Annotated in this window: 46 protein-coding genes, 3 pseudogenes and 1 riboswitch (2 of these 50 cut by a window edge); of the genes and pseudogenes, 24 read left to right on the forward strand and 25 right to left on the reverse strand. The window is 69.4% G+C overall.

Annotation, left to right across the window (positions count from 1 at the left end):
• From B1L07_13425 to B1L07_13470, 10 genes and pseudogenes are all read right to left on the reverse strand, one after another.
• Positions 1–831, reverse strand: partial view of a cellulose synthase regulator BcsB gene (locus tag B1L07_13425; protein ID AUZ55917.1) — the beginning only. It extends 1485 nt beyond the left edge of the window; only the first 831 of its 2316 coding nucleotides appear in the window; it begins with the start codon at positions 829–831; its stop codon lies beyond the left edge, outside the window.
• Entirely contained in the window at positions 828–2978 is a 2151-nt protein-coding gene (locus tag B1L07_13430) for a UDP-forming cellulose synthase catalytic subunit (protein AUZ55918.1), read from the reverse strand. The genes B1L07_13425 and B1L07_13430 overlap by 4 nt, the downstream gene beginning before the upstream one ends.
• A gap of 88 nt (positions 2979–3066) precedes the next feature.
• Entirely contained in the window at positions 3067–3375 is a 309-nt protein-coding gene (locus B1L07_13435; GenBank protein ID AUZ55919.1) for a hypothetical protein, read from the reverse strand.
• Positions 3376–3397: 22 nt separating this feature from the next.
• Positions 3398–3853, reverse strand: coding sequence for a cellulose synthase (locus B1L07_13440; GenBank protein AUZ55920.1), 456 nt, complete (start codon positions 3851–3853; stop codon positions 3398–3400).
• Positions 3854–4125: 272 nt separating this feature from the next.
• Positions 4126–4961, reverse strand: a pseudogene (locus B1L07_13445) (glycosyl transferase).
• Positions 4958–5827 carry a glycosyltransferase gene (locus tag B1L07_13450; GenBank protein AUZ55921.1) on the reverse strand — a complete coding sequence of 290 codons (870 nt, stop codon included), beginning with the start codon at positions 5825–5827 and terminating at the stop codon, positions 4958–4960. The pseudogene B1L07_13445 and the gene B1L07_13450 overlap by 4 nt, the downstream one beginning before the upstream one ends.
• A gap of 260 nt (positions 5828–6087) precedes the next feature.
• Positions 6088–10052 (reverse strand): annotated as a pseudogene (locus B1L07_13455) (phosphoribosylformylglycinamidine synthase).
• A gap of 105 nt (positions 10053–10157) precedes the next feature.
• Positions 10158–10661 (reverse strand): hypothetical protein, encoded by a 504-nt coding sequence (locus B1L07_13460; GenBank protein AUZ55922.1) that lies wholly within the window; start codon positions 10659–10661, stop codon positions 10158–10160.
• Between the two features lie 23 nt (positions 10662–10684).
• Positions 10685–11464 carry a disulfide bond formation protein DsbC gene (locus tag B1L07_13465; GenBank protein AUZ55923.1) on the reverse strand — a complete coding sequence of 260 codons (780 nt, stop codon included), beginning with the start codon at positions 11462–11464 and terminating at the stop codon, positions 10685–10687.
• A 483-nt stretch (positions 11465–11947) separates the two neighbouring features.
• Complete coding sequence (locus B1L07_13470) at positions 11948–12952, reverse strand: site-specific tyrosine recombinase XerD (GenBank protein ID AUZ55924.1); 1005 nt, start codon at positions 12950–12952, stop codon at positions 11948–11950.
• 71 nt (positions 12953–13023) lie between these two features.
• Between B1L07_13470 and B1L07_13475 the strand changes: the two genes are divergently transcribed.
• A complete protein-coding gene (locus B1L07_13475) occupies positions 13024–13491 on the forward strand; it encodes a hypothetical protein (protein ID AUZ56608.1) in 468 nt (155 codons plus the stop codon).
• A gap of 788 nt (positions 13492–14279) precedes the next feature.
• Here the strand turns inward: B1L07_13475 and B1L07_13480 are convergent.
• Together B1L07_13480 and B1L07_13485 are read right to left on the reverse strand one after the other, a co-directional pair.
• A complete protein-coding gene (locus B1L07_13480) occupies positions 14280–15386 on the reverse strand; it encodes an LPS export ABC transporter permease LptG (GenBank protein ID AUZ55925.1) in 1107 nt (368 codons plus the stop codon).
• Positions 15383–16465: an LPS export ABC transporter permease LptF gene (locus tag B1L07_13485; GenBank protein ID AUZ55926.1), complete on the reverse strand. Its 1083-nt coding sequence runs from the start codon at positions 16463–16465 to the stop codon at positions 15383–15385. Before B1L07_13485 ends, B1L07_13480 begins: the two co-directional genes overlap by 4 nt.
• Positions 16466–16570: 105 nt before the next feature.
• On the opposite strand from B1L07_13485, the gene B1L07_13490 reads away from it, so the two are divergent.
• The 5 genes from B1L07_13490 to B1L07_13510 all read left to right on the forward strand — a co-directional run bounded on the left by B1L07_13490 (position 16571) and on the right by B1L07_13510 (position 22548).
• Positions 16571–18043, forward strand: a complete 1473-nt coding sequence (locus B1L07_13490; protein AUZ55927.1) for a leucyl aminopeptidase — start codon at positions 16571–16573, stop codon at positions 18041–18043.
• Positions 18044–18141: 98 nt separating this feature from the next.
• Positions 18142–18567: a DNA polymerase III subunit chi gene (locus B1L07_13495; protein ID AUZ55928.1), complete on the forward strand. Its 426-nt coding sequence runs from the start codon at positions 18142–18144 to the stop codon at positions 18565–18567.
• Between the two features lie 9 nt (positions 18568–18576).
• A complete protein-coding gene (locus B1L07_13500) occupies positions 18577–18777 on the forward strand; it encodes a proteolipid membrane potential modulator (protein ID AUZ55929.1) in 201 nt (66 codons plus the stop codon).
• A gap of 32 nt (positions 18778–18809) precedes the next feature.
• Entirely contained in the window at positions 18810–21635 is a 2826-nt protein-coding gene (locus B1L07_13505; protein AUZ55930.1) for a valine--tRNA ligase, read from the forward strand.
• Positions 21636–21723: 88 nt separating this feature from the next.
• A complete protein-coding gene (locus B1L07_13510) occupies positions 21724–22548 on the forward strand; it encodes an EamA family transporter (protein AUZ55931.1) in 825 nt (274 codons plus the stop codon).
• Positions 22549–22557: 9 nt separating this feature from the next.
• On the opposite strand, the gene B1L07_13515 is transcribed toward B1L07_13510, so the two are convergent.
• Genes B1L07_13515 through B1L07_13525 form a run of 3 tightly spaced genes read right to left on the reverse strand, consistent with a single transcriptional unit; the run spans position 22558 to position 24286 of the window.
• The gene (locus B1L07_13515; protein AUZ55932.1) at positions 22558–23055 is read right to left on the reverse strand and encodes a ribosomal-protein-alanine N-acetyltransferase; all 498 of its coding nucleotides are present in this window, start codon (positions 23053–23055) and stop codon (positions 22558–22560) included.
• The gene (locus B1L07_13520; GenBank protein ID AUZ55933.1) at positions 23052–23510 is read right to left on the reverse strand and encodes a hypothetical protein; all 459 of its coding nucleotides are present in this window, start codon (positions 23508–23510) and stop codon (positions 23052–23054) included. Before B1L07_13520 ends, B1L07_13515 begins: the two co-directional genes overlap by 4 nt.
• Positions 23507–24286 carry a CDP-diacylglycerol--serine O-phosphatidyltransferase gene (locus tag B1L07_13525; protein ID AUZ55934.1) on the reverse strand — a complete coding sequence of 260 codons (780 nt, stop codon included), beginning with the start codon at positions 24284–24286 and terminating at the stop codon, positions 23507–23509. Before B1L07_13525 ends, B1L07_13520 begins: the two co-directional genes overlap by 4 nt.
• An 80-nt stretch (positions 24287–24366) precedes the next feature.
• Here B1L07_13525 and B1L07_13530 point away from each other — a divergent pair, with 80 nt between their 5' ends.
• The 3 genes from B1L07_13530 to B1L07_13540 all read left to right on the forward strand — a co-directional run bounded on the left by B1L07_13530 (position 24367) and on the right by B1L07_13540 (position 27111).
• The gene (locus B1L07_13530; protein ID AUZ55935.1) at positions 24367–24750 is read left to right on the forward strand and encodes a DUF4124 domain-containing protein; all 384 of its coding nucleotides are present in this window, start codon (positions 24367–24369) and stop codon (positions 24748–24750) included.
• Positions 24751–24822: 72 nt separating this feature from the next.
• The gene (locus B1L07_13535) at positions 24823–26517 is read left to right on the forward strand and encodes a proline--tRNA ligase (GenBank protein ID AUZ55936.1); all 1695 of its coding nucleotides are present in this window, start codon (positions 24823–24825) and stop codon (positions 26515–26517) included.
• Positions 26518–26739: 222 nt separating this feature from the next.
• Positions 26740–27111, forward strand: a complete 372-nt coding sequence (locus B1L07_13540; protein ID AUZ55937.1) for a DNA-binding protein — start codon at positions 26740–26742, stop codon at positions 27109–27111.
• Between the two features lie 180 nt (positions 27112–27291).
• Here B1L07_13540 and B1L07_13545 read toward each other — a convergent pair whose 3' ends face one another.
• Positions 27292–28560 (reverse strand): hypothetical protein, encoded by a 1269-nt coding sequence (locus B1L07_13545; GenBank protein AUZ56609.1) that lies wholly within the window; start codon positions 28558–28560, stop codon positions 27292–27294.
• 90 nt (positions 28561–28650) lie between these two features.
• Here B1L07_13545 and B1L07_13550 point away from each other — a divergent pair, with 90 nt between their 5' ends.
• The 4 genes and pseudogenes from B1L07_13550 (at position 28651) to B1L07_13565 (ending at position 32277) form a co-directional block, all read left to right on the forward strand.
• Positions 28651–29763 (forward strand): ABC transporter permease, encoded by a 1113-nt coding sequence (locus B1L07_13550; protein AUZ55938.1) that lies wholly within the window; start codon positions 28651–28653, stop codon positions 29761–29763.
• Between the two features lie 12 nt (positions 29764–29775).
• Positions 29776–30596 (forward strand): annotated as a pseudogene (locus B1L07_13555) (ABC transporter ATP-binding protein).
• A 116-nt stretch (positions 30597–30712) separates the two neighbouring features.
• Positions 30713–31639, forward strand: coding sequence for an ABC transporter substrate-binding protein (locus B1L07_13560; protein AUZ55939.1), 927 nt, complete (start codon positions 30713–30715; stop codon positions 31637–31639).
• Entirely contained in the window at positions 31636–32277 is a 642-nt protein-coding gene (locus B1L07_13565; GenBank protein AUZ55940.1) for an ABC transporter, read from the forward strand. The genes B1L07_13560 and B1L07_13565 overlap by 4 nt, the downstream gene beginning before the upstream one ends.
• A 652-nt stretch (positions 32278–32929) precedes the next feature.
• Here the strand turns inward: B1L07_13565 and B1L07_13570 are convergent.
• From B1L07_13570 to B1L07_13580, 3 genes are all read right to left on the reverse strand, one after another.
• The gene (locus B1L07_13570) at positions 32930–33250 is read right to left on the reverse strand and encodes a hypothetical protein (protein ID AUZ56610.1); all 321 of its coding nucleotides are present in this window, start codon (positions 33248–33250) and stop codon (positions 32930–32932) included.
• An 89-nt stretch (positions 33251–33339) separates the two neighbouring features.
• On the reverse strand, positions 33340–34086 hold the full coding sequence (locus B1L07_13575; protein ID AUZ55941.1) for a type I methionyl aminopeptidase: 747 nt from the start codon (positions 34084–34086) through the stop codon (positions 33340–33342).
• Between the two features lie 67 nt (positions 34087–34153).
• Positions 34154–34648 (reverse strand): hypothetical protein, encoded by a 495-nt coding sequence (locus B1L07_13580; GenBank protein AUZ55942.1) that lies wholly within the window; start codon positions 34646–34648, stop codon positions 34154–34156.
• Between the two features lie 68 nt (positions 34649–34716).
• On the opposite strand from B1L07_13580, the gene B1L07_13585 reads away from it, so the two are divergent.
• A complete protein-coding gene (locus B1L07_13585; protein AUZ55943.1) occupies positions 34717–35148 on the forward strand; it encodes a MerR family transcriptional regulator in 432 nt (143 codons plus the stop codon).
• Positions 35149–35566: 418 nt separating this feature from the next.
• Here the strand turns inward: B1L07_13585 and B1L07_13590 are convergent, their stop codons facing one another.
• The 3 genes from B1L07_13590 to B1L07_13600 all read right to left on the reverse strand — a co-directional run bounded on the left by B1L07_13590 (position 35567) and on the right by B1L07_13600 (position 38742).
• The gene (locus tag B1L07_13590; GenBank protein AUZ55944.1) at positions 35567–36739 is read right to left on the reverse strand and encodes a serine hydrolase; all 1173 of its coding nucleotides are present in this window, start codon (positions 36737–36739) and stop codon (positions 35567–35569) included.
• A gap of 123 nt (positions 36740–36862) precedes the next feature.
• A complete protein-coding gene (locus B1L07_13595) occupies positions 36863–37360 on the reverse strand; it encodes a hypothetical protein (GenBank protein ID AUZ55945.1) in 498 nt (165 codons plus the stop codon).
• A gap of 290 nt (positions 37361–37650) precedes the next feature.
• Positions 37651–38742: a cytoplasmic protein gene (locus B1L07_13600; protein ID AUZ55946.1), complete on the reverse strand. Its 1092-nt coding sequence runs from the start codon at positions 38740–38742 to the stop codon at positions 37651–37653.
• 148 nt (positions 38743–38890) lie between these two features.
• Here B1L07_13600 and B1L07_13605 point away from each other — a divergent pair, with 148 nt between their 5' ends.
• From B1L07_13605 to B1L07_13615, 3 genes are all read left to right on the forward strand, one after another.
• The gene (locus B1L07_13605) at positions 38891–39526 is read left to right on the forward strand and encodes a transcriptional regulator (GenBank protein AUZ55947.1); all 636 of its coding nucleotides are present in this window, start codon (positions 38891–38893) and stop codon (positions 39524–39526) included.
• A gap of 443 nt (positions 39527–39969) precedes the next feature.
• Positions 39970–40635 (forward strand): hypothetical protein, encoded by a 666-nt coding sequence (locus tag B1L07_13610; protein AUZ55948.1) that lies wholly within the window; start codon positions 39970–39972, stop codon positions 40633–40635.
• Positions 40635–42362 (forward strand): asparagine synthase, encoded by a 1728-nt coding sequence (locus B1L07_13615; GenBank protein AUZ55949.1) that lies wholly within the window; start codon positions 40635–40637, stop codon positions 42360–42362. The genes B1L07_13610 and B1L07_13615 overlap by 1 nt, the downstream gene beginning before the upstream one ends.
• Here B1L07_13615 and B1L07_13620 read toward each other — a convergent pair.
• Positions 42359–44503, reverse strand: a complete 2145-nt coding sequence (locus B1L07_13620) for a dipeptidyl aminopeptidase (protein ID AUZ55950.1) — start codon at positions 44501–44503, stop codon at positions 42359–42361. The two genes, B1L07_13615 and B1L07_13620, sit on opposite strands and share 4 nt — an antisense overlap.
• Before the next feature lie 44 nt (positions 44504–44547).
• Positions 44548–46980 carry a TonB-dependent receptor gene (locus B1L07_13625; GenBank protein AUZ55951.1) on the reverse strand — a complete coding sequence of 811 codons (2433 nt, stop codon included), beginning with the start codon at positions 46978–46980 and terminating at the stop codon, positions 44548–44550.
• Positions 46981–47334: 354 nt separating this feature from the next.
• On the opposite strand from B1L07_13625, the gene B1L07_13630 reads away from it, so the two are divergent.
• The 6 genes from B1L07_13630 to B1L07_13655 all read left to right on the forward strand — a co-directional run bounded on the left by B1L07_13630 (position 47335) and on the right by B1L07_13655 (position 55187).
• Positions 47335–47631 (forward strand): transcriptional regulator, encoded by a 297-nt coding sequence (locus tag B1L07_13630; protein AUZ55952.1) that lies wholly within the window; start codon positions 47335–47337, stop codon positions 47629–47631.
• A gap of 177 nt (positions 47632–47808) precedes the next feature.
• Complete coding sequence (locus tag B1L07_13635) at positions 47809–48933, forward strand: aminoglycoside phosphotransferase (GenBank protein ID AUZ55953.1); 1125 nt, start codon at positions 47809–47811, stop codon at positions 48931–48933.
• Positions 48934–49809: 876 nt separating this feature from the next.
• Positions 49810–50073, forward strand: coding sequence for a hypothetical protein (locus tag B1L07_13640; GenBank protein ID AUZ55954.1), 264 nt, complete (start codon positions 49810–49812; stop codon positions 50071–50073).
• A 938-nt stretch (positions 50074–51011) separates the two neighbouring features.
• Positions 51012–51953 carry a 5'-nucleotidase gene (locus tag B1L07_13645; GenBank protein AUZ55955.1) on the forward strand — a complete coding sequence of 314 codons (942 nt, stop codon included), beginning with the start codon at positions 51012–51014 and terminating at the stop codon, positions 51951–51953.
• A gap of 309 nt (positions 51954–52262) precedes the next feature.
• Positions 52263–52359, forward strand: a riboswitch (TPP riboswitch).
• A gap of 69 nt (positions 52360–52428) precedes the next feature.
• A complete protein-coding gene (locus B1L07_13650) occupies positions 52429–54597 on the forward strand; it encodes a TonB-dependent siderophore receptor (GenBank protein ID AUZ55956.1) in 2169 nt (722 codons plus the stop codon).
• Between the two features lie 8 nt (positions 54598–54605).
• Complete coding sequence (locus B1L07_13655; GenBank protein AUZ56611.1) at positions 54606–55187, forward strand: aminotransferase; 582 nt, start codon at positions 54606–54608, stop codon at positions 55185–55187.
• Positions 55188–55303: 116 nt separating this feature from the next.
• Here the strand turns inward: B1L07_13655 and B1L07_13660 are convergent, their stop codons facing one another.
• Positions 55304–56470 (reverse strand): GGDEF domain-containing protein, encoded by a 1167-nt coding sequence (locus tag B1L07_13660; GenBank protein ID AUZ55957.1) that lies wholly within the window; start codon positions 56468–56470, stop codon positions 55304–55306.
• A gap of 670 nt (positions 56471–57140) precedes the next feature.
• Here B1L07_13660 and B1L07_13665 point away from each other — a divergent pair.
• Positions 57141–57671, forward strand: partial view of a hypothetical protein gene (locus B1L07_13665; GenBank protein ID AUZ55958.1) — the 5' end (the start) only. It continues 864 nt past the right edge of the window; 531 of the gene's 1395 nt are visible here — the first part of the coding sequence; it begins with the start codon at positions 57141–57143; its stop codon lies off the right edge, out of view.

Consider the following 57671-nt stretch of genomic DNA (forward strand, 5'->3'; position numbering starts at 1 on the left):
CGGCAGGTTGCGCGGCGTCGCCACGACCACCGCATTGCCGCGCGCCGGCAGCACCCCGGTGGACACCGGGAACAGCGCGCCGCGGTAGCCGGCCAGCGCCCCGAACCACGACGACACGATGCCGGCGGCCTGCAGCTGGCCGTTGCCCGGCTGCCCGGCGAACACGAACGGCAGCTCCAGCCGGCGGGTGTCGCGCGCATCGAAGAACGGCACCGGCAGCAGCGCCAGGTCGTTGCTCAACGGCAGCGGCAGCCAGCCCAGTTCCAGGTAGCTGGCGCTGTCGATGTTGGCCCACAGGCTGCTGTGGTCCGGATCCTCGCACTCGCGCGTGTAGTGGCCGATCAGCTGCAGGTTGATGCGGTTGTAGCCGGTCACCAGGCGCGGATCGATGGCGACGTCGCGCTCGACCGGGCGCCCGGCCTCCTCGGCCGACACCGGCAGCGTCGCCACGGTGACGTCGTTGACGGTGACGCGCAGGTGCGACAGGTCCGGCAGCAGCGCCGGCGAATAGGTGTATTTCAGGCGCAGCGCGGCGTGGTCGACGACCTGGTCGGCGCGGATCGAGAACGGGATGCCGGCCGTGCCCTGCACGCCACGCAGCGTCACTTCATAGTCCAGCCCCAGCTGCTTGAGCGTGGCGCGGCTGCGCTGCAGCGGCAGCGCGCCCGGCACGGGCGCGGCGGCGATCTCCGGCTGCAGGCCCGGCGGCGAGGGCGCGGCGGCGGGAGTCTGCGCATGGGTGGCGCCGGCCAGCAGGGCCAGGGTGAAGGCCAGCCAGGCGCCGCGCGTACGCGCGTGGGAGGTCGGCGGAATGTGCAGGCAGTGCTTCATGCGGTTTCTCCGGGGGCGGGCCGGGCAGCGTCGTCGTGCCGCCCCCTCGTGATGACGAATCGGCCCAGGCGATGGAAGCCGCGCAGGCTGGCGCGGAGCACGTCGGACAGCGAGCGCAGGAAGGTGTCGCGCTCGTGCCGGCCCCACAGCGAGACCCAGATGTCGGCGCGGGCGAAGGTGGAAGCGACCAGCCAGCGTTCCTGCTCGATGCTCAGCGCGCCGAACTGCAGGCTCAGCCCCTGCGCGTCGCGGTCGTGGCGTACCAGGGCCGGCAGGCGCTGGCTGCGCTGGCGGTGGCGCAGTTCGATCTCCACCGGCGTATCGGGCTGCACCGGCTGCGGCTCGTCCAGGCGGATGGCCATGCCGCCGGTGGAGAAATCGACCGTGCTGCAGGCCAGCGCGCGTCCGTCGGGCAGGTGCAGCAGCGCCTTCATTTCCAGCGGCACGCGGTGTGCGCGGCGGATCTGGCGCTGCTCGCTGCAGGTGGCGATGACCGCGCCGAGCATGACCATGTTGTAGAAGGTCCAGCCCAGGTTGAGCCAGATGGTGTTGACCTCGCCGCTGCTGTCGGCCATCACCAGGCGGACGATGCCAGCGACCACCCCGGCCAGGTTGAGCAGCAGCAGGAGCAGGTACGGGCGGGCGATCTGCGCGTCGAAATAGCTGGCGTGGACCAGGCCGCCCTTGGCGGTGACGTTGAACTTGCCCAGCCGTGGGTTGATCACCGCCATCAGCGTCGGCCGCAGGATGTACCAGGCCAGCGCGGTCTCGTAGACCTCGTTCCACAGCAGGTGGCGGTGCCCGCCCTGGATGCGCAGGTTGGTCAGGCTGGCCTGCGCCAGGTGCGGCAGCGCATAGGCGAAGATCATCAGCGCCGAGGCATGGATCACGTGCGCGCCGAAGAACAGGAACGCCAGCGGCGCGGTCAGGAAGATGATGCGCGGCAGCCCGTAGAAGAAGTGCAGCATCGCGTTGGTGTAGCAGATGCGCTGCACCAGGCTCAGGCCGCGGCCGAGCATCGGGTTGTCGACGCGGAAGATCTGCGCCATGCCGCGCGCCCAGCGGGTGCGCTGGCCGACGTGCGCCGACAGGCTCTCGGTCGCCAGTCCGGCAGCCTGCGGCACCGGGATGTAGGCGCTGCGGTAGCCGGCGCGGTGCAGGCGGATGGCGGTATGCGCGTCCTCGGTCACCGTCTCCACCGCCACCCCGCCCACCTCTTCCAGCGGCGCGCGCCGGATCACCGCGCACGAGCCGCAGAAGAAGGTCGCGTTCCAGGCGTCGTTGCCGTCCTGCAGCAGGCCGTAGAACAGCTCGCCCTCGTTGGGCACCTTGCCGAAGGTGCCCAGGTTGCGCTCGAACGGGTCGGCGGAGAAGAAGTAGTGCGGCGTCTGCACCACCGCCAGCCGCGCGTCGTGCAGGAACCAGCCCATCGACATCTGCAGGAACGAGCGCGTCGGCACGTGGTCGCAGTCGAAGATGGCGACGTACTCGCCGTCGGACTTCTTCAAGGCCGCGTTGATGTTGCCGGCCTTGGCGTGGTTGTTGTTGGTGCGGGTGACGTAGTTCACCCCCACCTCTTCGCAGAACGCGCGGAATTCCTCGCGGCGGCCGTCGTCGAGCAGGTGGATCTTCAACTTGCCGGCCGGCCAGTCCATCACCGTCGCCGCCAGCACGGTGGTGCGCACCACCGACAGCGGTTCGTTGTAGGTGGGAATGAACACATCCACCGTCGGCCACAGCGACTGGTCCCCGGGCAGCGGCAGCGAACGCCGGTGCAGCGGCCAGGCCACCTGGAAGTAGCCCAGCACCAGCACCACGAACGCGTAGACCTCGGCCATCACCAGGCCGAAGCCCAGGGTCAGGTCGACCACGCTGCCCATGCCCATGGTCTCGGTCAGCCGCCACCACATGTAGCGGCTGGACATGACCAGCGACAGCCCCATCAGCAGCAGCGGCACGGTGCGGTTGCGGGCGCGCCGCAGGCACAGGCCGATGCCGAACACCGCCAGCGAGAACAGCAGCTGCTGGGTCACGTCCAGCGGCACGGTGACGACGAAGGCGATGAGCAGCACGCCCACCAGCACCAGCGCGGCCAAGCCAAGGCGAGCCAGGGCCTGCGAGCCCTCGGGCCTGATTGAAAGTCTCATTGATTTCCCCTGTGTGCCGCCCCTGCGGGCGGCCTTGCCGGTCGGAGCGCCTGTCACGGCGGTCCTGCGTGGCGTCGGTGCCCCACTCCTATTGCCCGCGCAAGCGGACCAGGGGGCTGTCGTCCGGAATCGTCCCGCCGGCGTCGGCCAGCCTGCGGAACAACTGCGACAGTGGCGTGTCCGCCGGCGTGGCGGGCGGCTCGGCCGCAGGCGCGGGTTGCGCGCCGGCCACGGTTTCCATGGCCGCCGGCGCAGCCGGCCGCGTCGTCGCGGCGGGCAGCGCGGCCTCGGGGAATTGCCGGTACTCCGGCCGTCCCTTGCCGTCACCCAGCTTCATGAACAGGCCCGCCACGTCGTCATCGCACGGCGGCGGCGCCGCCGGTTGCCTGCTGCTCATGCCAAACGCATCCCATGCATCGTCAAAACACCCGCCCTACGCCAAAGATCGAAACGTCGCGGTTGCCGGTGGCCAGGTGGCGCACGTCGAGAACCGCCAGCATGCCGGCGCCACGCAGCCAGTGCCGGTAGGCGCCTTCCAGGAAGCCGTGGTGCCAGCGGCCACCCCCCAGCGCCGCCGCCAGCGGCGAGGCCGCATGCACGATGCGCAGCTGGTCGGGGCGCTCCTCGAACGCCGCCCACCCCCATTCGCAGTCCGCCCACACCGCGTTGACCGCGGCCTGCAGGGCCTCGACCGTCGCCACCGGTGGCAGCGCATGGGCGTCGGCAAAGCGCTGCCCGATACGCGCCATCAGCCGCGCCGATTCCTCCTCCGGCAGCGCCTGGTCGAATTCGGCGGCCATCGCCCGCAGGAAGCCCCGCCATTGCCGGGCACAGGCACGTTCGCGATACCCATCGAGCAACTCCGTCGGGTTCACCCGGCCATTCCCCTGCGCATCCGCACCGCACCTACGCACCGCATCCCGCCTCCTGCGCCATCGGACATCACCCAATATTGTGAATTAGATCACAATTCAAGCCAACACCCAGCAAACTTCCGCCGCCGCGGTCATACCGCCGCACCGGTTGCACTGCCGGGGATGCGCACAGCAAAGCACACGACCGTAAGAGAACCACGCCGGAATGACGGCGGCTTTGCAGGCGGCACGGGACAACAGGGGGAATGCCGGGCGCTGGCGCCGGCGGGCCGTCAGCGGCGCAGCAGCAGCCGCGGCACCTGCGCGGCCGCATGCGCCCAGATCGCGCACCACACCGCGGCGCGCACCGCCAGGCCGCGGCGCGGCGCCTCGAACTTGCGGAAATAGCGCCACAGCCCGCGGTGCTTGTGCCACTCGACGAAGAACGGCCGCGCGCGGCTGGAGACGCCGCGCACGTGCAGCACCGCCAGTTCGTTGGCGATGGCCACCGTCGCACCGGCCTGGCGCGCGCGCCGGCACAGGTCCAGGTCTTCGGCATGCAGCCGGTAGCCGGCGTCCCAGCCGCCGATGCGCTCGAACAGCGCGCGCGGCATCAACAGCAGCGCGCCGGACAGCGCCGGCACCACCTGCAGCGGTTGCGCCGGGTCGGCGGCCAGCGCCAGCCGCGCGCCGGCCGCGGGTTGCGCAGCATCGCGGCGAAGTCGGGATCGCGGCGCCGCACCGCCGCGTCCGCACGGCCCTGCTCGTCCACCTGTTCCACCCCGAGCAGGCAGTCGCCCAGCGGCAGGCCCAGCGCGTGCAGCCGCGCCAGCGTGTCGGCCTCGACCATCAGGTCGGGATTGACGAACGCCAGCCACGGCGCGTCGCTGTCGCGCGCGCCCTGGTTGCAGGCGGTGGCGAAGCCGGGGTTGTCGGGGTTGGCGATGAAGCGCACGCGCGGATCGGCCAGCGCATGCCGCTGGACGATGCCGAGCGAACCGTCCTCCGAGGCGTTGTCCACCACCCGGATCTGCGCCACGCCATGCGCGGCGCGCAGCCGCGCCAGGCATTCGTCCAGCGTCGCCGCGCTCTGGTAACTGACGACCACCACCGCGATCGCTGCGCTCACGACGCCGCCTCCGATCCAGGGCCGTCGCCGTCACCGTCGCCGAACAGGTCCGGCTGCCGCGCCGGGAGCGCCGCCAGCTCGCACAACTGCAGCAGGTGCTGGCGATGGCCATGCAGCGGATCGTCCATCAGGAAGCCGGCCAGGCGCGCGGTCCAGGCCGGCCAGCGGTTGCCCAGCACTTCCATGTCGCCGTCGGCGGGGCGGCCCTCGTCGTGGCGGCCGACGAAGGCGTTGTCGCACAGCACGTTGCGCCAGCCCAGCCCGCTCATGCGCAGGCTCAGGTCCACCAGCGCCGCGTACCAGGAGGCGCAGCTCTGCGTGTCCAGGCCACCGGCGCGGCGCCGCGCGCTGCCGCGTATGAGCACCGCATGGGTGACCGCCGAGGGCAGTTCCGGGTGCAGCAGCGGCATCGACGCGCAGGCGCGCGCCAGCCGCGCCGGATCGGCCGGCAGCGCATTGCGTTCGCCGGCGCGCGGCCAGGCCACGGTCTCGCCGGCATTGCTCCAGGGCGTGGCGGTGGCGATGGAGGCATCGCGCGCCAGGCAGTCGGACAGCTGCTGCAGCCAGCCCGGCAGCGGCACGGCGTCGGGCGCCAGCACCGCCACGTCGGCATCGCCGCAGGCCTGCAGCATCTGTTCCAGGTGCGCCGATTCACCGATCGAACGCGGGCGCCGGGTGTACTCCGCCTGCAACCGGGTACGCGCCAGCCACGGTTCGATCACCGCCTGCACCCGCGGCCCCCCCTGCGCGTCGTCGGCCAACCAGACCGGGGTACCGGCCGGTGTCGCCGCTTCCAGCGCCGCCAGGCAGGCGTCGAGCGCCACGTCGTCCACGCCCACCGGCAACAGGATCACCGGCAAGGGCACACGGCGTCCCCGGTGCGGCGTGGCGTGGATGGTGCGGTAGTGGTCACGACCGGCGGTCCCCTGAGGCTGACGCCGCGAACTCTAGCAGTCGCCCGTGGCGACGCGTACCCGCTGCCCGTACGCCGTGGCGCGGCAGCGCGGCGCGCATCCGCCGTGCCGGGCACGACAGCGGCGCCGGGCCCGATCCGCGGCCGCAGGCGTGCCGGCGCGGCGTCGCCGCGGGCCCGTGTCGCCACGGACCCGGCGATGGCGTGGCGCGCTCAGCCGCACCACACCCGCGCGTTGCGGAACATGCGCAGCCACGGCGCGTCCTCGCCCCAGCCCTTCGGCGCCCAGCTCAGGTTGACCGTGCGCGGGGTGCGTTCCGGGTGCGGCATCAGGATGGTGACGCGGCCGTCGCGGGTGGTCAGGCCGGTAATGCCATCGGGCGAACCGTTCGGGTTCAGCGGGTACTGTTCGGTCGCGCGGCCGTCGCCATCGACGTAGCGCAGCGCCACGTCCACCGCGGCCTGGTCCACCGCGCTGTCGAACGCGGCGCGGCCCTCGCCATGCGCCACCGCCACCGGCAGCCGCGAACCGGCCATGCCGCGCAGCAGGATCGACGGCGATTCCACCACCTCCAGCAGCGCGGTGCGGGCCTCGAACTGCTCGCTGCGGTTGCGCAGGAAGGTCGGCCAGTGCTCCGCGCCGGGGATGATGGCCTTGAGCTGGCTGATCATCTGGCAGCCGTTGCACACGCCCAGGGCGAAGGTGTCCGGGCGTGCGAAGAACGCGGCAAAGGCTTCGCGCAGCGCCGGGCGTTCCAGGATCGAGGTGGCCCAGCCGCGGCCCGCGCCCAGCACGTCGCCGTAGCTGAAGCCGCCGCAGGCGGCCAGGCCGCGGAAGTCCGCCAGCCGCACGCGGCCTTCGATCAGGTCGCTCATGTGCACGTCGAACGCGTCGAAGCCGGCGCGCTCGAAGATATTGGCCATTTCGATCTGGCCGTTGACGCCCTGCTCGCGCAGGATCGCCACCTTCGGCCGCGTCCCGGTGGCAACGAACGGCGCGGCGACGTCCTCGGCCGGGTCGAACGCCAGCTTCGGCTTCAGCCCGGGGCGTTGAAGCTGCGCGCGACCGCGCGCTCCTGGTCGGCCGCCTCGGGGTTGTCGCGCAGCTTCTGCATGGCGTGGGTCACCGACCACCAGGCGTCGAACAGTTCCTCCCAGCGCCATTCGGCCAGGCTCTGCCCGCCGAGCTGCACGCGCACCACCGGCGCGGTGGTCGGGCGCGCGATGCGCTGCGCGCACTCGGTCAGGGCATGCCGTTCGACCAGGTCGGCGAACGCGGCGCGGTCTTCCCGGGCGATCTGCACCACCGCGCCGAGCTCCTCGTTGAACAGGCTGCGGAACGGGTCATCGCCCCAGGCATCGAGCACGATGTCCAGGCCCAGCCGCGAGGCGAACGACATCTCGCACAGTGCGGCGAAGGCGCCGCCATCGCTGCGGTCATGGTAGGCCAGCAGCAGCCCGGCTTCACGTGCATCGCGGATCAGTTCGAAGAAGCCGCGCAGGCGCTGCGGGTCGTCCAGGTCCGGCACTTCACCGGCGAACGCCGGCAGGGCGCTGTGGTCGGCCTGGGTCTGCGCCAGGATCGAGCCGCCCAGGCGCTGCTTGCCCGCGCCCAGCCCGATCAGCCACAGCTCGCTTTCGCCCTCGCGCTCGAGCAGCGGGGTCAGCTGCTGGCGCGCGTCGACCACCGGCGCGAACGCCGAGATCACCAGCGACACCGGCGACACCGACTTCTCGGTGCGGCCATCGGCCTGCCACTGCGCCTGCATCGACAGCGAGTCCTTGCCCACCGGGATGCTGATGTCCAGCTGCGGGCACAGTTCCATGCCCACCGCGCGGACCGCGTCGTACAGCAGCGCGTCCTCGCCGTCGTGGCCGCAGGCGGCCATCCAGTTGGCCGACAGCTTGACCGTGTCCAGCGAGGTCAGCGGCGCGGCGCACAGGTTGGTGATCGCCTCGCCCACCGCCATGCGCGCCGACGCGGCGGCGTTGAGCAGCGCCAGCGGGGTGCGCTCGCCCACCGCCATCGCCTCGCCGGCGTAGGTGTCGAACCCGGCCAGGGTGATGGCGACATCGGCCATCGGCAGCTGCCACGGGCCGATCATCTGCTCGCGCGCGGTCAGGCCGCCGACGCTGCGGTCGCCGATGGTGACCAGGAAGTTCTTGGCCGCCACGGTCGGGTGCGACAGCACCCGCAGGCCGGCGTCGTGCAGGTCGATGCCGGCGGTCTTCAGCTGCGGCCAGCGCGGCGCGGGCGGGTGCGCGGTGTCGCGGTGCATCTTCGGCGCCTTGCCGAACAGCACGTCCATCGGCAGGTCGATCGGGTGAGGAGCCGCTTGCGCGGCACTGCCGCGCGGCTCGTCCGAACGCCCGGCGCGCTGCGCCGGGCCGGGGCTATCCGTCGCGGCAGCGCTGCCATAGACACTTTCAACCGTTGCGCCATACCCCACCACCAGCCGCTCCTCGGCGGTGGCCACGCCGACCGCGGCGAACGGGCAGCGCTCGCGCGCGCAGATCGCGGCGAACTCGGCCAGGCGGTCGGCCGGGATGCCCAGCACGTAGCGCTCCTGCGACTCGTTGCACCACAGTTCCAGCGGCGACAGCGAGGGATCGTCGGTCGGCACCTTGCCCAGGTCGATCACGCCGCCGACCCCGGAATCGTGCAGCAGTTCGGGAATGGCGTTGGACAGGCCACCGGCGCCGACGTCATGGAAGAACTTGATCGGGTTGCCCGCGCCCATGGCCACGCAGCGGTCGATCACTTCCTGGCAGCGGCGCTCCATTTCCGGGTTGTCGCGCTGCACGCTGGCGAAGTCCAGGTCCTCTGCGCTCTCGCCCGAGGCCACCGACGAAGCGGCGCCGCCGCCCAGGCCGATCAGCATCGCCGGGCCGCCCAGCACGATGACGATGTCGCCATCCTGCAGCTTCAGCTTGTCCACCTGCACGCGGTCGATCGCGCCCAGGCCGCCGGCCAGCATGATCGGCTTGTCGTAGGCGCGGGTGATGCCGTCCTCGGGCAGCTCGAAGCTGCGGAAGTAGCCCAGCAGGTTCGGGCGCCCGAACTCGTTGTTGAACGCGGCGCCGCCGAGCGGGCCGTCGAGCATGATGTCCAGCGCTGGCGCCATCCGCGGGTTCAGCGCGCGCGGCGCCTCCCACGGCTGCGGCAGGGTCGGGATGCGCAGGTGCGAGACCGAGAAGCCGGTCAGGCCGGCCTTGGGCTTGCCGCCGCGGCCGGTCGCGCCCTCGTCGCGGATCTCGCCGCCGGCACCGGTGGAGGCCCCCGGGAACGGCGCGATCGCGGTGGGGTGGTTGTGCGTCTCCACCTTGATCTGGAACGCACTGGGCACCACCGCTTCGCTGCGGTAGCGGCCGGTGGCCGGGTCCGGGCGGTAGCGCGCGGCCGGCTCGCCCTCGATCACCGCGGCGTTGTCGCTGTAGGCGCTGAGCGTGTGCTGCGGGGTCTGCTGGTGGGTGTGCTTGATCATCCGGAACAGCGAGCGCTCCTGCGCCTGTCCGTCGATGGTCCAGCTGGCATTGAAGATCTTGTGCCGGCAATGCTCGGAATTGGCCTGCGCGAACATCATCAATTCGACGTCGGACGGGTCGCGGCCGAGTTCGCCGTAGCGCTGGCGCAGGTACTCGATCTCGTCGTCGGCCAGGGCCAGGCCCAGGCGCTTGTTGGCGCCTTCCAGGTCGGCCAGCGCGATGCGCTGCAGCGGCTTGCGCGCCGGGCTGTCGAACAGCGCCCGCGCCTGCGCGATGTCGGCCAGCAGCGACTGCGTCATCGGGTCGTGCAGCAGCCGGGCCACGGCCGCCTGCTGCGCCGGATCGGACGGCCAGCCGGCCAGGTCGATGCGGGTACCACGCTCGACGCGCTGGATCGCCAGGCCGGCGCCGCGCACCAGTTCGGTGGCCTTGCTCGACCACGGCGACAGCGTGCCCAGGCGCGGCACCACGTAACGCGAGACCGTGCCCGCGGCCGCCTCGGCCGGGTGCGGCTGGGCCTGCAGGATGCGGCCCAGGGTGGCCCGGTCGACGGCCGCGGCATCGGCGGCCTGGGTGAAATAGACGTGCCAGGCACCGGTGATGCGCAGATCGGCGGCGATGGACTGCAGGCGGGATTCAAGACGTTCGCGGCGGAACGGCGAAAGGGCGGCTGCGCCCTCGAGGACGATCATGTCCGGGAGACCATGGTGGGAGTCGGGCCGGCCATTGTACCGGAGCCGGCTTTGGGCCGGGCCCGGCGACGGCGGCCGCGGCCGGGCCGCGGAGTCGGCCAGGGCCTAGTCTGCGGGCGCCGGCCCGACCTCGCGCCCAACCCGGCGCCACCGCGCCCCGTCCCAGACCAGGTAATCGACGATGTCCGGAGAGCGGGCCCCCTCGGCATGGGTGACCACCAGCAGCCGGCTGTCGCGCCGGTAGTCGAAGCGGACGTTGTTCAGCGCCTGGCCGGGGTGGACCTTGCCGCTGCGGCGGTCGATCAGCGCGTACTGGCGGCACCCGCTGCCGCAGCCGACCACGAACAGGGTGAAGCGGTCGGCGAAGTTGGGCGGTTCCTGCGCCTCGCCGTCGGCCTGCAGGTACCGCACCATCTTCCAGCCGATGTCCGTGCGCGGCAGCTTCGCCGGCGCCGGATGGTCGATGCGGCTCAGCGCGACGCGGTGGGCCTGGAACGTGGGCGGTGCCGACGCGCAGCCGGCGTGGAGCAGCGGCGCAAGCAGCGCCGCGCGCCTGGCAAGCGCCGTCCACCCTGCGCCGGGAGCACGGCGGCGCGACACCTGCGGCATCGCGCTGCCCCGGGGCCGACCGATCAGGGGCTGCCGGCGGCGCCGGGCAGCCGCTCCAGCGCGGCCTTGAGCTGCGCCGGCGGCAGGTAGCCGCCCAGCTGGGTGCCGTCGGCGGCGAAGATCGCCGGGGTGCCGCTGATGCCCAGCTGCTGGCCGACGGTGTACTGCATGGTCACCGGGTTGGTGCAGTTCTTCGGCTCCACCGGGCGGTCGGACTTGGCCGCGGTCAGCGCCGCCTTGCGGTCGCTGGCGCACCATACCGAGACCATGTCGGTGTGGTCCTTGCTGCCCAGCCCCATGCGCGGGAACGCCAGGTACTCGACGGCGATGCCCTGACGGTTCAGCTCGGCGATGTCCTGGTGCAGCTTGCGGCAGTACCCGCACTCGATGTCGGTAAACACGCTGATGGTGTACTTGGCATTCGGCGGCGCGAACACGATCCGGTCCGAATGCGGCAGCGACGCCAGCAGCTTGCGGCGGTGGGCCAGCAGGCCCTCGCTGGTGGCCAGCGCGCGCTTTTCGATGTCGTAGGGCTGGGCCTGCAGCAGGTAGCGGCCGTCGTCGGTGACGTACAGCACCTGGCCGGACACCACCACTTCGCGGAAGCCGGCGAACGGCGCGGCGCCGATGTAATCCGGGTTGAAATTCGGGTCCAGCTGCCGGAGCGCATCGCGCACCCGCTTCTCGACCGCGCCGTCCGCGCGGGCCGGCGCGGCGGCGGCCGTCGTTTCGGGCGTTTTCGGCTGCGCGCAGGCGGTCAGGCTGATCGCGCCCAGCAGCGCGGCGATGGCGATTCGGAGCATGGGGATTCCAGGTAAACGGGAAGGACGGAAATCCTGGCGATTCTCGCATACCCCGCCGATGGCGACGTTCAGGGGTGGCGGGGGTGGCGCCGTCCGCAGGGGACATGCGAGGGATGGCGGCGCGCGCAGCCTGGACCTGCACGGAGGTCATCCTGGCGCGAGGTCGCACGGCTAGAGGCTGGGCTCGCCCCGCATTGGCGCGGCATCGCTCGGGTAGATGCGGGGCTTGCCCCGCATGCTCAACCCCGTGCCGGGCAAGCCCGGCACCTACGCGGCGCCCCCGCACTCCGCTGCGGCCTGCCCCGCTGGTGCGTGCGAGGCAGGCCTGCGCTACGGATGACGGACGCCGTCAGAGACATGGCCGGGGGTGCGGTTGGATCCGGGCGCGCGGCGGCGCGGCAGTCCGTACCGGCGCCCTTGTTTCGGCTTGGCGCGGCCGGGCGTTCGGCAGGCCGCGCGGCAGTGCCGCGCAAGCGGCCTGCCTCACCCCCTCGGGTGGTGGGTGCGGTGCAGCTTCTGCAGGTGTTCGCGGGCGACCAGGGTGTAGATCTGGGTGGTGGACAGGGAGCTGTGGCCCAGCAGCATCTGCAGGGCGCGCAGGTCGGCGCCGTGGTTGAGCAGATGGGTGGCGAAGCTGTGGCGCAGGCCGTGCGGACTGATCCGCGCCGGGTCGATACCGGCCGCCGCCGCGCTGGCTTTCACCAGCGCCCAGAACTGCTGCCGGGTAAGCGGCTTCTGCGCACGGGTCAGGAACAGCGGCACCTGGCCGTCGGCCGTGGCCTGCACCGGCCGGCCCGCCGCCAGCGCCGGGCGCGCGTCTGCGAGGTAGCGCTCCAGCCAGTGGCGGGATTCCTCGCCCAGCGGCACCAGCCGCTCCTTGCTGCCCTTGCCGGTCACCCGCAGCACGCCCTGGCGCAGGTTGACGGCATTGGCCGGCAGGTCGACCAGCTCGCTCACACGCAGACCGGCGGCATACATGAGTTCCAGCATGGCGCGGTCGCGCAGGCCCTCCGGCGTGGTGATGTCCGGCGCCGCCAGCAGCGCCTCGATCTGGCTCTCGGCCAGCGCCTTGGGCAGCGGCCGCGGCAACCGGGGCGGCTCCAGCAACGCGGAAGGATCGTCGTCGCGCTCGCCGCGGCGCAGGCAGTCGGCGAAGAACGCGCGCAGCGCCGACAGCAGGCGCGCGTTGCTGCGCGGCGACCAGCCGTGGCGGGTGCGCCATGCCAGGTAATCGAACAGGCCGGCGCGGTCGAGGCCGGCCAGCAGTCCCGGCGGCGACGCGCCCGCGGCGTCGCCGGCGCGTGCGTTCGCCCAGCGCGCCAGCCCTTCCAGGTCCCTGCGGTAGCTGTCCAGCGTGGCCCGCGCCAGCCCCTGCTCGGCCCAGATCGCATCGAGGAAGCGCTGGATGTGGCGGCCATCGGCCTCGCGCGGCGGCGGCAGCTGCATCACCCGCTGGCGGCGTTCGGCGGCGGTGGAAGGCGACGTCATGGCGCGCAGGATAGGCAATGCCGGCACCGCTGCCCATCCACATCGCGCACGCCAGCCCGTATGCTCGCGCGATGAACGCCGATTCCGCCGCCCCGCCCCGCCCCTCGCCACTGCTGCTGCGCCGGCTGGCGGCGCTGTTCTACGACCTGTGGCCGGTGCTGGCGCTGTGGATGCTCACCGCCGTGCCGTTCACCCTGCTGGACGTGGTCGCCAGCGGCGGCAACACCCACCACAACATCGCCCCCTACAGCCCGCTGCAGTGGCTGCTGTGGCTGTGCTGCTGGGTGGTCGCCGGTGGATACGCGACGCTCAGCTGGAGGCGCGGCGGGCAGACCCTGGGCATGCGTCCGTGGCGGCTGTACGTGCAGGGCACCGACGGCCCGCCATCAATGGCCCTGCTGTGGAAGCGCTATGCGCTGGGCACGCTGTCGCTGCTGTGCGGCGGGCTGGGGTTCTGGTGGGCGCTGGTGGATCGGGACGGGCTGACCTGGCATGACCGGCTGAGCAACACGCGGCTGGTGCACGTCCCCGACCGGTAACCACCGCAAACAGCCCACCCTTCATTACCCCGGCGCGCGGCGGCGCGGCTGGGCAACCGGTGCTTGCGGTTCCCTGCGGCGCGGCATGACCGGCTGAGCAACACGCGGCTGGTGCACGTCCCCGACCGGTAACCACCGCAAACAGCCCACCCTTCATTACCCCGGCGCGCGGCGGCGCGGCTGGGCAACCGGTGCTTGCGGTTCCCTGCGGCGCGGCATGACCGGCTGAGCAACACGCGGCTGGTGCACGTCCCCGACCGGTAACCACCGCAAACAGCCCACCCTTCATTACCCCGGCGCGCGGCGGCGCGGCTGGACAACCGGTACTTGCGGTTCCCTGCGGCGCGGCATGACCGGCTGAGCAACACGCGGCTGGTGCACGTCCCCGACCGGTAATCACCGCAAACAGCCCACCCTTCATTACCTCGGCGCGTGGCGGCGCGGCTGGACAACCGGTACTTGCGGTTCCCTGCGGCGCGGCATGACCGGCTGAGCAACACGCGGCTGGTGCACGTCCCCGACCGGTAATCACCGCAAACAGCCCACCCTTCATTACCTCGGCGCGTGGCGGCGCGGCTGGGCAACCGGTACTTGCGGTTTCCCGCGGTGCGGCACGGCCGCCCGGGCAACACCCGGCTGCCGCATCTCCCCGACCGGTAATCACCGCAAGCAGCCCGGCCGTCATTGACCCGGCGCGCGACGGCGGCAGCGCAACCGGCGCGTTCGGCCTTGTGCGCCCGGCAGCATCCGCGCGGCACCCGCCGCATCAGCCCGCGTGCGGCGCGGACTCAGCTCGAGCGCCGCCTGAACAGCCAGCCGGACACCGCCAGCATGATCACCGGCGGCAGCGCGTAGGCGATGCGGTAGTCGAACTTGAGCGCGCCGGCCATGCGCCCGAAGAACATCTGCAGCAGCAGGAAGCCCAGCGCGAACAGCATGCCCAGGAACAGGCGCTTGCCCATGCCGCCACTGCGCAGCGAGCCGAACGCGAACGGCACCGCGGCCAGGCACAGCGCCAGCACGTTCACCGGGTAGAACCAGCGGCTCCAGTAGGTGTCCTCGTAGTCGCGCGCATCCAGCCCGTTGCGTTTGCGGTACTCGATGCTGGTGCGCAGCTCGGCGGCGGTCAGGCTGCGCGGCTTGGCCAGGCCCGAGGCCAGGGCCGCCGCATCCAGGGCCGAGTCCCAGGGCTCGCTGGCCACCGTCTGGCGGCTGGCCGAGCGCTCGCCGAAGGTGTCGCGCCGCACCTGCTCCAGGGTCCAGCCGCTGGCGTCGTGGCGGGCGGTGACCGCATGGGTCAGGCTGGCCAGGCGACCGTCGGCGTCCAGCCGGTAGAGGCGGACGTCATGCAGCAGCAGGCGCGTGCCGCCATCGTCGCTGAGCTGTTCCTCGCCGCTCTGCGCATTGAGGAAGGTGTCGCCCTCGCGCGCCCACAACCCGGAATAGCGGGCCACGGCCATGTCGGTATTGAACTTGGCGCTGGCCTTGAGCGCATCGGCCTTTTCCTGCGCCCACGGCGCCAGGGTTTCGCCGTTGACCACCATCACCGCAGTCAGCAGCGACAGCGCGATGGCCACCGACAGCGCGATCCGGCGCCGCGACAGGCCCAGCGCGCGCAGCGCGGTCAGCTCCGAGGTCGCGGCCAGCTGCCCCAGCCCCATCAGCGCGCCGATCACCGCGGCCATCGGGAACAGCGTGTAGGCGCGGCGCGGCAGGGTGTAGGCGCTCCAGGCCACGGCATGGCCGAAGGTATAGCTGCCGGTGCCGATGTTCTTGGCCTCGCCGGACAGCGACAGCATCGCGTCCAACCCGGTCAGCACCGCCCACGCCAGCAGCACGGTGAGCAGCACCGTGCGGCCGACGTAGAAATCGTGGATGCGCGGGCGCAGCATCATGCGCGGACTCCCCTGCGGCGCGACAGCCGGCCATCGCGGAAGTACATCCACAGCGCCAGCGCCAGCAGCGGCACCGTCAGCCACCACATGCCCAGCGCGGGCGGCAGGGTACCGTTGGCCAGCCATTGCCGGCCACTGATCATCAGGCTGACGCCCACCACATAGCCGAGGAAGGCCAGCATCACGCTTCCGTAGCGCTGCTGCCGCGGGGTGCTGCGCGACAGCGGCAGTGCCAGCAGGGCGAAGGCCAGCGCCAGCAGCGGCGGGGTGATGCGCCAGTGCAGCTGCGCCTGGGCCTCGGGCCGCTCGTCGCCGAGCAGGCGCAGGGTCGGCAGCACCTCGGGGTCGTCCTGCCCGCGCGGCTCGTCACGGTCCGGCAGGGCCACCTCGTTGCTGGCGTAGCGCATCAGGCGGTAGTCCAGCGCGCCGTTCTCCGGGCCCTCGACCCGGTGGCCGTCCTCCAGCCGCAGGAAGCGCTGGCGCTCGCCCTCGAAGAACATGCTGCCGCTGTTGGCCGAGACCACGTCGATGCGCCCGTCCTTCTGCCGCTGGATGAACACCTTGCCCATCTTCGTGCCGTCTTCGTTCAGCGAGGACAGGTAGACGATGCCGCCGCCGGAGAGCTGGGTGAACTTGCCCGGCTCCAGCCCGGCCACCACCACGCTGCGGCTGGCCGCCTCGACCATCGCGTCGGCGGTGCGGTTGGCCCACGGCCCCAGCCACAGCGAGCAGGCCCCGACCACCGCCACCACCGGCGCCACCAGCATCAGCACCGGCCGCAGCAGCCGCCGCGGGCCGACCCCGACCGCGGTCAGCACCGCCATTTCCGAGTCCCGGTAGAGCCGGGCGATGGCCAGCGACAGGCCCAGCAGCAGCGCCAGCGGCAGGATGATGGGCAGGTAGACGATGAACTGCAGGCCCAACTGCGACAGCAGCAGCCCGGCCGGCATGCGGCCGTCGGCAATCCGCCCCAGGATGTCCACCAGCACCCCGCCCACGCTCACCACCAGCAGCACGGTCAGGGTCGCCAGGAAGCTCTGGATGAAGTCGCTCAGCAGGTAGCGGTCAAGCTTCGCCATGGGGTGGGTGGTTTAAACTCCCGGTTTCGTTCGCGGCGCGCCCGGCCGGTCTGGAGGGGTGGAAACAGTCCGCGATTGTACGGATTTGGCAATGGAATCTGATCAATGTCTCTGCAATTCACCCTGAACCACGCCGCCCCGGCCTCGGCCGCGGTCGACTGCGTCATCGTTGGCGCCTTCTCGGACAAGTCGCTGTCGCCGGCGGCCCAGGCGCTCGACGCCGCCTCGGGCGGCCGCCTCGCGGCGCTGGTGGAGCGCGGCGACGTCGGCGGCAAGACCGGCAACACCACCGTGCTGCACGACCTGGCCGGCGTGGCCGCGCCGCGGGTGCTGGTGGTCGGCCTGGGCGACCCCGCCAAGTTCGGCGTGGCGCAGTACATCAAGGCGGTGGGCGACGCCGCCCGCGCGCTGCGCAGCGGCATCACCCGCAGCGCGCTGTTCACCCTGGCCGAGCTCGAAGTGAAGGGCCGCGACGCGGCCTGGAACATCCGCCAGGCGGTGATCGCCGCCAACCATGCCAGCTACCGCTACACCGCCACCCTGGGCAAGAAGAAGCCCGACGCCCCGGGGCTGGAAACCCTGGCGATCAGCGGCAGCGACGAGACCGCGCTGGCGCAGGGCCAGGCCATCGCCGCCGGCGTCGAGTACGCCCGCGAGCTGGGCAACCTGCCGCCGAACCTGTGCACCCCGGCCTACCTGGCCGAATCCTCGGTCAAGTTCGCCGCTGAGCACGAAGGCGCGCAGGCCGAGATCCTGGACGAGCAGCAGATGGAAGCGCTCGGCATGGGCTCGCTGCTGGCGGTGGCCCGCGGCTCGGCCAACCGGCCCAAGCTGGTGGTGCTGAAGTGGAACAACGGCGGCGACGCCAAGCCCTACGTGCTGGTCGGCAAGGGCATCACCTTCGATACCGGCGGCGTCAACCTGAAGACCCAGGGCGGCATCGAGGAAATGAAGTACGACATGTGCGGTGGCGCCAACGTCATCGGCACCTTCGTCGCCGCGGTCAAGGCCCGGCTGCCGCTGAACCTGGTGGTGGTGGTGCCGGCGGTGGAGAACGCGATCGACGGCAACGCCTACCGCCCGTCGGACGTGATCACCTCCATGTCCGGCAAGACCATCGAAGTCGGCAACACCGACGCCGAGGGCCGCCTGATCCTGTGCGACGCGCTGACCTATGCGCAGCGCTTCGAGCCGGCCGCGCTGGTCGACGTGGCCACCCTGACCGGCGCCTGCATGGTCGCCCTGGGCCACCAGACCGCCGGCCTGATGAGCAAGCACGACGACCTGGCCAACGAACTGCTCGCCGCCGGCGAACACGTGTTCGACCGCGCCTGGCGCCTGCCGCTGTGGGACGAGTACCAGCCGATGCTGGATTCGACCTTCGCCGACGTCTACAACATCGGCGGCCGCTGGGCCGGCGCCATCACCGCCGGCTGCTTCCTGTCGCGCTTCACCGAGGGCCAGCGCTGGGCGCACCTGGACATCGCCGGCGTGGCCAGCGATGAAGGCAAGCGCGGCATGGCCACCGGCCGCCCGGTCGGGCTGCTGGCGCAGTGGCTGCTGGACCGGGTGGGCTGAAGCCGGACCCGGGAACCGGGCACGGGGAATGGAAATTCCCCGTGCCGGCTCCCCGCCCCGCCCCCGTTCACTTCCCTTTCCCCTTCCGGTTACCCGCCTTGACCCGTGCCGACTTCTACCTGATCGCCAAGCCCCGCTTCCTCACCGAGCCACTGAAGCTGGTGTGCGAACTGGCGCGCAAGGCCAACGACACCAGCCAGTACACGCTGGTGCTGGCGCGCGACGCGGCGCAGGCCGAGGAACTGGACGAGCTGCTGTGGTCGTTCGACCCGGACGCCTACATCCCGCACCAGATCGTCGGCGAGGACGTGGACGAGGAAGAAGCCATCGTGCTGATCGCCGCGCCGGGCGCCGACGCGCCGGAGCGGCCGCTGGTGATCAACCTGCGCGACGAGCCGTACCTGGGCAGCTGCGAGCGGGTGCTGGAAGTGGTGCCGGCCGACCCGGCCGCGCGGGAACCGCTGCGCGAGCGCTGGCGCCAGTACAAGGCCGCCGGCTACGCGCTCAACAAGCACGACATGTAAGGGACCCGCATGCGCCTGCTCATCGCCCTGCTGCTGCCATGGCTGGCCTTCTTCACCATCGGCCGGCCGCTGTCCGGCATCGTCTGCCTGGTCCTGCAGGTCACCCTGATCGGCTGGGTTCCGGCCGCGATCTGGGCCGCCTACGCGGTCAGCCAGTACCACACCGACCAGAAGATCAGGCGCGCGCTGAAAACCGGCGCGTTCCGCTGATCCCCTCCCCGCCTTCCACCCGGTTTCCCCGCATGACCCAACTCGCCTCCAGCTACGACCCGAAGTCCTTCGAAACCGCGCTCTACGATGCGTGGGAGAAAGCCGGCCATTTCAAGCCGTCCGGCAGGGGCGAGCCGTACACCATCCTGCTGCCGCCGCCGAACGTGACCGGCACCCTGCACATGGGCCACGCGTTCCAGCAGACGCTGATGGACGCGCTGATCCGCTACCACCGCATGCGCGGCTACGACACGCTGTGGCAGGTCGGCACCGACCACGCCGGCATCGCCACCGAAATGGTGGTCAGCCGCAACCTGGCGCTGGAAGGCAAGGGCGAGACCCGCGATTCGCTGGGCCGCGACGGCTTCATCGACAAGGTGTGGGAGTGGAAGGCGCACTCGGGCAACGTGATCGAAGGGCAGATGCGCCGCCTCGGCACCTCGGCCGACTGGTCGCGCAGCACCTTCACCATGGACCCGGGCCCGAGCGAGGCGGTGATCGAAGCCTTCGTGCGCTGGCACGAGCAGGGCCTGATCTACCGCGGCCAGCGCCTGGTCAACTGGGACCCGGTGCTGAAGACCGCCATCTCCGACCTGGAAGTGGAAAGCGTCGAGGAAGACGGCTTCCTGTGGTCGATCGCCTACGCGCTGGAAGACGGGGCCAGCTACGAGCACGTCGAGCTCGACGCCGACGGCAACGAGACCCTGCGCGAAACCCGCCATTACCTGGTGGTGGCCACCACCCGCCCGGAAACCCTGCTGGGCGACACCGCGGTCATGGTCCATCCGGAGGACACGCGCTACGCCCACCTGGTCGGCAAGCGCGTGACCCTGCCGCTGACCGGCCGCAGCGTGCCGGTGATCGCCGACGACTACGTCGACAAGGCGTTCGGCACCGGCGTGGTCAAGGTCACCCCGGCACACGACTTCAACGACTACCAGGTCGGCGTGCGCCACGGCCTGCCGATGATCAACCTGTTCACCCCGACCGCCGCGCTCAACGAGAACGCGCCGGAGCAGTACCGCGGGCTGGACCGCTACGAAGCGCGCAAGGTGATCCTGGCCGAGCTGGAAAACCTGGGCATCCTGGTCGAGACCCGGGCGCACAAGCTGCAGGTGCCGCGCGGCGACCGCACCGGCCAGGTGATCGAGCCGTACCTGACCGACCAGTGGTTCGTGAAGATGGACGGCCTGGCCAGGCGCGGCCTGGAGCTGGTCGAAAACGGCAGCATCAAGTTCGTGCCGGGCAACTGGATCAACACCTACCGCCACTGGATGGAGAACATCCAGGACTGGTGCATCAGCCGCCAGCTGTGGTGGGGCCACCGCATCCCGGCCTGGTTCGACGACGCCGGCAACTGCTACGTCGGCCGCAACGAGGCCGACGCCCGCGCCCGGGCCGGGCTCGGCGACGACGTGGCGCTCACCCAGGACAGCGACGTGCTGGAGACCTGGTTCTCCTCGCAGCTGTGGCCGTTCTCCACGCTGGGCTGGCCGGAGGAAGCGGCCATGGCGCAGCGCGGCTTCGCGCGCTACCTGCCGTCGAACGTGCTGGTCACCGGCTTCGACATCATTTTCTTCTGGGTGGCGCGCATGATCATGGCCACCGACAGCTTCACCGGGCACATCCCGTTCAAGGACGTCTACATCACCGGCCTGATCCGCGACGCGCAGGGCCAGAAGATGTCCAAGTCCAAGGGCAACGTGCTCGACCCGCTGGACATCATCGACGGCATCAGCATCGACGACCTGGTCGCCAAGCGCACCCATGGCCTGATGCAGCCGAAGATGGCCGAGAAGATCGAGAAGGCCACCCGCCGGGAGTTCCCGGACGGCATCATCGCCCACGGTGCCGATGCGCTGCGCTTCACCATCGCGGCGCTGGCCACCCACGGCCGCGACATCAAGTTCGACATGAGCCGCGCCGAGGGCTACAAGAACTTCTGCAACAAGCTGTGGAACGCCAGCCGCTTCACCCTGATGAACACCGAAGGGGCCAGCTTCAGCGGCGCGCCGCAGCCGCGTACCGACGCCGAGCGCTGGATTCTTTCGCGCCTGGCGAAGGTTTCGGCCGAGGCGCAGCAGCATTTCGCCGATTACCGCTTCGACCTGCTGGCGCAGGCGCTGTACGAGTTCGTCTGGAACGAGTTCTGCGACTGGTTCCTGGAGCTGACCAAGCCGGCGCTCAACGGTGACAACGCCGCCGATGCGGCCAGCACCCGCCACACCCTGCTGTATGTGCTCGAAGCGGTGCTGCGCCTGCTGCACCCGCTGATTCCGTTCGTCACCGAACAGCTGTGGCAGCAGGTGGCGCCGCGCCTGGGCATCGCCGTCGACACGCTGTCGCTGCGCCCCTATCCGACCGCAGCGGAGTTCAGCGGCGACTACGCCCAGGCCGAGGCCGACGTGGAGTGGTTCAAGACCATGGTCAGCGCCCTGCGCCGGGTGCGCAGCGAGCTGAACGTGCCGCCGTCCCGGCTGGTCCGGCTGCTGCTGCAGGGGGGCCAGGCCGTGGACCAGGCGCGGGTGGAGCGCTTCACTTCGCAGCTGCGTTTCCTGCTGAAGCTGGAGCGCATCGAGTGGCTGGCCGCCGACGCGCAGACCCCGCCGGCCGCGGCCGCCATCGTCGGCGAGCTCAAGCTGCTGGTGCCGCTGGAAGGCCTGGTCGACCTGGATGCCGAGCGCGCGCGCCTGGACAAGGAGATCGCGCGGGTGTCGGCGGAGAAGGAGAAGAGCGAGACCAAGCTGTCCAGGTTCACCGACAAGGTGCCGGCGGCGGTGGTCGAACAGGAGCGCGTGCGCCTGGCCGACTGGAACGGCCAGCTGGCCGGCCTGCAGGCACAGCGCGCCAAGCTGTAGGCCGCCCCCGCGGTGACGCAAGCGCCGCCTGCGGGCGGCGTTTGTGTTTGCGGCTATGCTGCGCGCTCCACCGCACCCCGGGCATGCGATGTCGCTGGCGATCTTCTGCGCGGTGCTGTTCGCCGCCCTGCTGCACGCCGGCTGGAATGCTCTCGTCAAGCGCGGTGGCGACCCCCTGCTGAACACGATCCTGGTCACCGGCTGGGCCGCGCTGCTGTCCGCGCTGGCGCTGCCGTGGCTGCCGCTTCCGGCGCCGGCAAGCTGGCCGTGGCTGGCCGCATCCACGCTGCTGCAGGCCGGCTACTACGTGCTGGTCGCGCGCGCCTACCAGGCCGCCACCATGAGCCTGTCCTACCCGCTGATGCGCGGCTGCGCACCGCCGCTGGTGGCGCTGGCCGCCGGCCTGGCATTCGGCGAACAACTGACCGCCGGGGCCTGGCTCGGCATCGCCGTGGTCAGCGCCGGCGTCGTCGGCATGGCCGGCGGCGCGGCCCGCCGGCAGCTGCGGCTGCCGTTGTCCGTCGCCGTGCTGATCGCCACCTACACCCTGGTCGACGCGCGTGGCGCGCGCCTGTCCGGCAATGCCGCCAGCTATGCGCTGTGGTTGTTCCTGCTGTCCGGGCTGCCGCTGCCGCTGTGGGCGCTGGCCACCCGCCGCGCGCAGCTGTGCCGGCACCTGCGCGACCACTGGCGGCGAGGACTGGTGGGCGGCGCCGGCACCACCGCGTCCTATGGCATCGCGCTGTGGGCGATGACCCAGGCGCCGGTGGCGGTCGTCGCCGCGCTGCGCGAAACCTCGATCCTGTTCGCGCTGCTGATCTCGGCCCGGGTGCTGAACGAGCGCATCGACCGCAGGCGCCTGTCCGCTGCGGCGCTCATCGTGGCCGGCGTGGTCCTGCTGCGGCTGGGGTGAACGGGCCGCCTACAGCGGCGGCATGCGGGCGATGTCCGCGTCCACCAGTTCCATCGCCATCACCAGCGCGTCCTCGCGGCCGATCACCGCCGGGTAATAGCGCGGCCGCCGGCCGATCTCGTTGAAGCCCTCGCTGTGGTACAGCGCGATGGCCGCGGCATTGGACGGCCGCACCTCCAGGAACACCCGCGCCGCGCGGTGCTCGCGTGCCACCTGCACCAGCTCGCGCAGCAGCCGCCGCCCGAACCCGCGCGACTGCCGGAGCGGATCGACGCAGACGTTGAGCACGTGCGCCTCGTCGGCGGCGATGCTGAGCAGCCCATAGCCGAGCAGGCCGGTGTCGCCGACCAGCACCCGCCCCGGGTAACCGGCGCGCAGGCAGTCCTGGAAGATGCCGCGGGTCCACGGGAACGGATAGGCGCGCAGTTCGATCTCCATCACCGCGTCCAGGTCGCCCTCGTGCATCGGGCGCAGGACCGGCGCGGGCGTCGCCGCCACCGCGTTCATTGCCGCTGCTTCCGCCGCAGTTCGCGCAGGTGCGGCCACAGCGCGCGCTTGGCCGCGGGGTTGGCGCGCAGCTCGTCCAGCGGCCAGCTGTCCATCAGCGCGCGGGTCTGCGGGTCGTTCGGATTGCAGCCGGACGCGCGCAGCAGCGCGATCTGCAGGCGGTCGGGCAGGCGCACCCCGGCGCGGCGCGGCGCGGGCCGCGCCAGGGGCGGGGCGGCGGGGGCATCGGGCGCCATGCGCGGCGGGGCCTCGCGCCGCGGCGGCGGGGCCGCGCGCGCGGGTGCCGGCGCGGCGACGGGGCCGGCATCCGGCACCGGCGGCGGTGCGCCGCGCGCCGCCGGCTGCGGCAGCGGCGCGTCCAGCGCGCCGCCTTCCAGGTAGACCGAATAGCCCATCGCCTGCAGCCACGCCTGCTGCTGCGGCGACCACAACGGCGTGGACGCGGCCGCGTTCACTGCACCCTGCTGGCCGGTTGACGCCAGCGCTGCCACAGCCACATCAGCGGCCCGGACAGCGCATACAGCACGCCGACCACGAACAGCGTGCGCGGCAGGTCCACCACCATGATGGCGATCACGATCGGCACCAGCGCCAGCACCATGAACGGCACGCGCTCGGAGCGCGGGTCCTTCTCGCTGCCGCCCTTGAAGCTCCAGAAGCGGATGCGGCTGACCATCAGCAGCGCGGCGACGATGGACACCGCCAGCGCCACGTAGCGCAGCTCCTCGCCGCTCCAGCCCAGGCTGCCGTCGGCGAACGCCCAGACGAAGGACATCATCAGTCCCGCCGCCGCCGGGCTGGCCAGGCCCACGAACCAGCGTTTGTCCACCGTGCCCACCTGGGTGTTGAAACGCGCCAGGCGCAGTGCCGCGCAGGCCGCGTACAGGAACGCCGCCAGCCAGCCGATGCGGCCAAGCACCTCGCCGTCGAACTTCAGCGAGGACAGCGACCAGTGGTACATCACCAGCGCCGGCGCCATGCCGAAACTGACCAGGTCGGCCAGCGAGTCGTACTGGACCCCGAACTCGCTGCTGGTGCCGGTCAGCCGCGCCACCCGGCCGTCCAGCCCGTCCATGACCCCGGCCACGAACACCGCCACGGCGGCGTTGACGAAGTCGCCGTTGGAGGCGGCGATGATGGCGTAGAAGCCGGCGAACAGCCCGGCGGTGGTGAACAGGTTCGGCAGCAGGTAGATGCTGCGCGAGCGCGGCGGCGGTCTGGTTTGGTCCATGCGGCCAGTTTAATCGACTTGCCAGCCGCGTCACCGGGTGCTGCAATCGGGTTCTGTCCCGTCAAGCGACCGGAGTCGCCATGCGCGCCCTGCCCCGTTTCTGCTGCCTGCTGGCCCTGGCCGGCGCCGCCGGTGGTGCCGTTGCCGGCACCGGCAACCTGTACAAGTGGAAAGACGCCAATGGCGTGACCCAGTACTCCGAGCGCCCGCCGGCCGGACAGAAGTACGAGACCCGCCGCATCACCACCTCCGGCGAGCCGGTGGCCGCGGCCGAGCCGGCCAAGGCCGACGAGGCGCCGGAGTGCACCGCGGCGCGGCACAACCTGGAGCTGCTCAAGGGCAGCGGCCCGCTGATGCAGGACACCAACGGCGACGGCAAGCCGGACACCCAGCTGGACGACGCCCAGCGCAGCGCGCAGAAGCAGCTGGCCGAGGCCGCCGCGGCCGCCTACTGCAAGAAGTAGGCGACGCCCCGGGCCTTGCGGCGCCTGGGCTTCTGGCAGAATAGGCGGTCCGCCGTTCCGTGAAGCCACCCCATGCGCCTTTCCCGTTTCCACCTGCACACCACCAAGGAAACACCCGCCGACGCCGAGCTGGTCAGCCACAAGCTGATGCTGCGCGCGGGCATGATCCGCAAGCTGGCCTCGGGCCTGTACACCTGGTCGCCGCTGGGCCTGCGCGTGCTGCGCAAGGTGGAAGGCATCGTCCGCGAGGAAATGAACCGCGCCGGCGCGGTGGAACTGCAGCTGCCGACCATCCAGCCCAGGGAGCTGTGGGAAGAAACCGGGCGCTGGGAAAAGTTCGGCGGCCAGCTGCTGAAGATCAAGGACCGCAAGGAGCAGGAATACTGCTACAGCCCCACCGCCGAGGAAGCCATCACCGACTTCGCGCGCCAGGAGCTGTCCAGCTACAAGCAGCTGCCGGTCAATTTCTACCAGGTGCAGACCAAGTTCCGCGACGAGATCCGCCCGCGCTTCGGGGTGATGCGCGCGCGCGAGTTCCTGATGAAGGACGCGTATTCCTTCCACCTGGATGACGCCAGCCTGGTGGCCGAGTACGAAAACATGAAGGCCACCTACACCCGCATCTTCACCCGCCTGGGGCTGGAGTTCCGCGCGGTGCAGGCCGATTCCGGCGCGATCGGCGGCGACGCCTCGCAGGAATTCCACGTGATCGCCGATTCCGGCGAGGACGCGCTGGCGTTCTCCACCGGCTCGGACTACGCCGCCAACGTCGAGGCCGCCGTCGCCGCCGACCCGGCGCCGCGCGCGGCCGCGACCGAGGCGCTGCGCAAGGTCAAGACCCCGACCCAGAAAACCTGCGGGGACGTCGCCGCGCTGCTGGGCATCGCCCTGCCGCGCACGGTCAAGTCGGTCGCGGTGATGAGCGCCGACGGCACCTTCGTGCTGGCGCTGGTGCGTGGCGACCACGAGGTCAACGAGATCAAACTGGGCAAGGTGGCGGGGCTGGCCGACCACCGCATGGCCAGCGAGGCGGAGATCGCCGAGTACCTCGGCAGCGAACCCGGCTTCCTCGGCCCGCTCAACCCGCGCAAGGCGATCCGCATCGTCGCCGACCGCGAGGTGGCGGCGCTGGCCGATTTCGTGGTCGGCGCCAACGAACCCGGTTTCCACATCGCCGGCGTGAACTGGGGCCGCGACCTGCCCGAGCCGGACGTGGCCGATATCCGCAACGTGGTCGCCGGCGACCGCGCCCGCGACGGCGGCGAACTGAAACTCGCGCGCGGCATCGAGGTCGGCCACGTGTTCCAGCTCGGCCGCAAATATGCCGAAGCGCTCAAGGCCACGGTGCTGGACGAGAACGGCAAGGCCACGGTAATGGCGATGGGCTGTTATGGCATCGGCGTGTCGCGCATCGTCGCCGCCGCCATCGAACAGAACCACGACGACGCCGGCATTATCTGGCCGGTGGCGATGGCACCGTGGCAGGCGGTGGTGTGCATGATCAACCCGAAACAGGACGCCGCGGTGACCGCCGCCGCCGAAGCGCTGCTGGCCGAACTGCAGGCCGCCGGCATCGACGCCGCGCTGGACGACCGCGGGCTGCGCCCCGGCGCGATGTTCGCCGACATGGAGCTGATCGGCATCCCCCACCGCATCGTGGTTTCCGAGCGCGGGCTGGCCGCGGGCACCTACGAATACCGCGCGCGCGCGGCCAGCGAGGCCGAGAACCTGGACAAGGCCGGGCTGCTGCGGAAAATCGCCGGGTGACATGAAACAACAGCCCGGCAGCCGTTTCCCACGGCGAAGCCGCGCGAAGGGTGACGCACGGGGAAGTGCGCCACGGAAAAGGCCGGGGTCAAAACCCGGCCTTTTCTCATGTAATCAACACAACGCCCAGATTATCGTTGCCGTTACCGTGAAACAGCCGCTATGCTTTGCGTGCTGCCACGGATCGGCTATACCCACCCCATTATCCGGAGTAGCGATTCGATGAGTATTGACCTCAGCGGCCTGTCGGCCCGAGAACTGGCATCCCTGATCCGCGACGCGCAGAAGCGCAAGAGCGTGGTCGCCAAGCGCCAGCCCATCACCAAGGTCCGCGCGCAGCTGGTCAAGACCGCGCAGAAGGCCGGTTACACCATTGAGGAGCTGTTCGGCACCGGCGCGCCCAAGGCCAGCCGCGCCCCGCGCGCCGCCAAGGCCCCGGCCAAGAGCGCCAGCAAGGGTGTGAAGGTCGCGCCGAAGTACCGCGATCCGGCCAATGCCGCCAATACCTGGACCGGCCGCGGCAAGCAGCCGCGCTGGCTCGCCGAATACACCGCCGGCGGCCGCAAGGTCGAGGAATTCCTGATCCAGAAGTGATCAGGGCGGGAAGATGGCAATTAAAGAACGCCGGCATATGCCGGCGTTCTTTAATTGGCAAGGAGCGGGTGAAGAGGAGTGAGAAGTGAGAAAAGGCAGGAGCAAAAGCCGTCATCTCCGCGAAGGCGGAGATCGCTCTTGCTTCTTCTCACTTCTCACTCCTCTTCACTCACTCCTCGCTCAAAGATTCTTCCGCGCCGGCACCAGCAGGTTGCCGAACAGCAGCCCCGCCACCAGCGCCATCACCACGTTCAGCACCGTCAGCAGCGCCGACTCACCGGCATTCACGTTCTGCTGCTGGATCAGGCTCAATACCCCGCGCAGGCTGATGCTGCCGGGTACCAGCATGATGATGCCGGGCAGGCGGATGATCGCCCCCGGGCGCTGCACCACGCGACCGAACAGATTGCCGGCGGCGGTCAGCATCATCGCCGCCAGGAATATCCCCGCCGGCCCGCCCCACTGCTGCCCGCCATAACGGGAAATGGCATACCCGGCCAGCGACGCGGCCATCACCCAGGGATAATCGCGGCGCGAGGCGCGGAACAGCATCGCGAAGGCGAACGCGGCCAGCATCACCGAGGCCCATTCCACCCATTCCGGTTGCGGGCGCGAGCCGCGCACCAGCGGATCGAGCCCGATCAGGTCGCTGATGGTCACCGCGATCATCGCGCCCACGGTCAGTTTCATGATCGTGGTCAGCGCACCGGCGAAACGCGCGGTGCCCGATACCCAGTGCTGGCTGGCCAGCTCGTTGACCGCATTGGTCAGCGCCATGCCCGGCAGCAGCACCACCAGCGAGGCGATGATCACCGAATTCTGGTTCAACGGACCGATGAAGGTCGCCACCAGCACCGCGACGAAACCGGCCAGCATCGCCGCCAGCGCGTCGCTGGCCTCGCGGGTGGCCACGCGGCGGTCGGTGTAGAACAGCATCAGCCCGATCAGCAGGCCGGTGAAACCGGCGGTGACCACGTCCAGCCACGGCAGCCGCCACATGCCGGCCACGCCGGCCGAGCCGAGGCAGAAAGACAGCAGCATCTGCGCGTTGTCGCGCCAGGTCGGCGGCTTGTCGAGCCGGCGCAGCGCGGTATGGCCCTGGGCGATGCTCATCTGCCCGCTCGCCACCGCGTCGGCGATCTGGTCGGCCAGGGTCAGCTTGTGCAGGTCGTTGCTGCCCGGGTCCAGGCGCACCACGCGGGTGATGTCGCTGGAGCCGATCGCCTGGGTCGGGTCGCTGAAACTGAGGATCAGCCCGGTGGGGTTGGACCACGGCTCGCAATCCAGGTCCAGCCGTTGCGCCAGCGCCACCACCGCCGCTTCCAGCCGCTGCGCGGTGGTGCCGTAGGTATGCAGGCGGCCGGCGATCTCCGTGACGAAGGCCACGCGCTGCGCATAGGTTGCGCGTCCGGGGACGATGGAAACGGAGGCGATGGATTCGGCGGACATGCGCATTAGTATCACCCGGAAGTGCGCCGGCTTGATCGCTTCATGGGCCCGCGACGGGGTGACAGGGTATGCTCGGCGGCGGACGCCCCCATGAAGAACGCCGAACCGCCCCACTGCGCGATGGACCCGGACGTCGACGGCCAACTCCGGCTGTCGGGCAGCTGGACCCTGTCCACCGCCCTGCAATCGGCCCAGGTGCTGGGCGACATCCGGGCACCGGTACGCGGGCTGGACGCGCGCGGCATCGACCAGCTCGATTCGGCCGGGGTGCTGCAGCTGCTGCGTTACTCGCGCAGCGCCGGGCTGAGCGACGATGCGCTGCTGTTCCGCGACGAGCACCGCGCGCTGGTGTGCACCATCGACGAGGTCGCCGACGAGCGTCCGCCACCGCAGCGCGACTACGGCGTGGCCGCGGCGCTGGAACGGCTCGGCCGCTCGGTGCATGCCATCGCCGGCAACATCGTGGTGCTGGTGGGCTTCTTCGGCGAGAACCTGGCCAAGCTGGCGCGCCTGCTGCGGCAGCCGCGGCGCCTGCGCCTGACCGCCACCGTGCACCAGATGGAAGAGGTGGGGCTGGACGCGGTACCGCTGATCGCGCTGCTGTCCTACCTGGTGGGTGCGGTGGTCGCCTTCCTCGGCTCGACCATCCTGCGCGACTTCGGCGCCGAGATCTACGTGGTGGAACTGGTCAACATCGCGTTCCTGCGCGAGTTCGGCGTGCTGCTGACCGCCATCGTGCTGGCCGGGCGCACCGCCAGCGCGTTCACCGCGCAGATCGGCGCGATGAAGGCGCGCGAGGAGATCGACGCGATCCAGACCCTGGGCCTGGACCCGATCGACCTGCTGGTGCTGCCACGGGTGCTGGCGCTGGTGGTGACGCTGCCGCTGCTGACCTTCATCGCCATGGTCGCCGGCCTGGCCGGTGGCGTCACCGTGGGCGCGTTCGACCTGGGCATCCCGCCGCAGATGTACATCGCCCGCATGCACGAGACCATGCAGCTGCGGCACCTGCTGGTGGGGCTGTCCAAGGCCCCGGTGTTCGCGCTGATCATCGCCCTGATCGGCTGCCTGGAAGGGCTCAAGGTGCAGGGCACGGCACAGTCGGTGGGCGAGCGCACCACCTCCAGCGTGGTGCAGACGATCTCGCTGGTCATCATCCTCGACGCGCTGGCCGCGTTGTGGTTCATGCACATGGACTGGTGAGGGGGCGGCACGATGGCGATTCCCTCCAGGGACAGGCCCGGCGGCGACGAACTGGCCATCCGCGTACGCGGGCTGGTCAACCGCTTCGGCGACCAGACCGTGCACGACGGGCTGGACCTGGACGTGCGCCGCGGCGAGATCCTCGGCGTGGTCGGCGGCTCGGGCACCGGCAAATCGGTGCTGATGCGCTCCATCCTCGGCCTGCGTACCCCGATGCCGGGCAGATCGAGGTGCTGGGCGTGGACGCGCGCTCGGACCAACCGGCCGCGCGCCTGCATGTGGAGCGCAACACCGGGGTGCTGTTCCAGGACGGCGCGCTGTTCTCCTCGCTCACCGTCGGCGAGAACGTGCAGGTGCCGCTCAAGGAGCACCACCCGGAGCTGCCCGAGCGCTGGCATTACGAACTGGCGCTGCTGAAGGTGAAACTCGCCGGGCTGCCGGCCGATGCGCTCGACAAGCTGCCCTCGCAGCTGTCCGGCGGCATGCGCAAGCGCGCCGGGCTGGCGCGCGCGCTGGCGCTGGACCCGCCGCTGCTGTTCCTGGACGAACCCACCGCCGGGCTGGACCCGATCGGCGCGGCCGCCTTCGACCGCCTGATCAAGACCCTGCAGGAAGCGCTGGGCCTGACCGTGTTCCTGATCACCCACGACCTGGACACGCTCTACGCCATCTGCGACCGGGTGGCGGTGCTGGCCGACCACAAGGTGGTCGCCAACGCGCCACTGCCGGAGATCGAACGCCTCGACCACCCGTGGATCCGCGAATACTTCCACGGCCCGCGCGCACGCGCCGCGCGTAGCAGCGGGGAACGCGAAGCCGGGGGGCGCGAATGAACCGCTGCCATCGCTTCGCCTTCACCGCCCCGCTGCAGTCTTCATCCCCGCACCGGCCGGACGCGGCCGCGCACCGGCGTCCGCTGCTCCCCGCTCCCCTTCCCGGCCGTGACCCCATGGAAACCAAAGCCCATTACGTCCTGATCGGCGCCTTCACCCTCATCGTCTCGCTGGCCCTGCTCGGCTTCGGGTTGTGGGCGGCCAAGTATTCGTCCGACCGCACCTGGCAGGAGTACCGCGTCGTGTTCGACGAAGCGGTGACCGGCCTGTCGGTCGGCAGCCCGGTGCAGTACAACGGCATTTCGGTCGGTTCGATCACCGACCTGTCGCTGGCGCCGGATGACCCGCGCAAGGTGATCGCCAAGCTGCGGCTGAACTCGACCACCCCGGTCAAGACCGACACCCGCGCCAAGCTGGCCATCACCAGCATCACCGGCCCGGCCATCATCCAGCTCAGCGGCGGCAGCCCGCAGGCGCCGGCGCTGACCACGGTCAACCGCGAGCAGGTGCCGACGATCCAGACGTCGCCCTCGGCGCTGCAGAACATCACCGACGTGGCCAACCGCGTGGTCGAGCGCATGGACCAGCTGCTCAGCGACGAGAACGTGGAGCGCATCTCCAACACCCTGGCGCACCTGGAAACGGTCAGCGGCGGCCTGGCTGACCGTGACCAGGGCACCCAGGCGCTGCTGGTGGAAGCGCGCGACGCCGCGCGCAACCTCAACACCACCCTGGCCACCGCCAACGGTACCCTCCAGCACCTGGACCAGAACGTGGTGCGGCAGTTGCCGGCCACGCTGGACAAGCTCGACGCCAGCCTGGCCAAGCTCGATTCGGCCGCGGGCAACGCCAACGCGATCCTCGGCGAGAACCGCGCGGCCATCAACAGCTTCGCCAACGATGGCCTGGCCCAGCTGGGCCCGACCCTGACCGAACTGCGCGGGCTGATCCGTGACCTGCGCCGGGTCAGCGACCGCCTCGAGAACAACCCGGCGCGCTACCTGCTCGGCCGCGATGCACCGAAGGAGTTCGAACCCAAATGAAGCGCTTCCCGTCGATGCGACTACTCGCCCCCTTCTGCGTCCTGGCCCTGGCCGGCTGCGCGGTGCTGGCCAGCGGCGACCGCCACCCGATCACCATCTACGCGCCGCAGGCGCGGGTCGCGGTGGACGCCTCGTGGCCACGGGTGGACTGGCAACTGGCCGTGGCCAAGCCCGCCGCCGCGCGGCTGGTGGACAGCCCGCGCATCAACGTGCGCCCGACCCCCGGCGAACTGGAGGTCTACCGCGGCGCCACCTGGTCGCAACCAGCCACCGACATGCTCGAGGACGCGCTGCTGCGCGGCTTCGAGGACTCCGGCCGGATCGGCGCGGTGGCGCGCATCGCCACCGGCATCCGCTCGGACTACAAGCTGGCCATCGACCTGCGCCGCTTCGAGGCGGACTACGCCGGCAACGCACGCCCGGCGGCGACCATCGAGCTCAATGCCAAGCTGATCCACAGCCTGGACCAGCGCGTGGTGGCCTCGCGCACCTTCCTGGTCGCCGAGCCCGCCGCCGACACCGCGGTGCCCAGCGTGGCCACCGCGTTCGAGACCGCGCTGGCACGGACCACCACCGAGCTGATCGGCTGGACCCTGGCCGCCGGCCAGGCCGACTGGCAGGCCCACCCCGCCCCGTAGATGCGGGGCTTGCCCCGCCTGCTTTTTGCACGCCCTCCCGCATCGCACCGTGCCTGGCGAGACCATCCCGCCCCGCGTGTTTTTTGCAGGGCGTCGTGCCGGGCGAGGGCGCCGTGCCGGGCAAGCCCGGCACCTACGGTGTGGCGGGCATCCGCGCTGATCACGCGTTCGTCCATCCGTATCCCGATACCGGCCCGGCCGCCCCGCACAAGCCCGGCACCCGCATTGACATACCCGTAGATGCGGGGCTTGCCCCGCATGCTTTTCTGCACGCCTCCCCGCACGGTGCCGTGCCGGGCAAGCCCACCCCGCGCCGCGTGTTTTTTTGCATGGCACCGTGCCAGGCGAGGGCACCGTGCCGGGCAAGCCCGGCACCTACGGTGTGGCGGGCATCCGCGCTGATCACGCGTTCGTCCATCCGTATCCCGATACCGGCCCGGCCGCGCCGCACGAGCCCGGCGCCTGCATGGCATACCGTCCTGTAGATGCGGGGCTTGCCCCGCATGCTTTTTTGCACGCCCTTCCGCACGGTGCCGTGCCGGGCAAGCCCATCCCGCACCGCGTGCTTTTTGCATGGCACCATGCCGGGCAAGCCCGGCACCTACGGTGTGTGGCCTTCTCCGGTGCCGTGCCCGCGGCGCGGCGCGGCTGCTCAATCGTCCGCGGTGGCGGTTACCCGCGCATGCCACGCTGCATAGGGCGTGTTCTTCGCCAGGTGGCGGTTGTAGTCAGGGGCGCCATCGCTCCACCACACCGGGCCACGTTCGCCCAACACGCGCTTGGCCGCGTCCACCGCCTGGCCGGCACGCGCCAGCGCCCGTGGGTCGCCGGCGCGGCGCGCGCGGCCGACTTCGCGACGCGCGGCCATCAGCTCACGCACCGCCGCCTGCCGCTGTTCCTCCGGCAGATGCGGATTGGTGGCGCGCCACAGGCGGCCGCGCACCACCAGGTAACGACCATCGGGGGTACGCAGCGGCGACGCGCTCATGCCGGTCGGGGGTGCGGGGACATGCCACCACCCTGGCCGCCGGTGCGTGCAGGGGGTGTCGATGCCGCGCGTGCTCAGTGCAGCGTCACCACGATCGGCTCGCCACGGGTGACGATCAGCGTGTGCTCGTACTGCGCGGAGCGGTTGCCGGGCGCGCCGCTCAGGGTCCAGCCGTCGTCGCCTTCCTCGACCACGCGGCTGCGCGTGGACAGGAACGGTTCGATGGTGATGACCATGCCTTCGTGCAGCCGCCGCGTGTCGTGCGGGTCGTGGTAGCCGGGAATGTGGTCCGGTTCCTCGTGCAGCGCGCGGCCGACGCCATGGCTGCCCAGGTTCTCGATCACGCGGAAGCCGGCCTGGCGCGCGGTGCGCTCGATCGCCGCACCAATCCGGTTGAGCGGCTGGCCGGCACGCGCGACCTTCAGCGCGTTGGCCAGTGCGCTGCGTGCGGCGTGGCACAGGCGCAGGTCGCGCGCCGCGGCCGTGGGCAGCACGCGGGTACCGCCGGTGTCGGCAAAGTAGCCGCCCAGTTCGGCGGAGACATCCACGTTGACCACGTCGCCCGCGGCCAGCACACGCGCGCCCGGCACGCCGTGGGCGGCCTCTTCGTTGACGCTGATGCAGGTCGCGCCGGGGAACCCATACACCAGGCGCGGCGCCGGCTGCGCGCCGTGCGCGGCGAGCAGATGCTCGCCGATCAGGTCGAGCTCGCCGGTGGTCATGCCGGGGCAGGCGGCGGCGAGCATTTCCTCGCGCACCCGCGCGACCAGCCGGCCGATACGTTGCAGGCCGTCGATGTCCGACTGCGATCCGATGGTCATGGGGTTCCCCAGATGATTGGCGGGAACAGGCTAGCAGCGTCATGGCGATTTTATTCAAATCATTGATTTACATCATTAATTTGGCGAGTATCGCGGCCCCGGCGAACAGTCCGGCACCAAACACGGCATGCGTGGCCAGGCTCTGCAGCCGCGCCTGCCACGGCCGCGGCGTGCGCGCGGCGGCGATGCCGGCGCCGAACGCCGGCTGCATCACCAGGAAGGGCAGCAGCACGCTGCCCACGCCGAACCCCAACGCCGCGCCCCACGTCGGCTGGTGCAGCCAGGTACTGCCCGGCATCGCCATCAGCATCCCGGCCATGCCGACGCCGATGGCGCAATGCGCGCACCAGCCCAGCATGCGCTCATGCCTAACCGGCGCGGCGTCGCCGATGGCGGCATGGCGCCAGCGCCCGGCGCGCCAGTGCACGATCCAGCGGCCGAGCAGCGCGTAGTCCAGGGTGGGACGCCCGAGCCGGCGCAGCAGCACCGCCCACAGATCGGTCGCCGCGGTAGCGACGACGCCCATGACCACGACCCGCAGGAGGATTCCCCCACCGTCCATCGCCCTTCCCGCCTGTGCGCAAACCTGTTTCCATCCGTCTCGACGTTGAAGCCGACTTGAGGTCAAGCGTGCAGGAGATCGACATCGGGCAGGTCGTACGGCAGAGCGGGATCGCCGCGTCCACCCTGCGCTATGACGAAACCCGCGGCCTGGTCCAGCCGATCGGTCGCAACGGGCTGCGGCGTGTCTATGCGCCCTCGGTGCTGCAGCGCCTGTCGCTGATCGCACTGGAGCGCGCGGCCGGGTTCCCGCTGGAGGAGATCGGCAGCATGCTCGGCGACGGCGCCATGCCCGGCATCGATCGCCCGCAGTTGCTGCGCAAGGCCGACCCGCCGGAGCGGCGCATCACCCGGCTGCAGGCCCTGCGCGATGGCCTGCGCCATGCCGCAGGCTGCCGTCACGCCGACCACCTGCAATGCCCCACCTTCCAGCGCCTGATGCGCGCCGCACTGCGCCGACAGCGCCGGCGGGGCGATGACCGCGGGCGGACTTCACCGTGACTTCGCCGCGCCCCCATCGAGGCGCCGCGAAACGCGCCGATGCTGCGGGCTCCTCCTTCCCTCGTGGAGTACCGCCATGAAGCACCGCGTGATCCGCCCGGCCGTCGGCACCGGCCTGCTGCTGCTCGTCCCCCTGGCCCTGACCCTCCGCGACCGCCACGCGCCCGCCGGCGAAGGCTGGCATTGGGGCCCGCTGGACTTCGTGGTGATGGGCGCCCTGCTGTTCGCCACCGGGCTGGGCTACGCCTGTATCGCGCCCCGGCTCGGCGGCAGGGGCAGCGGTGGACGCTGGGCATCGCCCTGCTGTGCGCGCTGCTCGCGATCTGGGTGGAGCTGGCGGTGGGCGGCATCAGCCAGCTGGCCGCGCACCTGGCGGGCGCCCGCCCCGCCTGAGCGTGCGGCGCGGCGCCCCCGCGCCTCACGGCTTGAGCAGGCGCTCCTCGACCGCGGAGAACGCCGAGTGCTCGCCCTTGCGCGCTTCCGGCAGGCCGGTGGCGAAGACCGCCACGCCGGTGCCGCTGGCCGGGTCGACCCACAGCCCCGACAGCAGCCCGTACGCCGAGCCGGAGTGGCCGATGCGCGCCACGCCATCGCCGAACGGATCGTCCCGGCAACCCTTCACCGGCGTGGCCAGGGTCTGCATCGCCAGGCCATAGCGGCAGAAGAAGCCGTCACCGCCCTGGCCGCTGTCGTCCTCTTCGGTGGTCATGCCGTCGCCGGGGGCGTAGGTCCACTGCGGGCGCGCCAGTTCGCGCACGGAGTCGGCGCGCAACAGGCGCACGCCGTCCACTTCGCCCCCACCCAGCAACAGCCGCCCGATCTTCGCCAGGCCGTTGCCGGAAATGCGCAGCCCGCCCTGCGGTGCGAACAACGCACCGTTGTCACCGGCGCGCCAGCGGCCCAGGTCGCAGCTGCCATCGGCCGCGGCCACCACCGGGCAATCGGGGCGACGGCCGCGGTTGTCGTCGCGCACCGGCCGGTGCGCTTCGTCGTACAGCACCACCGCGCGCGCCACGCTGGCATCGTCGCAGCTGGCCCAGTTGTAGCAGGCGGCGATGCCGAGCGGCTGCAGCACCAGGCGTTGCATTAGCCGGTCGAAGCGTTCGCCGCTGGCCTTCTCCATCACCGCGGCGATGAGCGGGAAATCGATGTTGGCGTAGCGGAAGTACGTGCCCGGCGCGTGCGCCGTGTCCCACGCGCGCGGGTCGTCCAGCACGGTGCGCAGCGGCGCGCCCAGCGGCACGGCGTAGTAACCGGCGGCATCGGTGAGCCCGGCGCGGTGCGACAGCAGCAGGCGCAGGGTAATGGGCGTGTCCGGGAACTGCGGGTGGCGCAGCGGCCAGCCGAGCCAGCGCGACACGTCCGCGTCCAGCTCCAGCTGCCCGGCCTCGACCATGCGCATCACTCCCAGCGCGGTGACCAGCTTGGAGATCGAGGCGATACGCACCGGATCGTCGGCACTGACCGCGCGCCCGGCGGCGATGTCGGCCATGCCCTGCACCTGCGTGGCGGTCACGCCGTCGCGGTCGAACGCCACCCGTACCGTCGCCACCGGCTCGGCCGCCTGCAGGCAACCGGCCAACAGCCACATTCCCAGCACAAGCCCAACGCGCATTGCCCGCTCCCCTCGATTGGCGAAGCGCCGACCATAGGCAACAACCGCGTTGGCGTCGAGTGCGCATGGGCACATGCGCGGGCGCGCCGGCGCGGGGCGTCAGCTGAGCGCCGAGGTGGATTCGTAGGGCAGCGGGCGCAGGCCAAGGCGCACGATGGCCGCGCCGGCCACGTCGAGCACCTCCGGTTCGGCGTCGATCACCAGCAGGATGTGGCCGGCCTGGATCTCGTCGTCGAAGGCCTGGCGCACCGGATCGGGCACGCTCGCCCCCAGCAGTGCCGATGCCAGGCTGCCGACCATCGCACCGGCCACGCCCACCGCCGCGGCACCAGCCAGGGTGATGCCCAGCGGCGGCACGGCAACGGCCACCAGTCCGGCCAACAGCCCGGTGGCGGCGCCGTAACCGGCACCACGGCCCACCGCCGCCATCAGGTCGGTATCGGCCATCTTGCGCGTATCCGGAATCGCGCGCTTCTCGATGTCGGCGCGCGCGACCAGCAGGATGGCGTCGTTGTCCACGCCGGCGCTGCGCGCGGCCGCCATCGCCTGTTCGGCCAGCGCCAGCCCGGGCGCACTGAATACATGGCGCTTGTTCATGGCCGCCCCCTGCCTGCGCGACGACCGGCAAGCGCGCGCATGGCAGTGGCCGGAACGCTTGCCGCCACCCGCGCCGCCTGCCGTACGGGGGGATCGTGCGCGGGCCGGCCGCCAGCGGGGCGCGACGGCGCTTGCACCTGGCCGGTGCTGTCACGGGTATGGGCCATGGGAGTTCCTCGCGCATCGCGGCACCTGCCGCGGATCGAGCGTGCGCCGTGGCCGGTCAGCGTCGCGTGCCCGGGCGTGATGCGCGCGGACACAAACGTGAGCGCCGTGGGAACAACGGCGGTTCAGCCCTCCAGCCCAAGGAATACCCGCATCCGCGCCAGCTCCGCCTCCAGCGCGGTGTCGAACGCGGTGTCCTTCGGCGCGTGGCCGGCGACATAGTGCAGCCGCGCCTGCAGCGCGCCCGCCACGACCGACAGGTTGCCCCAGCCGATCACCTGCCCGCGCCACAGCAACGGCATCGCGTAGTAGCCGAGCTTGCGCTTCGGCGCCGGGGTGTAAGCCTCGAACCGGTAGCTCCAGCCCCACAGTTGTTCGAAGCGGCGGCGGTCCCATACCACCGGGTCGAACGGCGTCAGCAGGCGCGCGTCCTCATCCAACTGCCAGCGCCGGCTTTCGGCACGCTCACCGTCAGGCCACAGCCAGTCCACGCCGTCCACGCGCGCGCACTGCAGGCGCTGCCGCGCGCGCAGCAGCGCCTGCCGGCACGCATCGCGCCACTGCGGCACGCCGTTGCCGAGGTAGCCGACCAGCTGCCGCAGGCTGGCGGCCGGCAGCGGCGCGTAGGTATTCACGATCAGGTCGAGCAACGCATCCAGCCGCGCCTGGATCTCTTGCGCCGCCACCGGCGGGGCGTCCTCGCGCACGGCGTACACGCGGGTGCCGCCGTCGCGCCGCGCCACCCGCAGCAGGCCGCGGTAGTGCATGCCGTCGAGCAGCTGCGTGCTGGCGTTGGACGTGCCGCCGAACCAATTTGTGGTCTTGCCGTGGGCGAAATGGGCATCGACCTGGCGCGGATGCACCGCACCGTGCGCGGCGACGAACGCGCGCACCGCGTGCGCCTGCTTCCAGCGTGCCGGGGTCCATGCCACGCGCGCCTGCCGCGGATGCATCAGCGCCTGGTGCGCGCGCGGCAGGAAGCCGTAGTTGACGAAGAAATCCTCTTCCAGCGGCAGGCGCGGGTAGCGCCGTTCCAGCTCGCCGGCGCGGTAGTCCCTGACCCGGTGGCGCAGGGTCAGGTCCTGCGCGCGCGCCGGCGCACGGATGGGATCGGCCTGGACGAAGCCGAGTTTGGTGATCGCCCGCATCAGCGTGGTCGGCGCGAACAGCGAGCGGGCCACGGCATAGCGGCGGAGCTGGTCGAGGGTGGGCGGCATGCGCGCATCATGCCAGCCGCTGGCGCCCTGGCGCGCATCGCAGCATGCCGCTCACGCCACGCAGCGGCACGCCCGCGGCGGCGTGCGCGGGCACTTCCTGTACCATCGACCGCGAGAAGGACGCCATACGCAGACAGGGAGTCCGCCCATGCGTGCGAACCGCTCCAAGAGCGCACTGCTCTACCGCCAGCTCCGGCGGGCCTTGCAGTCGGGGCGCTACCTGCCCGGGCAGCGGATCGATCCGGGCACGCTGGCCGAGGAATTCAGCATCAGTCCCACGCCGGTGCGGTTCGCGCTGTACCGCCTGGTCGGCGAGGGGCTGATCGACGATCACGCCCGCGACGGACTGCATGTGCCGCTGCTCACCGAAGTCGCCCTGCGCGACCTCTACGACTGGATGGAACGCCTGCTGCTGATGGCCTGCGAGGTCGAGGCACCGCCCGCGGTGAGCGCCGGCGAAGCACTGCCGTACCTGCCTGGCGGTCCCCGCGGCGACCCGGTCAAGGGCACCTGGCAGCTGTTCGACGCCATCGCCCGCGCGCCCGGATTCCGCCCGCTGCACCATGCGGTGAAACAGGCCAACGACCGGCTCGCGCCGGTGCGTCGCGCCAAACGCGGCCTCATCGACCAGCCCGACGAGGAACTGGCGCGGCTCGGCGGCCACTGGCAGGCGCGCGACATGGTGGCGCTGCGGGCCGGGCTGCGCGCGTATCACGCACGCCGCAGGCAACTGGTGCCGCGGATCGTGGCACTGCTCGTCGACCGTCGCGACCAGCAGCCGTAACCGTCGCCCATGCACCATCGCCCGCGCGCATGCCATCACGCCGGTGCATGGTGCCGGCAGTGCCGGCCGGCGCATGCCGGAGCGGCGGCACCTCATGCATCGCACAGGGAAGCGGCGCATTGCATGACCGGCTGCACGTCTTCGGACAATCATCGTTTAGCAACGCAATAATCATTTGATAATCAAATTTCCCGGCTCCTAGGCTGGCTGTCGTCATGGAAACCGCCATGACGCAACCGCAGGAGAGGCAAAGATGAACAGCAACGACAACCACCGCATGCACGCGGACGATGTGATCGTGCTCGGCGTCGCCAGTGTGGAGACGCAGGGAGGCGCCGGTCCCGGCGAGCCGACGGGCCCTGGTCTGCCGATGATTCCGGGCATTTCCGAAGAGTAAGCCACCCAGGACGCGCACTCCGGTGCGCGTCCTGCCGGGAGAACGCATGCGCTGGCTCATCAACCAGGACTTGTCCTGCTGCGAGATCGACGAACACCTGGTCTTCCTTGATCTTGCTCTCGACCGCTACTTCAGACTGTCGCCTCCGCTGGAGTCGGCAATGCGTGCCTATCTGGCGTCGGGAACGCTTGCCCGGCATCAGCGCGAGGCGCTGGAACGCAGCGGAATCGTGATCGCCTACGCCCCCGAATGCGCCACCATGCCCGACCTGCCCGCCCCTACGGCCAGCGCCATCGAGTCGCCGGCCATGGCAATGCCCAGAACTGGGCCGTCGGTACTGGCGGAAGTCGCGGCAACCGTGTGGGGGACCAGGCGTCGCCTGCGACGCGACCCATTCAGGTCCGTTATCGACAATACCCTAACCGGCGGAGCTCCGCGCCCATCTGGTTCCTGCATGACGTCGCACCGGGCACTGGAGGAAGCCACATTGCAGTTCATCAGGGCGCGTCGTTACGTGCCCATCGCCCCATGCTGCCTGCTGGATTCACTGGCACTGTTCCGCTTCCTCGCACGCCGTCGTCTGCCGGCGCGCATCGTCTTCGGCGTGACCCTGCTTCCGTTCGCGGCGCACTGCTGGCTCCAGGCGGGGGGCACCATCCTCAACGAGACCTTGTCAGACGCGGGTGCGCATACCCCGGTCAGGATAATCTGATGGAACCACACTATCTTCTCCTGTTCGGCGAGAGCGCACGCGACGCCGCATCGACGGAAGCGTCCCTGCTTGCCCGGGGATTCCGCTGTGAACTACGTACCCCGCATGCCTGCCTGTACGTCTCCACCGCCACACCCGTGCTGAGGTGGCCTGGCCACGGCGTCCTGATAGGCCGGCTTTTCGACCGCAATGGCAAGGCAATCACCCTCCCCTTCGGTCTGGATTCAAACGCGGAGGAGCGCGAGCACCAGGTACTGCACGACAGCTGGGGCGAGTACCTACTGGTACAGCTGGCTGGGTCTGCTGAGGACCCGATACTGCGACTTCTGCGCGATCCGTCCGGCGCGGTACCGTGTGTCTACCAGGTGACCGGCAAGGGGGGATTCGTGACCTCCGACATCGCCCTGGCCGCGCACCTGGGCCTGTACCACAAGACAGTGGACTGGGCCGCGATGGCACATGGACTGGCCTATCCCTACCTGAGGACGGGGCGTACCACGTTGGACCAGCTACGAGAGCTACTGCCGGGGTTTGTGCTCCACTGTGACGGCACCGGCTCCTCCACGCGGATGGCCTGGACACCTTGGCGTTTCGTGTCTTCCGATAGGCGCCATGAGGATCGCGACGCGGCCGCGGCGGATATACGCTCAGCGGTCAGCATGGTGGTCTGCGCAATGACTGCCGCGGACCGGAAGTTGGTGGTGGAACTATCAGGCGGTCTTGATTCGTCCATCGTCGCGGTCTGCCTTCAGGAGCAAGCCGCGACCGCCATCTTCTGTACGCTGGTGATGCCGGTGGCCGGGACCGATGAGCGCCCCTATGCACGCCTGGTGACGGATGCCCTTGCAACCGAGCTCGTCACCCAGCAGGTTGGATTCCAGAATGTCCGCTTTGACTTTCCATTGGCGCCGTCGGCGTTCCTGCCGGCGATGGGTATCCTGCAGAATGCGGTGAACGAAGCCTGGGAGGTGGCTGGCGCAGCCCACGCGGCGGACAGCTATGTGTCCGGCGGAGGCGGAGATACCGTCTTCTGCTACCTGAAGACAGCAGCACCGGCCGCCGACGCCTTCCGCGAGAACGGGCTGTTGGCCGGCATCGCCGCCATTGAAGACCTCTCCACCCTTCACCAGTGCACGTTCTGGACAGCACTGCGGCTGACGCTGCGCAAGCTGGCTCGTCCAGGGCGCGACGTGTGGAAGCAGGACCGCCGCTTCCTTGCCATGGAACATGTGCCCGAAGCACCCGAGTACCATGGGTGGCTGGACATGCCGGTCGATGCGTTGCCGGGGGACCGGGAGAAGATCCAGGATCTCATCGGTACACAGTTGTTCCGTGATACCGCCCCCCGCCGCGGAGGGCGTTCCGTGCACTTTCCGCTGCTGTCACAGCCGGTCATGGAAGCATGCCTGCGCGTTCCTTCATGGATGTGGATAAATCGAGGCCGAAATCGCGCGGTGGCGCGCGACGCCTTCTCAGACCGGCTGCCGCTGGCTGTTCGCGATCGGCGCAGCAAGGGCTCGTATACCGGCTACATGGCCGCCGCCTATGCCCGCAACAGGCAGGGTATGCGCCGGTTTCTGGGAGAAGGACAGCTGGCTGCCCATGGGTTGCTGGACCACGCTGCGCTGATGGACTTCCTGGACCATGAACTGGCCCCCCGTGACCTTTCGTTCCTGCGCGTCTTCGACCTGTGTGCCGCGGAAAACTGGGCCAGGCAGCAGGTCTAGTCTGTTTCGCCGGTCCGCCCGCGATACTCCGCTCCTGATCCATGCGCGCGCATTTGGCGCCATAGACGGTACTGCACCGTCTTCCCGGGATCGGGATCCTCGTATGCCTGCAGCCAGAAGCGGAACCAGTCGATGTTGCGATGGTAGGCAGCCAGCTTGTGCCGTGGTTGGAACTTGATGTGGGCTTCTTCCGGGAACACGTACAGATCGCCCTGTTGCCTGCGCAGCAGAGGCAACGCGTAATCCAGCAGCATCCTGAACTCCTGTTCCGGCAACTGGAACAGCACCGGGACACGCACTCTGTCCAGCTGGAAAGCAGGTGATATCGTCTTCCAGCGCTCCGGAGTCTCGTCGGGCGCGCCAAGTTGCCACATCAGCTGCAGATTGCTGCGGAATGGCGCACGCAGGCTGTTGAGCAGGTAGTAGCTCGGCGTCGGTGAAATGCTGGATACGGACGCGGCTGCGACTACGTCAGAGTGCATGAGGGTCCACAACGTCACCTCGCTGCCGAAGCTGAGTCCGCCCATGCCGACCCGATGCGGATCGACCTTCCCTTCGGCAGCAAGGGCCGCAACCACGCTTTCCACGGCTGTCCGCCCCTGATCGTGGCGCTCGACGTAGTCCAGACGGAAGCCAGGCAGAGCATTAATGCACAGTGCCGATATGCCTTGCTCGGCAAGCGATGCCAGCGGCCATTCGTCACCCAGTCCACCACGCAGGAAGCCTTGGCAGGTATAGAACGTTACGAACAGCGGGGATGGCCTGCCAGCATTTTTCGCCTCGAAAAATTGCCCAGTGAACTCGCGCCCGCGTACGTCTGTCCAGCGGATCATCCGGGCAGGTGCCACGGCGGCGATGTCCTTTTCCAACCCCTTGTTGGGCTCGAACAGGATCCGCCGCTGTCCAGTGTCGATATCGATCGCCTCCAGGCGTGGCGGACGGTCCGCCTCTGCGGCAACGCATACCAGCGTCATCGCCGATACCGCGCAAGGCACGTCCCAGTGGCGTTGGCTTCCGCTGACCAGGCCGGCCGACACCACGACGGGCTGGACCGCTCCCGTGGCAACGTTCCAGCGATAGATGGACTGCGCGCGCCCACGCTCATGATCGGTGGTCGTGAACAGCACTTCGTCGTGCCCAGGTCGCCAGCGCACATCGCTTATCGTCCGCCCGTTGCACAGGCGGTCGGTACAACGTCGCCACTGGGTTGACCGCATGTGCGGCAGTACGGCCAGCATTCCGTCCCGAGGCTGCAACATGCCGGACTCGGGCTCACCTGCCGGGAACACGACCGCGACACGGCCATCGTGTGGATGCGCCGCCCGCATCGTCGTTATTGGCAGGGCCGCAGAGAAGCTGGCGGCCTTCTTCGTCCCGCTCGGCAGCTCGTGCACAGCTGCATCCCGCACCACTCCGGTATCCAGGTCAACGACTTTCCATCTCGCCGGCATATCCGCGAGCAACGGGCCGGTCGAGAACCAGTCGCCGAGAAACCGCTGGGTTGCGGCGCGGCCATTGACCCTGGCCGAACGGTGCAGGCCGGCAGCCAACACGACCGTTTCGTCGATGCGCACGCCCTGCTCATACTCGCGCTGCTCGGCGGCCAAGACCGCATCGCGCGTAGCGCCGACGCTGTAGAACAGCCGGGCTCCGTCCGCGCCCAGCGCGAAGTCCTGGACGTCAGCCGGGTCGTGCACCATCTCAACGGCACTTGCACCGTCGCTGGCGGCGCGCAAAACCGATACGCGGCCATCGATTCGGGCACGGTAGTAGAGCCAGCGCCCATCCTGGGACCATACCGCGGGCGACGGCATGACCAGTCCGGTGACGAGTTCGCGGATCGGCTCCCCGCCCTCGCCGATCCGTAGCGGCGGCGAACGTCCATCCAGGCGTTGCACATACCAGATGCTGTCATAGGCGTTACGCTCGACGGATGCACGCTCCACACGGAAAGCTATCTGGCGGCCGTCGGGCGAGAGTGCAGGATTGCCCAGGTCACTCAGCTCAAGAAGCCGGCGTGGCGAGATTGTCACGGCACCCGCTCCCGGTGAGGTGCACGCCACCACCAGCACCAGCCCCAGTGCCGCCGGCCAGGTGTGGGTGCGGAAGATGCAGGAGGCGCGGGTGACGCATGGCCCCATCCGCCACGCTCCAAGAAGGTGACCACGCATGCCTTATCTCCCCGTTACCAGCGCATCGAAACCGACGCACTGACGAGCCGTCCGATGGCCGGATAGTTCGTGGCGTCATAAGGCACATACGTCGCGACGGCCGGTGCATACAGCGGAGGAGCGCGATTGAGAACGTTCTGCACCGACAGACCCAGCGAAAGCGCCGGGACAATGCCGTCGCGGGTAGCCAGGTCGTAGCCCAGCGTGGTGTCCAGCGTGGTGAACGATGCGCCCTTCTCGGACATCGCGCCGCGGCGATCGGTTACCCCGCTGGTGTGATTGGCAAATGCGGACGCGGTGAATCCCCCTGACGTCCAAACCGCACCGAGGCGTCCGTTGAACCGTGCTGGATTGGCAACCGTGCCGGCCAGGGCATGAACCGGTTGGTTCGCGCTGGTCCGCTGTTCGCTGTCGAGCCAGCTGGACGCCCCCCTGATTGACAGCTGTCCCCGCGGCAGATCAAGCCGGTATGACACCGACAGATCGATGCCCTGGATGCGCTGTCGTGCCGCATTGACATACTGATCGCGGATGATTGCCACCACCTTCGTGGGATCGTAGGGCGCTCCGGCCAGGTTGTAGAACGCGCTGTTGTAGATCGACAGCAGCTGCGTTATCTGCTCGGGTGTCGGCGCATGGTCCACGAACTCCGCATATGCCGGATTTGAAAGCGCCTGCGCATAGCTCACCGGCTCCACCACGCGGTCCGTATAGTCGACATCGAACCAGGTCAGTTCTGCTTCCAGCCCGGGTGCCGCCAGCGGATGTACCGCCAGCGAGGCGGTCCAGGTGCGCGCGCGCTCGGCTTCCAGTTCCGCGTTGCCGCCATAGGACATCAGCACGGTGGCATCGGCGGGGCCTGCCGTCGCTCCCACCGCGGATGCACGCCACAGGTACGCCATCCGGTCCTGATGCCGCTGCAGCAACGTCGGCGCCTTGAATGATCGTCCCCATGAGGCCTTGAGGGTAAGGTGGGCATTGGGATCGTAGATCACGCCAAGCTTCGGCGTGGTCACGGCTCCGAAGCTGGCGTAATCCTCACTGCGCAGCGCCGCACTTAGTTCCAGGCGATGCATGCCGGGTACGCGACGAGACGGGGTGACCAATGGCGCGCTGAGCTCGGCGTAGGCCGAACGCGCGCGTTCGTCGCCGCCATAAGGTGTCCCGGTGACGCGCGGACGATACCGGAACGTGTCCTCACGCGAACCGATACCGACCGCCACGCGCGCCTCCCCTCCTCCAATCGCGAACAGCGGCCCTTCCGCGCCGATCTCATAGGAGCGGCTGCGGTTGCAGTAGCACGTCTGCGTCACCCGCCTGCTTCCGGCCGCGGAGACGAAATAGCGCTCGTCGGTGTTCTCGTCGCTGCCGTGCGCGCCGCCGACGGTGAGTGTCCAGCTTCCCAGGAAGAACGCGACGCTGGGCGAGACCAGCGCGATGTCGGTCTGTGGGGTATAGCGGTAGTAGGAGTTGCCCTGGCTCGCGTAGCGCAACATGTCGCGCCGGGTACGCAGCGCATCGAGTCTCAGCTCGGCCACCTCGCCCAGCGCCTGGTGGAGGCTGAGCAGTCCGCTGCGCGCGTCGCTGCCGCCGTGGATCGTGTAGTGCTCGCCCAGATGCCGGGTGTAGGCGCGTTGACGCGCATGGATCGGATCGGACGTGGTGTCCTTGAAGGTGGCGATCATCCCGCCGCGTTGCCACTGCGCACCAGCGGTCGCGGTGTACTCCTGCGTGGCGAACCCGCCGTCGGCGGTGGTGGCGCGCCGCATCCCCAGCGCCACGCCATCAAAGTCACGCTTGAGGATCACGTTGGCCACGCCCCCGACGGCGTCCGAGCCATAGATCGCCGACGCGCCATCGGCAACGATCTCCAGGCGCTCCACCGCCTCCACCGGAATGGCGCTGATGTCCACCGCCTGCGAGAACCCGTCGTACGCCATGCGGCGGCCATTGAGCAGCGTCAGCGACGCATCCGCACCCAGACCGCGCAGATTCAGGGCGGACCCGCCGGTGAGGTCCTGGTTGCCGACACCCGACGCCGCGCCGGTAACCCCCGGGTTCTGCCCACCATTGAAGTTCTGCGGCAGGCTGCGCACCACCTCGCCCAGCGTACTGAAACCCTCCTGGCGGATCTGCTCGCTGTCGATGGCGATCACCGGCGAGGGCGTGGTGCCACCGCGGATGCGGGTGCCGGTGACGGTCACCGTTTCCAGCTCGGTCGTCGCGTCGGCCGGTGGTGTCGCCGCCGCGGCGGCCGCGCGCGGCGCACCGGCGCCCTGCCCTGCTTCCTTGTCCACCGGCGGCGCCTGCCGCGGCGTGGCGCCCTGCCCTGCGCCCGGCGCGGCGCGGGCCGCGCCTGCCTCGCGCGCCGGGGCGGTGCCAGCCTGGCCATAGAGCGTGGCGAACAGGGCGATGGAAATGGCGTTGCGTAAAGCGCGGGTCTTCATGCTGCGTCCTTTGGTTTCCATGGTGGGTACTCGGTGCTGCGGTGCTGCTGTCCCACAGCCCGGACGGTGGCCGGTGCGGCGGGCACGCGATGCCGGCGCACAGGCGGCCGCGCGCCATGGCAGCGGCGCGCACCGACGGTGCGGACGAATTGCAGGTGGTGTTTCCCGTGGCCCTGTGCGGCGGCGGTGTGTGCGCCGTCGCGGCGCGGTTGCGTTGCCGCCCGCGCTTCCGCCGAGGGAGCGGAAGCGACATGCACGCATTGCGTTCATTCATTAACCCGGTGCGCACACTACGTTTAACGTAGTATCGGTGTCAAGCGCCCTTCCGGAAGCTTCCATGCACCGAAGCCCGGGATGTACACGGCCTTGTCCGAGAAGAGAGAGCTCCCCGTCTACAGCGTGCGTCTGCGCGAAGCGCGGGAGACCTATGGCATCTCGCAGCGCAATCTCGGCATCAAGGCCGGGCTGGACGATTTCGTCGCCAGCACCCGCGTCAACCGCTACGAAACCGGCGTCCACCAGCCCGACCTGCAGACCCTGCAGCGCATCGCCGAGGTGCTCGACCTGCCGGTGGCGTACTTCTTCGCCGAGGACGACGCGCTCGCGGAATTGATCAAGCAGTACGGGCGCGGGAAGCACGGCAAAGGCTGATCGCCGATACTGCGGCGCGTCGTTTCCCTACAGTCCCGTGCGGCAACTTCCTACGCCGCGTAGCGCACTTGCCCGACGGCTCTGCATCAACGCTTCCCCTGCCACCCACGCCTCCGGTGGCGTCCCGCACGCTACCCTGTCGCCCCGCACCGCCCCGCATCACCGGTTTATCCCGCCATGACCGCCTGCTCCCACCGCGTCCAGGGCCTCAACAACGACGAGGTGCCCGCCGACTGGCCCGCCATCGCCCCGCACGAGATCGCGTGGCTGGCCGGGCGCTTCGCGCAGCTGCGCGGCGCGACCGCCGCGCAGTGGCACAGCCCGCGGCCGCTGTCGGCCGCGGCGCTGGTGGAAACCGCCACCGGGCGCGTGTTCGTCAAGCGCCACCACCACAGCGTGCGCGACGCCGCCACGCTGGGCGAGGAGCACCGCTTCATCGCGCACCTGGCGGCCGCCGGCGTGCCGGTGGTGCAGGTGCTGCGCGACCACGACGGTGCCACCGCGGTCGAACACGACGGCTGGACCTACGAACTGCACACACCGGGCAACGGCGAGGACCTGTACCGCGACGCGGTGTCATGGACACCGTTGACCAACGTGGCCCAGGCACGCGACGCCGGGCGCATGCTGGCGCGCCTGCACCAGGCCGCCACCCGCTACCACGCCCCGCAGCGCGGCACCCACCTGCTGGTGGCGCGCGACGACCTGATCCGCAGCCACGACCCCATCGCCGCACTCAAGGCCGACCTGGACAACCGCCCCGGCCTTGCCCGCTACCTGGCGCGCATTCCGTGGGAGGAACAACTACGCAGGATCGTGCTGCCCTGGCATGCGGGCCTGGCCGAGCGCCTGCGCGACGAACCGCGGCTGTGGGCGCACAACGACTGGCACGTTTCCAACCTGCTCTGGCAGGGCGACACGGTGAGCACCGTGCTCGACTTCGGCCTGGCCTCGCCCGCCAGCGCGCTGTTCGACCTGGCCACCGCCATCGAGCGCAATGCGGTCGCCTGGCTGGAGCTGGAACGCGGCGCGCAGGCCGTGCGCATCGACATCGCACTGGCGCTGCTCGACGGCTACCGCCAGCTGCTGCCGCTGTCCGCCGCGCGCATGCACCTGCTGGCCGACCTGCTGCCGGTGGTGCACCTGGACTTCGCGCTGTCCGAAGTGGAGTACTTCGAAGGCGTCACCGGCTCCACCGCCAACGCCGACGTCGCCTGGCAACCGTTCCTGCTCGGCCACGCGCAATGGTTCGGCAGCGCCGAAGGCCAGGCGCTGTTGGCGGCGCTGCACGCGGCCGCCTGAATCCGCATGCGGGGCAAGCCCCGCATCTACGGAGTGCGGACCATGCAAGGCAAACCCGCCCCCACGGAGCGCAGCGCTCCGGGACCCGCACCCGTAGGTGCCGGGCTTGCCCGGCATAAGGTTATGGAATGCCGGTTGGCTGGACATTCCCAGTCGAGTTGGTCAAACACCGATGCCGGCTGCACTGGCCGGCGATACCGACGAACTGAGTAGGGCGTCCTTTCACTGCGCCGGCGGCAAACGCCCCATCGCGGACATGGGTGCCGTCGCCGAACCTGCCGCCGGGTCCGGCTATACGGTCGGCTTGTTAGCCGGACCCGATTAACCCTAAGCTCAAGCTGTATCAAGGCGGCAGCGAACCATACGATGCGCCATGGATAAGTCGTATAACCGGACCCACGAGTCCGGCTATTGGATAGTTAGGCGGCCATGAGAAATTACATCGCACTTGCAGCTCTCCTCTGGTCAGCCACCGCCTGCTCCGCAATGCCAGCCGCTGGCGCGAAGAAGGCCGCGGTGTCGGAGCCCGCGCCAGCCCAAGTGACGGGTCGGTGGCAGTTTCGTGTGGCCGGGAAAGACGGGGTCCGGGAGCCGGTAGTCACGCTCACCAAGGAGCCTGCAAAGACCTGCCAATCGGGTGATTGGCTCAAGGCTGTAGTCGTCTCTCCGGGCAGCTTGGCCTTCTCGCAACCCGCCTACACTTACTCAAACGGCCGGCTTGAACTCCTCCTGTCGTCCGAACTCTGCGATGCATACACTTCGCTTGTCGGCAACGTATCTGGCGGGCGCTTCAGTGGCACGCATGTGTCGGATGGCCTGTTCGGCAGCATCGAGCATGGCAAGGTCACTGGGGTGCGCCAGCCGTAGTCGCTGGCCGTGCGCATCGACATCGCACTGGCGCTGCTCGACGGCTACCGCCAGCTGCTGCCGCTGTCCGCCGCGCGCATGCACCTGCTGGCCGACCTGCTGCCGGTGGTGCACCTGGACTTCGCGCTGTCCGAAGTGGAGTACTTCGAAGGCGTCACCGGCTCCACCACCAACGCCGACGTGGCATGGCAACCGTTCCTGCTCGGCCATGCGCAATGGTTCGGCAGCGCCGAAGGCCAGGCGCTGTTGGCGGCGCTGCATGCCGCTGCCTGAGCACGCAGACGGTTGGTTGAACATTCTCGGTCAAGCTAGTCGAACACCGCCCCAGCTGAGCTGGACAGCAGCGCCAAGGAATTGGACACGGCTCCCTTTCGCTGGGCGGACGACCCAAAGCGGAAATCCGCCTGAGTGCACGCTCGGGACTCCGCTGGGTCCGGCTATTTCATCAGCTTGTTAGCCGGACCCAGACGTCCTAGTATCGGGCCGCATCAAGGGGATAGCTCACCATACGGTGCGCTGTGGATAAATCGTATAACCGGATCCGGGATCCGGCTATTAGGTAGCTAGACCTCAAATAAGAATTCAATGAGCCTTCGCAACTTCCACGTCGACTCAAACGTCACTGATGCCCAGCTACTGAAGCGGGCTGCGGCGCTCTATAAGAATTTTGCTGGCTCTTTCCGGCAAGCGGCCGCGAATGGGCACTTCACATTCGGTGGCATCACACTCCAAGATCGCGATCTAAACCGCGTTCATTCCATCGTTACCGAGATTGACGCACGCCGTTTGTTCTATGCTTGCGGCGAAGACGAGTCGCCTCAGTATGCTATGCAAAGCCCCTACGAAGCGCGCAAGGCGATTATGCAAGAGACCAAGGGTGTTTGGGCCGATCCGTCCTGCGAACGTCTCATTCAAGAGATAACAGCCACTCTGAGCGAGCACTGCACAGCAGCAGAGAAGCTGGCAAATGCAGGTGGAGACGTGTGGTCACCTGACAGGGTCAAGTTCATGATGGTTATGACCGAGATGCGTTTGGGCACTTGGTTGCTGGTTGCAGCTCTCAAGAAGAAACTCGGCTCAATAATTCAGCCTCGCAATCTGCCGATAGACCTCGAGAACCTTGTTCAGGCAGGTGAGGTCTAACAATCATTCAAGCCGACGCTGCTTCGCGGCGCGACCTAATTCAGGCGTTAGCAGTTACAGGGGGAATTGTGGCATACGAGTTGAAAGACAGGCTTGTGGTTGGCGTGGCATCAAGCGCCATGTTTGATCTGACTGAATCAGACAAAATTTTCAGGGGGCAGGGGGAGGAGCCGTATCGACAGTATCAAGAGGCTCATAAGAACAACCCGTTGAATGAGGGGGTCGCTTTCTCATTCATCAAGCGCTTGCTCACACTCAATGACCTAAGTCCAGCAGGTACAGGGCCATTGATAGAGGTTGTCTTGCTCTCTCGTAATGATCCAGATACGGGACTTCGCGTGATGAAGTCCATCGAACATCACGGATTAGGAATAACTCGTGCGATCTTTCAGCAAGGCGTGTCTCCATACGACTACATACCAGCCCTGAATATTTCGTTGTTCCTTTCATCCAACCAGAGCGATGTTCTTGAAGCCATCGCCAAGGGTTTTCCAGCCGGCTACGTGATGGAATCAAAGAAGATTGATGACCCTCAAGACAAGACCTTGCGGATCGCATTCGACTTTGATGGCGTAGTGGCTGATGACACTGCTGAGACCGTTATGCAGCAGACGAAAGATGTCCTGAAATTCCACGACCATGAGACTGCCAACGTAATGGAGCCACTCGGCGGTGGTCCACTCAAGGAATTTTTGCTGAAAGTTTCAAAAATACAGAAGGTCGAAGAAGAGAAACGAAAAGAAGACCCATCCTATAAGAATCGTCTTCGCGTATCTATTGTCACGGCAAGGAATGCGCCTTCCCATGAGCGAGCTATCAATACACTGAAGAGTTGGGGAGTAATGGCGAATGATGCATTCTTTCTTGGAGGGGTAGAGAAGAAGCTTGTCTTGGATGTTCTACAACCGCATATCTTCTTTGACGACCAATCCGGGCATCTTGCGACCGCAAGCGAGGTGGCTCCATCAGTCCACATTCCTTTCGGCATCGCGAACAAACCAAAAGATTGACTGCTAACAGTTCATTCAAGCCGACGCCTCTTCGCGGCGTGGCCTAACTCAGGCATCGATGTCCGCTCCTAGCCGACTCCTGCCATTAATTACCCACAGCCCGCTAAAGCGCCTCTACTGCGTCCAACTCGCTGGCGGCGGTGTCCAGTCCGATGGCAGAGCTTTCCCGCTCCTTGGCTGCACATAAGGGGCTTCGCCGGGAAGGCTCCATGCGGGGCGAGCCCCGCATCTACGAGGTGCGAGGCCCCATGCGCGCAAGCACCCCCAACCCACCCACGGGCCAAGCCACGCTATTTGTGGTCAAATACGCCCCTGAAGCGGGGGTGCCTGGGCTTGTCCAGGCTGAGAGAGTCCCTTGGAACCTGATCCGGTTTGCACCGGCGTAGGGAGCTTTGAGCAGCAGGCACACCGCCTTCGTGGCCGGTCGCGCGTGCGCGCCTTCGCTTCGTCTCCCCCACGGCTGATGACGAAACGAATGAACCGCTGCCCCTCCCTTTCGCTGTTGACCGCCGCGCTGGCCGCGGCCCTGCCGCTGCACGCGCACGCCCTGGACACCGCCGCCGAGCGCTCGCCCACCGAGCTGGCTGCCGTGCGTGTACAGGCCAAACAACCCGGCGCAAAGGAGCCGCAGTCCAACAGCTTCGGCAGTGGCGACTGGAAGAACACCCCGGCCTCCATCAGCGTGCTGGACCGCGGGCTGCTCGACCGCCGCGTGGTGCGCACGCTGTCCGAGCTGGCCGACAACGATGCCTCGCTGGGCGACAGCTACGCGCCGGTGGGCTACTACCAGAACGTCGCCATCCGTGGCTTCGCACTGGATACCGCCACCGGCTACCGCTTCAACGGCCTGAGCATCGCCGGCGAACAGCGGCTGGCGCTGGAGAACGTGCAGCAGGTGGAAATCCTCAAGGGCGAGGCCGGGCTGGCCGCCGGGGTGATCGCCCCGGGTGGCGTCATCAACTACGTTGGCAAGCGCCCGGCCGAGGTGCGCAAGGTCACCTTGGGCACCGACGCCGAAGGCTCGCGCTACGCCGCCATCGACATGGGCCACTGGCTGACGCCGCGCATCGGCGTGCGCTTCAACGCCGCCTGGGACAACAGCCACTCCTACATCGACCATGCCGATGGCCGCCGCAACTTCTACGCGCTGGCCACCGACTGGCTGATCGGCGAACGCGGCAAGCTGGAGGTGGACGCCAGCTACCAGACCAGCGCGCAGCGCTCGGCCTCGGGCTACCAGCTGCTGGGCGCCGGCGCGCTGCCGCAGCACGTGGACCGCACGCAGATGCTGGGCTACCAGCGCTGGCAGAAGCCGGTGGGCATCGACAGCACCAACCTCAGCGCACTGCACACCTACGATTTCAGCCCGGCGTGGCAGTCGCGGGTGTCGGCCAGCCACAGCCGCTCGGTGATCGACGACAACGTGGCCTTCGCCTACGGCTGCTACTACGCCGAAGCCTGCTGGGACGGCAGCGTGCCGGGCAACTACTTCGCGCCCAACGGCGACTACGACATCTACGATTACCGCAGCCCCGACGACACCCGCCGCAACCAGCAGCTGCGCGCCGAACTGCGCGGCCGCTTCGCCACCGGCGCGGTCGGGCACCAGCTGGTGCTCGGCGCCGACTACTTCCACCGCAGCGTGGACAAGCGCCGCAACGTCAACGCATACGTCGGCACCGGCAACATCCATGACCCCGCGGTGCCGCAGTTCGAGCCCTCACCGCTGCAGCCGGGCCCCTCCGTGCGGCGCGTGGACAGCCGCCAGAAGGCGCTGTTCGTACTGGACCGCATGCAGCTGGCCGACAACTGGCAGTGGCTGGCCGGTGGACGCTTCGTGCGCCTGGACGAGCGCGCCTGGGACAAGCGCGGCAACCCCGAGCGCGACAGCCGGGTGTCGCACTTCCTGCCGCAGACCGCGCTGATCTGGAGTGCCAACCCGCAGCTCAACCTGTACGCCAGCTACGTGCGCGGCATCGCCCTGGGCCAGGAAGCGCCGTTCTGGACCAGCAACGAAGGCAGCTTCCTGCCGTCGGTGCTGTCGCGCCAGCTGGAAGTGGGCGCCAAGTACACGCCCACCGACGCGCTGACCCTGGGCGCGGCGCTGTTCCGCATCAGCCGGCCGTTCCAGTACGCCAAACCGGACGCCAGCGACTACGGCTACACCTTCGTGCAGGAAGGCCGGCAGACCCACACCGGGCTGGAACTGAGCGCGCGCGGGCGCGTGGGCGACAACCTGCAGCTCAGCGCCAGCGCCAGCGTGCTGCAGGCGCGGGCGCGCGGCACCGGCACCCCGGCCTACGAAGGCCACCCGCTGATCAACGTGCCCACCACCCGCGCCAGCGTGCACGCCGACTACGCGCTGCCGTGGGTGCCCGGGCTGGGCGTGACCGGCGGCTGGCGCTTCGCGTCTTCCAACGTGGCCACTGCCGACGGCCGCGTGCGCGCCCCCGCCTACGGCGTGGTCGATGCCGGCCTGCGCTTCCGGCATGAGCTGCACGGCCGCACGCTGGACTGGAACCTGAGCGTGGACAACGTGTTCAACCGCTTCTACTGGCGCGACACCGGCAGCAGCTCGGGCGACTACTACCTGTTCCCGGGCGCCCCGCGCCAGGCGCGGCTGACGGTGAGCTTCGCGCTATGAACCCGGCCCTGCTGGAATGGTCGGCGGTCATCGCCAGCGCCCTGGGCGTGTGGCTGATGGCGCAGCGGCGCATGCTGGCCTGGCCGGTGGGGCTGGTGTCGGTGGGCATGTACGCGCTGGTGTTCTTCGAGGCGCGGCTGTATTCGGACATGCTGCTGCAGGGCGCGTTCGCCGCGTTCCTGGGCTACGGCTGGGCCACCTGGCACCGCCAGGACAAGCCCGACGGCCGCGTCGCCATCGCCCCGCTGGCCATGCAAGCCGGCGCCCGCGACCTGGCCATAGGCGTGGCCTTCGGCCTGGCCCTGGGCGCGGCCATGCACACCTGGACCAACGCCGCCCTGCCCTGGCTGGACGCCATGCTCGCCGCGCTCAGCCTGGTGGCGCAGTGGTGGCAGGCGCGCCGCCACGCCGCGGCATGGTGGCTGTGGATCGTGGTGGACGTGGTCTACGTGGGCATGTACCTGGTGAAAGCGCTGCACGCCACCGCCGCGCTGTACCTGGTGTTCGTGGCGCTGGCGGCCACCGGCCTGCATGCGTGGAAGAAACAGCAGAAGCGGGCTCGGGAGCACGCGCCGGCATCGTTTCCCTGACCCCGTCAAACGCCCTCGTTTGCCGGCGGCCATCGAAGCACGGGTGGCCGCCGGCGGGCGACAGGCCGCCCTGGTTGGCACAGGGAAGGGTAGCGGCGCTCCAAGGGAGGCCGCACTCAGTGCTCCAGTTCGCAGTGCAGCTCGATGCGGTTGCGGCCAGCGCTCTTGCCGCGGTACAGGGCGACGTCGGCCTGGCGCATGGCCTGCTCCAGCGAGGCTTCCCCGATGAAGCCGTGCGAGACGCCGATGGTCACCGTGCAATGCACCCCATTCCGGCGCGCTCCCTGCGACATGGATTTCTGCTCGATGGCGCTGCGCACACGCTCGGCCACCTGCAGCGCAGACGCGCTGTCGGACTCCAGGCAGATGGCGGCGAACTCCTCACCCCCCAGCCGGCAGACCAGGTCGCCCTTGCGCACCGCCCCGCGCAGGGCGTCGGCGACGCCACACAGCACGGCATCGCCGATGTGGTGGCCATGGGTGTCGTTGATGCGCTTGAAGTGGTCGATATCGATCAGCAGCAGATGCGCGGTACCAGCCCCGCGCCGGAAGTGAGTGTTCAGCGCCGCATCCAGGCCGCGGCGGTTGAGCAGCTGCGTCAACGGGTCGCGCGCCGCCGCGGCACGCAGCGCATCGCTCATGCGCCGCAACACCAGCCACACGATCAACGGCGGCAGAATCGTCGCCAGCGAACACATGTAGACGTAGAAGACCATCTGGAACTGGCTGTCCATGCGCAGCGCCTCCAGCCCGCCGCCGAGCAGCTTGGCGAACTTCATGGCGTTGAGCACGCTGATGCCGCTGATCAGGCAGACGAACAACACCATCTCGCCACGCAGATCCCGCGCGAAGCTGCGCATGCCACGGAGCAGCACCAGCACCATGCCGGCGAACAGCACCGCACAGGTGGCCGCGAGCAGGGCATAGCGCCCCACCGGCCCCCAGACCGCCTGCGCCAGCCCCTGCAGGGCGACGTAGCCCAGCGCCACGGCCAGCAACGGCCGCAGCAGCGGCGCCGAACGCCCGAAGAAGCGTAGCCCACCCACGCAATACGCCACCGGCGCGCACAGCGTGAGCATGTGGTTGGTCACGCTCATCCAGCCCCAGCCCTGCGTACCCTCCAGCAACTGCAGCACATACGCCCCGCCCAGCATGAGGTTGCCCAGCGCAAACACTTCCATCCCCATCCGGTCGCCCTCCAGGCGCCGGCTGATGAGCAGGAACATCACGGCAAAGCACAGCAGGTGGACGCAGAGCATGCCGACCAGGAGGGTTGCGATCATCGGGTAGTTCGAAGTTGGAGGGACAAAACCGGGGGCAGATTCGAGTGGTGAGTGGCTCACCTGCCGGCACGCAACGTTCGTTGCAGTGAACGTATCCGCTCACAGGCGGCGCGCCATGGTGGCGGCACGCATTGCGTGCAGTGCCGCAATTACTATCGGCATGCGCAGGCGTTCTTTGAACGCCCACGGGAAAGCGGAGCGGAAAACCGGAGTGAGAACCGGAGTCAGAGTGGCGTTTTCTCGAACGCAAACATGCGAGTTGGGCATGGACGCGCGCATGCACGCCTGGACCAACCCCGTCCTGCCATCGTTGGACGCTCGGCTGGCCGCGCTCCGCTTGGTGGCGCAGTGGGGCGATGGGCCTACGCGCCTGTGGCAAGGCCGTCAAACAAGCCTGAAAGGCGAAGGGCTCTCTACTGGCTCGAAGGGAACAAGGGCAGGCGTGTTGCCTGCAAATCACGGGTTTGCAGACGCCGGAACGCCCGGCGACCATGCCGGTCCCAAGGGGTTGGAAAGAGAAGCCATTGCTTCTGAATCAACCCGGGAATCGTAAAGAAACCAACCCTCCAACCTCCAAAATCTCTACAAATACTCCTTTTAAAGCAATAACTTGAAAACCAGCCAAGGCTTCTATATCGTCCATAAATCGTAAAGAAAAAAAACCCATCCCGTGCCCCGTCGCCCAGCCGCTACGCTCGTCGATCTGCTTGCCCTGCTGCGGGAAGGCGACCCGGTGCCCGCTGGCATACTGACCGAGCGACTCGGCATCACCCGCCCGGTACTGGCCCGGCTGATAGCCGAAGCCGGCAATCAGGTGTTGCGTATCGGCAATGCCCGCGCCACCAGCTATGTGGCCCGCGCCACGGGCAACACCAACGCATGGCCGCTGTTCCGTATGCGCGCCGATGCGACGCTGGAAGAACTCGGCACGCTGCATGCGTTGCGCGGCGACCGCTTCCACTTCCAGCCCTCGGGCAAGTGTCCCAACCTGACGCGGCCGGTGGATGCCGTCAGCGGCTACTTCCCCGGCCTGCCATGGTTCCTCGATGACCTGCGTCCACAAGGCTTCCTTGGCCGCACCTTGGCCCATCGCATGGGCCGGCAACTGGGCGTGCCGGAAGACCTGGCCCGCTGGCAGGTACGCGACACCCTCACCGCCATCCTCCATGGCGGCACCGGCATGGGTGACCTGTTGCTGGGG

It is taken from the genome of Stenotrophomonas acidaminiphila, assembly GCA_002951995.1.
Taxonomy (GTDB): domain Bacteria; phylum Pseudomonadota; class Gammaproteobacteria; order Xanthomonadales; family Xanthomonadaceae; genus Stenotrophomonas; species Stenotrophomonas acidaminiphila_A.

Bases quoted from the DNA above. Each gene is read 5' to 3' on its own strand.
- B1L07_13430 (AUZ55918.1), bottom strand. From the start codon at position 2,978: ATGAGACTTTCAATCAGGCCCGAGGGCTCGCAGGCCCTGGCTCGCCTT.
- B1L07_13435 (AUZ55919.1), bottom strand. From the start codon at position 3,375: ATGAGCAGCAGGCAACCGGCGGCGCCGCCGCCGTGCGATGACGACGTG.
- B1L07_13460 (AUZ55922.1), bottom strand. From the start codon at position 10,661: ATGCCGCAGGTGTCGCGCCGCCGTGCTCCCGGCGCAGGGTGGACGGCG.
- B1L07_13465 (AUZ55923.1), bottom strand. From the start codon at position 11,464: ATGCTCCGAATCGCCATCGCCGCGCTGCTGGGCGCGATCAGCCTGACC.
- B1L07_13470 (AUZ55924.1), bottom strand. From the start codon at position 12,952: ATGACGTCGCCTTCCACCGCCGCCGAACGCCGCCAGCGGGTGATGCAG.
- B1L07_13475 (AUZ56608.1), top strand. From the start codon at position 13,024: ATGAACGCCGATTCCGCCGCCCCGCCCCGCCCCTCGCCACTGCTGCTG.
- B1L07_13480 (AUZ55925.1), bottom strand. From the start codon at position 15,386: ATGATGCTGCGCCCGCGCATCCACGATTTCTACGTCGGCCGCACGGTG.
- B1L07_13485 (AUZ55926.1), bottom strand. From the start codon at position 16,465: ATGGCGAAGCTTGACCGCTACCTGCTGAGCGACTTCATCCAGAGCTTC.
- B1L07_13490 (AUZ55927.1), top strand. From the start codon at position 16,571: ATGTCTCTGCAATTCACCCTGAACCACGCCGCCCCGGCCTCGGCCGCG.
- B1L07_13500 (AUZ55929.1), top strand. From the start codon at position 18,577: ATGCGCCTGCTCATCGCCCTGCTGCTGCCATGGCTGGCCTTCTTCACC.
- B1L07_13505 (AUZ55930.1), top strand. From the start codon at position 18,810: ATGACCCAACTCGCCTCCAGCTACGACCCGAAGTCCTTCGAAACCGCG.
- B1L07_13510 (AUZ55931.1), top strand. From the start codon at position 21,724: ATGTCGCTGGCGATCTTCTGCGCGGTGCTGTTCGCCGCCCTGCTGCAC.
- B1L07_13515 (AUZ55932.1), bottom strand. From the start codon at position 23,055: ATGAACGCGGTGGCGGCGACGCCCGCGCCGGTCCTGCGCCCGATGCAC.
- B1L07_13525 (AUZ55934.1), bottom strand. From the start codon at position 24,286: ATGGACCAAACCAGACCGCCGCCGCGCTCGCGCAGCATCTACCTGCTG.
- B1L07_13530 (AUZ55935.1), top strand. From the start codon at position 24,367: ATGCGCGCCCTGCCCCGTTTCTGCTGCCTGCTGGCCCTGGCCGGCGCC.
- B1L07_13535 (AUZ55936.1), top strand. From the start codon at position 24,823: ATGCGCCTTTCCCGTTTCCACCTGCACACCACCAAGGAAACACCCGCC.
- B1L07_13540 (AUZ55937.1), top strand. From the start codon at position 26,740: ATGAGTATTGACCTCAGCGGCCTGTCGGCCCGAGAACTGGCATCCCTG.
- B1L07_13545 (AUZ56609.1), bottom strand. From the start codon at position 28,560: ATGTCCGCCGAATCCATCGCCTCCGTTTCCATCGTCCCCGGACGCGCA.
- B1L07_13550 (AUZ55938.1), top strand. From the start codon at position 28,651: ATGAAGAACGCCGAACCGCCCCACTGCGCGATGGACCCGGACGTCGAC.
- B1L07_13560 (AUZ55939.1), top strand. From the start codon at position 30,713: ATGGAAACCAAAGCCCATTACGTCCTGATCGGCGCCTTCACCCTCATC.
- B1L07_13565 (AUZ55940.1), top strand. From the start codon at position 31,636: ATGAAGCGCTTCCCGTCGATGCGACTACTCGCCCCCTTCTGCGTCCTG.
- B1L07_13575 (AUZ55941.1), bottom strand. From the start codon at position 34,086: ATGACCATCGGATCGCAGTCGGACATCGACGGCCTGCAACGTATCGGC.
- B1L07_13580 (AUZ55942.1), bottom strand. From the start codon at position 34,648: ATGGACGGTGGGGGAATCCTCCTGCGGGTCGTGGTCATGGGCGTCGTC.
- B1L07_13590 (AUZ55944.1), bottom strand. From the start codon at position 36,739: ATGTGGCTGTTGGCCGGTTGCCTGCAGGCGGCCGAGCCGGTGGCGACG.
- B1L07_13595 (AUZ55945.1), bottom strand. From the start codon at position 37,360: ATGAACAAGCGCCATGTATTCAGTGCGCCCGGGCTGGCGCTGGCCGAA.
- B1L07_13600 (AUZ55946.1), bottom strand. From the start codon at position 38,742: ATGCCGCCCACCCTCGACCAGCTCCGCCGCTATGCCGTGGCCCGCTCG.
- B1L07_13605 (AUZ55947.1), top strand. From the start codon at position 38,891: ATGCGTGCGAACCGCTCCAAGAGCGCACTGCTCTACCGCCAGCTCCGG.
- B1L07_13610 (AUZ55948.1), top strand. From the start codon at position 39,970: ATGCGCTGGCTCATCAACCAGGACTTGTCCTGCTGCGAGATCGACGAA.
- B1L07_13615 (AUZ55949.1), top strand. From the start codon at position 40,635: ATGGAACCACACTATCTTCTCCTGTTCGGCGAGAGCGCACGCGACGCC.
- B1L07_13620 (AUZ55950.1), bottom strand. From the start codon at position 44,503: ATGGGGCCATGCGTCACCCGCGCCTCCTGCATCTTCCGCACCCACACC.
- B1L07_13625 (AUZ55951.1), bottom strand. From the start codon at position 46,980: ATGAAGACCCGCGCTTTACGCAACGCCATTTCCATCGCCCTGTTCGCC.
- B1L07_13630 (AUZ55952.1), top strand. From the start codon at position 47,335: ATGTACACGGCCTTGTCCGAGAAGAGAGAGCTCCCCGTCTACAGCGTG.
- B1L07_13635 (AUZ55953.1), top strand. From the start codon at position 47,809: ATGACCGCCTGCTCCCACCGCGTCCAGGGCCTCAACAACGACGAGGTG.
- B1L07_13650 (AUZ55956.1), top strand. From the start codon at position 52,429: ATGAACCGCTGCCCCTCCCTTTCGCTGTTGACCGCCGCGCTGGCCGCG.
- B1L07_13660 (AUZ55957.1), bottom strand. From the start codon at position 56,470: ATGATCGCAACCCTCCTGGTCGGCATGCTCTGCGTCCACCTGCTGTGC.